General features: G+C 65.3%; 45 protein-coding genes. 24 read left to right on the forward strand and 21 right to left on the reverse strand.

The features are described from left to right. Positions 1-195: 195 nt before the first annotated feature. From HNP71_RS13030 to HNP71_RS13040, 3 genes are all read left to right on the forward strand, one after another. Complete coding sequence (locus HNP71_RS13030) at positions 196-531, forward strand: hypothetical protein (RefSeq protein WP_183267384.1); 336 nt, start codon at positions 196-198, stop codon at positions 529-531. Between the two features lie 99 nt (positions 532-630). Continuing rightward, complete coding sequence (locus HNP71_RS13035; protein WP_183267385.1) at positions 631-1,032, forward strand: hypothetical protein; 402 nt, start codon at positions 631-633, stop codon at positions 1,030-1,032. Further along, entirely contained in the window at positions 1,025-2,296 is a 1,272-nt protein-coding gene (locus HNP71_RS13040) for an NAD(P)/FAD-dependent oxidoreductase (RefSeq protein WP_183267386.1), read from the forward strand. Before HNP71_RS13035 ends, HNP71_RS13040 begins: the two co-directional genes overlap by 8 nt. Before the next feature lie 65 nt (positions 2,297-2,361). Here HNP71_RS13040 and HNP71_RS13045 read toward each other — a convergent pair whose 3' ends face one another. After that, positions 2,362-2,952: a YjbE family putative metal transport protein gene (locus HNP71_RS13045; RefSeq protein WP_183267387.1), complete on the reverse strand. Its 591-nt coding sequence runs from the start codon at positions 2,950-2,952 to the stop codon at positions 2,362-2,364. 93 nt (positions 2,953-3,045) lie between these two features. Between HNP71_RS13045 and purB the strand changes: the two genes are divergently transcribed. From purB to mctP, 6 genes are read left to right on the forward strand one after another with little or no spacing between them, the layout of a single operon-like run. After that, positions 3,046-4,377 carry an adenylosuccinate lyase gene (gene purB, locus HNP71_RS13050; protein WP_183267388.1) on the forward strand — a complete coding sequence of 444 codons (1,332 nt, stop codon included), beginning with the start codon at positions 3,046-3,048 and terminating at the stop codon, positions 4,375-4,377. 7 nt (positions 4,378-4,384) lie between these two features. Next, entirely contained in the window at positions 4,385-4,573 is a 189-nt protein-coding gene (locus HNP71_RS13055) for a hypothetical protein (RefSeq protein ID WP_183267389.1), read from the forward strand. Between the two features lie 31 nt (positions 4,574-4,604). Further along, positions 4,605-5,243, forward strand: coding sequence for an NUDIX domain-containing protein (locus tag HNP71_RS13060; protein ID WP_183267390.1), 639 nt, complete (start codon positions 4,605-4,607; stop codon positions 5,241-5,243). A 4-nt stretch (positions 5,244-5,247) separates the two neighbouring features. Then, positions 5,248-5,937 (forward strand): NRDE family protein, encoded by a 690-nt coding sequence (locus HNP71_RS13065; protein WP_183267391.1) that lies wholly within the window; start codon positions 5,248-5,250, stop codon positions 5,935-5,937. Between the two features lie 49 nt (positions 5,938-5,986). Further along, a complete protein-coding gene (locus HNP71_RS13070; protein WP_183267392.1) occupies positions 5,987-6,169 on the forward strand; it encodes a DUF3311 domain-containing protein in 183 nt (60 codons plus the stop codon). Beyond that, complete coding sequence (mctP, locus tag HNP71_RS13075; protein ID WP_183267393.1) at positions 6,169-7,695, forward strand: monocarboxylate uptake permease MctP; 1,527 nt, start codon at positions 6,169-6,171, stop codon at positions 7,693-7,695. The genes HNP71_RS13070 and mctP overlap by 1 nt, the downstream gene beginning before the upstream one ends. A gap of 33 nt (positions 7,696-7,728) precedes the next feature. Here mctP and HNP71_RS13080 read toward each other — a convergent pair whose 3' ends face one another. The 3 genes from HNP71_RS13080 to HNP71_RS13090 all read right to left on the reverse strand — a co-directional run bounded on the left by HNP71_RS13080 (position 7,729) and on the right by HNP71_RS13090 (position 10,284). Then, a complete protein-coding gene (locus HNP71_RS13080) occupies positions 7,729-8,175 on the reverse strand; it encodes a hypothetical protein (protein ID WP_183267394.1) in 447 nt (148 codons plus the stop codon). Positions 8,176-8,250: 75 nt separating this feature from the next. Further along, positions 8,251-8,985: a gamma-glutamyl-gamma-aminobutyrate hydrolase family protein gene (locus HNP71_RS13085; protein WP_183267395.1), complete on the reverse strand. Its 735-nt coding sequence runs from the start codon at positions 8,983-8,985 to the stop codon at positions 8,251-8,253. Between the two features lie 12 nt (positions 8,986-8,997). Then, complete coding sequence (locus HNP71_RS13090; RefSeq protein WP_246344220.1) at positions 8,998-10,284, reverse strand: multidrug effflux MFS transporter; 1,287 nt, start codon at positions 10,282-10,284, stop codon at positions 8,998-9,000. Between the two features lie 17 nt (positions 10,285-10,301). Between HNP71_RS13090 and hisB the strand changes: the two genes are divergently transcribed. Genes hisB through HNP71_RS14265 form a run of 10 tightly spaced genes read left to right on the forward strand, consistent with a single transcriptional unit; the run spans position 10,302 to position 16,533 of the window. Continuing rightward, positions 10,302-10,892 carry an imidazoleglycerol-phosphate dehydratase HisB gene (gene hisB / locus HNP71_RS13095; RefSeq protein WP_183267396.1) on the forward strand — a complete coding sequence of 197 codons (591 nt, stop codon included), beginning with the start codon at positions 10,302-10,304 and terminating at the stop codon, positions 10,890-10,892. Between the two features lie 3 nt (positions 10,893-10,895). Beyond that, positions 10,896-11,531: an imidazole glycerol phosphate synthase subunit HisH gene (gene hisH, locus HNP71_RS13100; protein WP_183267397.1), complete on the forward strand. Its 636-nt coding sequence runs from the start codon at positions 10,896-10,898 to the stop codon at positions 11,529-11,531. Positions 11,532-11,558: 27 nt separating this feature from the next. Next, positions 11,559-12,419, forward strand: a complete 861-nt coding sequence (locus tag HNP71_RS13105; protein ID WP_183267398.1) for an alpha/beta hydrolase — start codon at positions 11,559-11,561, stop codon at positions 12,417-12,419. After that, entirely contained in the window at positions 12,416-12,961 is a 546-nt protein-coding gene (locus HNP71_RS13110) for a GNAT family N-acetyltransferase (RefSeq protein WP_343062422.1), read from the forward strand. The genes HNP71_RS13105 and HNP71_RS13110 overlap by 4 nt, the downstream gene beginning before the upstream one ends. Continuing rightward, complete coding sequence (hisA, locus tag HNP71_RS13115) at positions 12,958-13,689, forward strand: 1-(5-phosphoribosyl)-5-[(5-phosphoribosylamino)methylideneamino]imidazole-4-carboxamide isomerase (protein WP_183267399.1); 732 nt, start codon at positions 12,958-12,960, stop codon at positions 13,687-13,689. The genes HNP71_RS13110 and hisA overlap by 4 nt, the downstream gene beginning before the upstream one ends. Beyond that, a complete protein-coding gene (gene hisF / locus HNP71_RS13120; RefSeq protein WP_183267400.1) occupies positions 13,683-14,459 on the forward strand; it encodes an imidazole glycerol phosphate synthase subunit HisF in 777 nt (258 codons plus the stop codon). The genes hisA and hisF overlap by 7 nt, the downstream gene beginning before the upstream one ends. Before the next feature lie 17 nt (positions 14,460-14,476). Further along, the gene (locus tag HNP71_RS13125) at positions 14,477-14,971 is read left to right on the forward strand and encodes a phosphoribosyl-ATP diphosphatase (RefSeq protein ID WP_183267401.1); all 495 of its coding nucleotides are present in this window, start codon (positions 14,477-14,479) and stop codon (positions 14,969-14,971) included. 11 nt (positions 14,972-14,982) lie between these two features. After that, positions 14,983-15,345 carry a histidine triad nucleotide-binding protein gene (locus tag HNP71_RS13130; RefSeq protein WP_183267402.1) on the forward strand — a complete coding sequence of 121 codons (363 nt, stop codon included), beginning with the start codon at positions 14,983-14,985 and terminating at the stop codon, positions 15,343-15,345. Then, complete coding sequence (locus tag HNP71_RS14260) at positions 15,345-15,875, forward strand: chromate transporter (protein WP_246344221.1); 531 nt, start codon at positions 15,345-15,347, stop codon at positions 15,873-15,875. The genes HNP71_RS13130 and HNP71_RS14260 overlap by 1 nt, the downstream gene beginning before the upstream one ends. Further along, the gene (locus tag HNP71_RS14265) at positions 15,802-16,533 is read left to right on the forward strand and encodes a chromate transporter (RefSeq protein ID WP_246344222.1); all 732 of its coding nucleotides are present in this window, start codon (positions 15,802-15,804) and stop codon (positions 16,531-16,533) included. The genes HNP71_RS14260 and HNP71_RS14265 overlap by 74 nt, the downstream gene beginning before the upstream one ends. 4 nt (positions 16,534-16,537) lie before the next feature. Here HNP71_RS14265 and HNP71_RS13140 read toward each other — a convergent pair whose 3' ends face one another. Continuing rightward, complete coding sequence (locus tag HNP71_RS13140; protein WP_183267403.1) at positions 16,538-17,755, reverse strand: polyhydroxyalkanoate depolymerase; 1,218 nt, start codon at positions 17,753-17,755, stop codon at positions 16,538-16,540. Positions 17,756-17,871: 116 nt separating this feature from the next. Here HNP71_RS13140 and HNP71_RS13145 point away from each other — a divergent pair, with 116 nt between their 5' ends. Continuing rightward, positions 17,872-18,528, forward strand: coding sequence for a glutathione S-transferase (locus tag HNP71_RS13145; protein WP_183267404.1), 657 nt, complete (start codon positions 17,872-17,874; stop codon positions 18,526-18,528). Between the two features lie 96 nt (positions 18,529-18,624). Here the strand turns inward: HNP71_RS13145 and HNP71_RS13150 are convergent, their stop codons facing one another. The 6 genes from HNP71_RS13150 to HNP71_RS13175 form a co-directional block, all read right to left on the reverse strand. After that, entirely contained in the window at positions 18,625-19,059 is a 435-nt protein-coding gene (locus tag HNP71_RS13150; RefSeq protein ID WP_183267405.1) for a cupin domain-containing protein, read from the reverse strand. Positions 19,060-19,165: 106 nt separating this feature from the next. Further along, on the reverse strand, positions 19,166-21,589 hold the full coding sequence (locus HNP71_RS13155) for an FtsK/SpoIIIE family DNA translocase (protein ID WP_183267406.1): 2,424 nt from the start codon (positions 21,587-21,589) through the stop codon (positions 19,166-19,168). A gap of 54 nt (positions 21,590-21,643) precedes the next feature. Next, on the reverse strand, positions 21,644-22,195 hold the full coding sequence (locus HNP71_RS13160) for a YceI family protein (protein ID WP_183267407.1): 552 nt from the start codon (positions 22,193-22,195) through the stop codon (positions 21,644-21,646). Between the two features lie 2 nt (positions 22,196-22,197). After that, positions 22,198-22,764: a cytochrome b gene (locus tag HNP71_RS13165; RefSeq protein ID WP_183267408.1), complete on the reverse strand. Its 567-nt coding sequence runs from the start codon at positions 22,762-22,764 to the stop codon at positions 22,198-22,200. 1 nt (position 22,765) lies between these two features. Then, the gene (locus HNP71_RS13170) at positions 22,766-23,365 is read right to left on the reverse strand and encodes a YceI family protein (protein WP_183267409.1); all 600 of its coding nucleotides are present in this window, start codon (positions 23,363-23,365) and stop codon (positions 22,766-22,768) included. Between the two features lie 19 nt (positions 23,366-23,384). Next, positions 23,385-23,990 carry an FMN-dependent NADH-azoreductase gene (locus tag HNP71_RS13175; RefSeq protein ID WP_183267410.1) on the reverse strand — a complete coding sequence of 202 codons (606 nt, stop codon included), beginning with the start codon at positions 23,988-23,990 and terminating at the stop codon, positions 23,385-23,387. 120 nt (positions 23,991-24,110) lie between these two features. On the opposite strand from HNP71_RS13175, the gene HNP71_RS13180 reads away from it, so the two are divergent. Further along, on the forward strand, positions 24,111-25,061 hold the full coding sequence (locus HNP71_RS13180; RefSeq protein ID WP_183267411.1) for a LysR family transcriptional regulator: 951 nt from the start codon (positions 24,111-24,113) through the stop codon (positions 25,059-25,061). On the opposite strand, the gene HNP71_RS13185 is transcribed toward HNP71_RS13180, so the two are convergent. From HNP71_RS13185 to HNP71_RS13210, 6 genes are all read right to left on the reverse strand, one after another. Further along, a complete protein-coding gene (locus tag HNP71_RS13185) occupies positions 25,025-26,527 on the reverse strand; it encodes an FAD-dependent monooxygenase (protein WP_183267412.1) in 1,503 nt (500 codons plus the stop codon). The genes HNP71_RS13180 and HNP71_RS13185 overlap by 37 nt on opposite strands. Before the next feature lie 255 nt (positions 26,528-26,782). Further along, the gene (locus HNP71_RS13190; protein ID WP_183267413.1) at positions 26,783-28,012 is read right to left on the reverse strand and encodes an MgtC/SapB family protein; all 1,230 of its coding nucleotides are present in this window, start codon (positions 28,010-28,012) and stop codon (positions 26,783-26,785) included. Between the two features lie 283 nt (positions 28,013-28,295). Then, positions 28,296-29,396 (reverse strand): ABC transporter permease, encoded by a 1,101-nt coding sequence (locus HNP71_RS13195; protein ID WP_183267414.1) that lies wholly within the window; start codon positions 29,394-29,396, stop codon positions 28,296-28,298. A 6-nt stretch (positions 29,397-29,402) separates the two neighbouring features. Next, positions 29,403-30,530, reverse strand: a complete 1,128-nt coding sequence (locus HNP71_RS13200; RefSeq protein WP_183267415.1) for an ABC transporter permease — start codon at positions 30,528-30,530, stop codon at positions 29,403-29,405. Then, positions 30,527-32,254, reverse strand: coding sequence for an ATP-binding cassette domain-containing protein (locus HNP71_RS13205; RefSeq protein WP_183267416.1), 1,728 nt, complete (start codon positions 32,252-32,254; stop codon positions 30,527-30,529). Before HNP71_RS13205 ends, HNP71_RS13200 begins: the two co-directional genes overlap by 4 nt. Further along, a complete protein-coding gene (locus HNP71_RS13210; protein ID WP_183267417.1) occupies positions 32,251-33,231 on the reverse strand; it encodes an efflux RND transporter periplasmic adaptor subunit in 981 nt (326 codons plus the stop codon). The genes HNP71_RS13205 and HNP71_RS13210 overlap by 4 nt, the downstream gene beginning before the upstream one ends. 150 nt (positions 33,232-33,381) lie before the next feature. Here HNP71_RS13210 and HNP71_RS13215 point away from each other — a divergent pair, with 150 nt between their 5' ends. Genes HNP71_RS13215 through HNP71_RS13225 form a run of 3 tightly spaced genes read left to right on the forward strand, consistent with a single transcriptional unit; the run spans position 33,382 to position 36,769 of the window. Next, complete coding sequence (locus HNP71_RS13215) at positions 33,382-34,635, forward strand: paraquat-inducible protein A (RefSeq protein ID WP_183267418.1); 1,254 nt, start codon at positions 33,382-33,384, stop codon at positions 34,633-34,635. After that, complete coding sequence (locus tag HNP71_RS13220; protein WP_183267419.1) at positions 34,632-36,221, forward strand: PqiB family protein; 1,590 nt, start codon at positions 34,632-34,634, stop codon at positions 36,219-36,221. The genes HNP71_RS13215 and HNP71_RS13220 overlap by 4 nt, the downstream gene beginning before the upstream one ends. Then, the gene (locus HNP71_RS13225) at positions 36,218-36,769 is read left to right on the forward strand and encodes a PqiC family protein (RefSeq protein ID WP_183267420.1); all 552 of its coding nucleotides are present in this window, start codon (positions 36,218-36,220) and stop codon (positions 36,767-36,769) included. Before HNP71_RS13220 ends, HNP71_RS13225 begins: the two co-directional genes overlap by 4 nt. On the opposite strand, the gene HNP71_RS13230 is transcribed toward HNP71_RS13225, so the two are convergent. From HNP71_RS13230 to HNP71_RS13245, 4 genes are all read right to left on the reverse strand, one after another. Continuing rightward, on the reverse strand, positions 36,766-37,551 hold the full coding sequence (locus HNP71_RS13230) for a class I SAM-dependent methyltransferase (protein WP_246344223.1): 786 nt from the start codon (positions 37,549-37,551) through the stop codon (positions 36,766-36,768). The two genes, HNP71_RS13225 and HNP71_RS13230, sit on opposite strands and share 4 nt — an antisense overlap. Positions 37,552-37,561: 10 nt before the next feature. Then, on the reverse strand, positions 37,562-38,848 hold the full coding sequence (locus HNP71_RS13235; RefSeq protein ID WP_183267421.1) for an Hsp70 family protein: 1,287 nt from the start codon (positions 38,846-38,848) through the stop codon (positions 37,562-37,564). A 68-nt stretch (positions 38,849-38,916) separates the two neighbouring features. Beyond that, positions 38,917-40,767, reverse strand: coding sequence for a DNA helicase RecQ (gene recQ / locus HNP71_RS13240; RefSeq protein ID WP_183267422.1), 1,851 nt, complete (start codon positions 40,765-40,767; stop codon positions 38,917-38,919). Between the two features lie 156 nt (positions 40,768-40,923). Then, the coding region (locus tag HNP71_RS13245) for a DUF5677 domain-containing protein (protein WP_221246903.1) at positions 40,924-41,795 on the reverse strand (872 nt) is incomplete at its 5' end.

The following is a 41,795-nucleotide window of genomic DNA, read 5'->3' on the forward strand; positions in this document are numbered from 1 at the left end:
ATCTGCTCTTCAGAAAATCGGCTGCCCTTCATCGGTCTATCCCCCAGGAACAGACTCTACACAAAAACGGTCACATTCCAGGGGAGCACGTCACGCGCTGAGCAGACCCAAAAACTTTGGCAACTATATACTTGACTAAGCAGCGCTTATTCCGGGTTGTTGCCTGAGTTTGACCCTGCCGACATACTACTGTGCATGAAGAACGTTCAGATCATCGATGGCGCGACAAACGCCACCTATAGTGTTTTCCAGGCTACGGAAGAGGAATACGCGGCGATTTTTCCGAATGACCAAGACCTTGAACTCATTGAGGATTTTTTCTCTCGTTTGGGCGAAGAAGAAGCAATTCTTATATTATCACCTATTTGGACACGACCGATCCTGAAGCGAGACGCTATGGGTATCCACGGCACTCTGTTCTACAACAACGAACTTCGTCGAAGACACATACCCGCGACAAAGCGAGAAGTTGATTGGAGTGACTCAGGGATCAATCAATTCCAGCGCGACCTGTTCTCACGCCACCGCTAATTCCGCTTGTCCGATCCGTATTCGTCAGAACAGAGCAAAACCGCTCGGCACTTAGTCAAGTATATAGTTGCCAAAACTTTCATTAGATGGTTTTAAAGCATGGTCAAAATCTCCACCTCGCGTCTCGGCTTCATGCTCTGCGCCTTTCTGCTGCCAGGGCTGATCGGCACCTTCGCCAGCTTCTCCATCCCCGCTCCGGTGATCGACGAGCTGCACCAGCAGGAGGCGCTGGACGCCGTGCTCACAGCACCCAATGCCGCCTCGCAGGCGGCGGCCATCGCCGCGCTGGCGGACAAGGTGGACCCGGACACGGCAGCACTCGTAACCAACGGCACCGGCCCGCTGCCCGCGCGCGTGGCGGCGGCGGAACAAAACATGCGCCGCGAGGTGGTGGCGCAGGCAAAAGCCGCAGCTTATAAGATAAGATTAATGGTTATCACCATGACCGTGCTGGGAGCGGTGTTTGGTGTTTTATTAATGGGGCCCAACAAAAATGACTGAGCATGTGAAATCCTACTACGCGGCGACCGCCAACAAGCAGGATGCGCGCCCGCCTCTGCAGGGCAGCCACACGGCGGATGTCTGTGTCATCGGCGGCGGGTTCACCGGCATCTCCGCCGCACTGGAACTGGCCGAGCGCGGCTTCTCCGTGATCGTGCTGGAGGCCGTGCGCGTGGGCTATGGCGCCTCGGGCCGCAATGGCGGGCAGATCGTGAACGGTTACTCGCGCGATCTGGACGTGATCTCCGCCCGCTATGGCGAGAAGGTGGGCAAGGTGATCGGCGCGCTGGCCAATGAGGGCGGCAATATCATCCGCGAGCGCGTGGCCAAGTACAACATCCAGTGCGACCTCACCCCCGGCATGCTCACCACCGCGCTGACGCACAAGCAGATGCGCGAGCTGGAACACCATGTGAAGGTGTGGAACAGCTTCGGGCACGACCAGTTCGAGATGGTGGACCAGGCGGGCTTGGCCAAGCATGTGGTGACAGACCGCTACGTTGGCGGGTTGATTGACAAGAAGGGCGGGCATCTGCACCCGCTCAACTTGGTGCAGGGCGAGGCCGCGGCCTTCGAGTCCCTGGGAGGGGTGATCTACGAGAACTCGCCGGTGGTGTATGTGGACCTTGAGCACACGCTGGTGAAAACCGCTCAGGGCGAGGTGAAGGCGCGCTACGTGTTCGTGTGCGGCAATGCCTATCTGCACGGCGTGCTGCCACAGCTTGAGAACCGGATCATGCCCGTCTCCACCCAGGTGCTGGCCACCGAGCCGCTGGGCGCGGAAGCCGCGCGCCTACTGCCCTCCAATGTCTGCGTGGAAGACTGCAACTATGTGCTAGATTACTTCCGCCGCAGCGCCGATAACCGCATCCTGTATGGCGGCGGCATCGTCTATGGCGGGACCGACCCGGCCAGCATCGTCGACAAGATCCGCCCGCTGATGCTGAAAACCTTCCCCAGCCTGAAGAACGTGCGCATCGACTATACCTGGAGCGGCAATTTCGCCCTCACCCTCACGCGCTTCCCGCAGATCGGCCGTCTGGCGCCGAAGGTGTTCTTCTCGCATGGCGATAGCGGCCATGGCGTGACCACCACACATTTGCTCGGGCGCATCCTGGCCGAGGAAGTGTCGGGCGATAATTCGCGCTTCGACGTGTTCGCCGCCCTGCCCTATTTCCCCTTCCCCGGCGGCAAAACCTTCCGCGTGCCGCTCACCGTCATCGGCGCGTGGTACTATCAGTTGCGCGACAAGCTGGGTCTCTAAAGGGGGCGAAAGCCAAATTTTTTACAATATCGAGGAATTATTTGTAGAGACTTGTCAAACAGTCTCTACACCAGAGCGTGGGCGACTTCCGCCCAGCCTTCCCAGATCATCTTCAGCGCCACATAGAACACAATGCCAATGCCCACCCAGGCCAGCCAATGGTAGCGGGTGAGCAGTCTGGCCACGAAATCCGCAGCCAACGCCATTAGCCCGACGGAGATGGCAAGACCAATCCCCAAAACCACCGGATGCTCCCGCGCCACCCCGGCCACGCCCAGCACGTTGTCCAGGCTCATCGAGACGTCCGCGACGATGATCTTCCAAATAGCACCTTTAAGGCTCGCGGGCGGGGCGCCCTCGCCGCCTTCCTCATGCCCGCCCTGGCGTAGCTCGCGCGCGGTCTTCCACGCCACCCAGAGCAACAGCACGCCGCCAGCCAGTGTCAGCCCGATAACCGCCAGCAGCTTCACCGCCACCAGCGCGAACAGGATGCGTATCACCGTGGCGCCAATGGTCCCGGCCAGGATCGCCTTGCGCCGCTGCTCGGGTGCCAGCCGCGCTACAGCCAGCCCAATGACGATGGCATTATCTCCGGCCAGCACCAGATCGATGAGCAGAATCTGCGCCAGAATGACGAGCAGGGGTAAAATGTCCATGCCGTGGCATAGGCTTGCGCCGGCATGCCTTGTCAATGCCGGAGCGTGGGTCTAGGGCGTGCCTCAAATTTGTCCGCCGCAGGAGCCCCGCCGATGATCCCCCGCTATACCCGCCCGCAAGCCGCCGCCATCTGGACCCAGGAGAACAAGTACAAGATCTGGTTCGAGATCGAGGCCCTGGCCTGCGAGGCGATGGCCCAGCTCGGCGCCATCCCCGAAAGCGCCGCCAAGGTGATCCGCGAGAAGGGCGATGCCGCGATGGCCGTGTTCACCGAGGCCGACACGCAGGAGATCGACGATATCGAAGCCGTGACGCGCCACGACGTTATCGCCTTCCTCACCTGGCTGGCCAAGCGCGTGGGTGAGGATAGCCGCTTCGTCCACCAGGGCCTCACCTCGTCGGACGTGCTGGATACCTGCTTCGCCGTGCAGCTCACCCAGGCGGCTGACCTGCTTCTGGCGGATGTGGACCTCGTGCTGGCGGCGCTGAAGAAGCGCGCCATCGAGCATAAGCGCACCCTCACCATCGGGCGCAGCCATGGCATCCATGCCGAGCCGACCAGCTTTGGCCTCAAGCTCGCGGGCCATTACGCCGAGTTCGCCCGCAACAAGCAGCGCCTGCTCGCCGCCCGCGCCGAAATCGCCACCTGCGCCATCTCCGGCGCGGTCGGCACCTTCGCGCATGTGGACCCGCGCGTTGAAGAATACGTGGCCGAACGGCTCGGCCTCGCCGCCGAGCCGGTATCCACCCAGGTCATCCCGCGCGACCGCCACGCCGCCTTCTTCGCCACGCTGGGCGTCATCGCCTCGGGCGTCGAGCGTCTGGCCACCGAAGTGCGCCACCTGCAGCGCTCCGAAGTGCGCGAGGCGGAAGAGTTCTTCCATGCCGGGCAGAAGGGCAGCTCCGCCATGCCGCATAAGCGCAATCCGGTGCTCTCGGAAAACCTCTGCGGCCTCGCCCGCCTCGTGCGTGCCGCCGTCATCCCGGCCATGGAAAACGTGACGCTGTGGCATGAGCGCGACATCTCGCACTCCTCCGTCGAGCGCGGCATCGGCCCGGACGCGACCGTGACCCTGGACTTCGCCCTGGTGCGTCTGGCGGGCATGATGGACAAGCTGACCATCTACCCCGAGCAGATGGCCGCAAACCTGGAGAGCCTGGGCGGTGTGGTGCATTCCGGTGAAGTGCTGCTGGCCCTGACCAAGGCGGGCATCCTGCGCGAGGACGCCTATAAGATCGTCCAGCGCAACGCCATGGCCACCTGGACCAAGCTCGGCACCGCCGACGCCAAGACCTTCCGCGAGAATCTGCTGGCCGACCCGGAAGTTGCCGGCCGCGTGCCGGAAGCCACCATCGACGCCGCGATGGCCGCCGAGATGCACCACGCGCATGTGGACACCATCTTCAAGCGCGTGTTCGGGTAACGGGTGGATGTACGCCACCCCCCTGCCGGGTGGGCTGTTGCCCGCCCTGGTCATCGGCGGACCGTTCGCGCTGATCATGCTGGCGCTGATCGTGGGCGGCGTCGCCGGCATGGCGCGCAACGCCCCGCCGCGTAAGCCCAAGGCCAAGCGGGGCAAAGCCGTCTCCCTCCCCGAGGCCCAGCCCCAGCCGGTTTGACCCAGACCAAAACCGGCCTAACTTCCAGGGCATGGACATCATCAAGGACCACATGCTCACCGACCCCGCCTTGAAGGCGGAGATCGTGGCGCGTTGCGTCGCCGGGAAGTTCGGCGACGAACCCAGCCATGCCGTGCATTCGCTGGGCAGCGTCACCCTGCCAGACGGCACCCAGCGGCGCGTGCATCTGCGCCACGCGGCGGATGCCGTGCTGCTCGACGATCACGGCCAAGTCGCGCTCATCACCCGCATCCACAACCCCGGACGCGGCAAGCTCGCCGTGCCGGGTGGGTTTATCGACGAGGTGGACGGCAAACCCGAAAGCTCCCGCACCGCCGCACTGCGCGAAGCGAACGAGGAAACCGGCATCAGCCCCGATCTTCTGGTCCAGGCCGAGGTGAGCCAGATCGGCCATCGCATCTATGACCGTCCCTTCGACATCCGCAGCGCCTGGAACAATCTTCCGGGCACCGATATCCGCGTCGGCGAGTTCTTTACCGTCTCCACGCTCGGTTTCCGGGTGAAGCTGACGGGGGATTTGCGCGAAATCCCGCTGCAAGCCGCCGACGACGCTGGTGACGTGCAGGTTTATGAGATCGCCAGTCTGCGGCGCGAGCAATTCGCGGTGCCGGATCATCTGGACATGATCCTCGCCGCCGCGAAGGGCTGAACCAATGTGCTCGATCATCCTGCGCCTCACGCCGGATGGCACCTTCATCGCCGCCAACCGCGACGAAATGGCCACCCGCGCCTGGGAGCCGCCCGGCGAATACTGGCCGGGCATCTGCGGCGGGCGCGACACGCTGGCTGGCGGCACATGGCTGGGGCTAAACCGCGCGGGGGTGATGGCGACAGTGCTCAACCGCACTGGCACGCTCGGCCCGGCGCCGGACAAGCGTAGCCGGGGCGAGTTGCCGCTGCTGGCCCTGTGTGCGGAGAGCGCCGAAGACGCCGCCAAAGCCATCTCGCACCTCGACGCCTCGCTCTACCGCCCCTTCAACATGGTGCTGGCCGATGGCCGCGCCGCTTGGTTCGTGCGCGGCCTCGGTTCCGGGCAGCCCGAGGCTTTGCCTCTGCCGGAAGGGGTGAGCATGGTCACCTCCGGCGAGGTCAATGACCCCACCCTGCCCCGCATTACCCGGCATCTGCCACGCTTTACCGCCGCCCCCTTCAGCGAATGGGGCAATCTGCTCGCCGACTCCTCCGGCGAGCGCGCGGAAAAGATCAACATCCCCGCCACCGAGAACCACGGCTTTGGCACCGTCTGCGCCACACTACTTACCCTGCCGCGCGAAGGCGCATTGGCGCATCTCTTCGCCGCCGGGCCGCCCGATACCACCCCCTTCGCCACGGTCCGCTGCTAACTTGCCAACCCCTCCGGGGTGCTTCATGTCTCGCCCAGGGAGTGAGACAATGATAAGAATTCTGCTGTTTCTGATCTTTGTGCTGGCGCTGGCCGTGCCGTTCTTCAACCGCGCCGCGCCCGCTTTGTTCGGCTTTCCGTTCTTCTACTGGTACCAGATCCTCGTCGTGCCTGTGGGCTCGCTGCTGATCTACGTCGTGTACCGCGTGGAAGACCATGGGGAGGCCGAGTGATGCCGCACGCAACCGCCTCCATTGTCTTCTTTCTTCTCGTCTCCGCCGTGCTGGTGCTGGGCTTTACCGCCAGCCGCTGGCAGTCGGGCGGCGGTGATCTGGGGCATATCGAGGAATGGGGCCTGGGCGGGCGACGCTTCGGCACCTGGGTCTCCTGGTTCCTCATCGGCGGCGATGCCTATACCGCCTACACCTTCATCGCCATTCCGGCGCTGATGTTCGGAGCGGGCGCGCTCGGCTTTTTCGCCATGCCCTATACGGTGCTCATCTACCCCATTCTCTATGTGGTGTTCCCCAGGCTCTGGCGCGTGGCCAAGGCCAAGGGCTACATCACCGGGCCAGAATTCGTGCGCGGGCGCTATGGCAATCGCTGGCTGGCCCTGGCCATCGGGGGCACGGGCATCCTCGCCACCATGCCCTATATCGCCTTGCAGCTCATCGGCATGCAGACAATCATCGGCGCGCTCGGCCTGCCCGGCCATGTGCCGCTCATCGCCGCCTTCGCCGTGCTCGCCGCCTTTACCTGGACAGCCGGTTTGCGCGCCCCGGCGATGATCTCCATCGTCAAGGACCTGCTGATCTACATCACCGTCATCGCCGCCATCGTCGTCATTCCCTCGGAGCTGGGCGGGTTCAGCACCATCTTCGCCAAGGTTCCGGCGCAGAAGCTGCTGCTCGCCACCCCGCCGCCCAGTTCCGCCGGGGCCTATAGCGGCTACGCTACGCTGGCCTTGGGCAGCGCCATGGCGTTGTTCCTGTACCCGCACACCATGACGGGCATCCTCTCAGCCGCCGGGCCGCGCGTGATCAAGCGCAACGCCGTGCTGCTGCCAGCCTATTCGCTACTGCTCGGGCTGCTGGCGCTCATGGGCTTCATGGCCCTAGCCGCCGGGGTGAGGAGCATGCCGCAATTCGCCGATGGCTTCGCCAAATACGGCGCCAACTACGCCGTGCCCGCCTTGCTGCTCAACGCCTTTCCCGGCTGGTTCGTGGGCGTGGCGTTTGGCGCCATCGCCATTGGCGCGCTGGTGCCGGCGGCCATCATGGCCATCGCCTCGGCCAATATCTTCACCCGCGACATCTGGACGCAGTTCATCCATTCCCCCAGCCATAAAGGCGAGACGCTGGTGGCCAAAATCTTCGCCATCTTCATGGTGGTGGGGGCGGTGGCGTTTATCCTGGCCATCCCCTCGGCCTATGCGGTGCAGTTGCAGCTGCTGGGCGGCATGTGGATCATCCAGACCTTCCCCGCCGTGATCCTCTCGGTCTTCACCCGCGCCTTCAATGGCTGGGCGCTGCTGGCGGGCTGGGTTGTGGGCATCGCCAGCGCCACATGGCTGGCGGCGGAGAACCATTTCACCGGGGCAATCTGGGCGTTCCACATTCTGGGCTACACCCTGCCCAGCTATATCGCGCTGGCCACCGTGCTGCTGAACACGGCGGTGGCGGCGGTGCTGAGCCCGGTGTTCCACGCCATCGCCGATGACCGTGGGCAGGATGAAACCACCGAGGCTGATTATGCATGAAACAGTTCGGGGGGCTTTCGCCCCCCGTTTGTCTCAGAAGATCTTGTCGATGATCTCTTCGCCGATCCCGAACCCGGCGCCCATCTCCAGCGCCCGGCCAAAGCCGGAGTTGAGGAACGAGCCGAAAATTCCGCCCTGCTGGGGCTGCTGCGGGTAGCCGTAGCCCGGCTGCGGATACCCCTGCGGCGGCATGGGCTGCTGCGGATACCCCTGCTGCGGCCCGCCCCACGGACTCTGCTGCCCCTGAGACTGGTTGGCCAGCATGTTCTGGACAGATTGCAGCAGATTGGCGACCTGATTCTGCTCGGCCCGGATGGCGAGCGCGATGCTCTTCAAATCCAACAGCCATTCGCGCGCATCCATGTTCCCGGCCTGCGCGGCGGCCTGCATCTTCTGCGCCAGGGATTGCAACTCACCCACCGTCTGCTGCGTCTGGGTTTGCAACTGGCCGTACTGATTATTCACCGTCTGGATGTCCATGATGACCCTCCTTGTTCAAGGGTCATCATATACCGCATTGCGGCAGCTTTTGGACAAACGTTTGTTTTCCGTATGTTACTTCCGCTTCGCCGCGAATTCGGCGCAAGCCTCGCCAAAGGCCCGGAACAGGCGCTCACGGTCGGGGAAATGCGTGACCTCCCATTCGGGGTGCCACTGCACGGCGATGGCGAAGCTCTTCGCTCCCTCCACGCGCACGGCCTCGATGGTCCCATCCGGGGCCATCCCCTCCACCACCAGCCCCGGAGCGAGTTGGTCGATGGCCTGACCATGCAGCGAGTTCACCTGGATCTCGGCAGCGCCAATCAGATGCGCGAGTTCGCCGGTCAGCGAGACGGGGTGCTTGATGTCGAAGCGGTGCTCCCCCTCGGGCGAGCGGTGGTCCATGCGGCCGGGGATGTTATGCACTTCCTGATACAACGTGCCGCCGAGCGCCACGTTCAGCTCCTGCAAGCCACGGCAGATGCACAGGATCGGCATGCCCATATCCAGCGCCGCGCGGATCATCGGCAGGGTGGTGGCGTCCCGCTCGGGGTCGTGCGCGTCGGGCGTGGCGTCGAAATCCACACCATAGCGCATCGGCGACACGTTGGAGGGTGAGCCGTTGAACATGATGCCGTCGATGCGCTCGAGCAGCGGCAGCATGGTCTCGCCCTCGGGCGGAATAAGCACGGGCATGGCGTTGGACGCCGCAACCAGCGCAGCACCGTAACGCGCCGGGGTCGCATGCTGGATATAGCCCGACACGAACTTGGTGCAGGCCGGAATACCGATGAGATTGGATCTGGACATGGTCTCTTTATTTCACTCCGCCGGGGCAAAATTTAGGCGAGGACGGTACAGCGCCGCAAGCAGAGCCAGCAGAGCGCAACCCAGCATCGCGAAAGCCATGGGGCGGGCGGTGCCATCTGCCAGCACGCCCACGGCGAGACCCGCGACGGCGCCGCCGCCATATTGCATGGTTCCCAGCAGGGCCGAGGCGCTGCCCGCATGCGCCTGATGCCGCGAGAGCGCGCCGACCATGGCGCAGGGCGTGAGCAGGCCGAAGCCAATCTCGGCCGCGAGCAACCCGCCCGCCAAGGGCAGCGCCCCCAGAGGATGCAGCGCCAACGCCGCCAGATACAGCGTGGTTCCCAATAGCGCCGCGATGCCAAAGCTGATGACGGCAGGAACGCCGAAGCGGTTCACCAGCGCCGGGTTGAGCTGGTTGTAGCCGATATAGGCCATGGAATTGACGCCGAAGAGCGCGGCATACCCCGCGCTGCTCCACCCGTATTCGCCAATGAATATCTGCGGCGTGGCGGAGAGATACGCGAACAAGCAGGCCGAGTTGGCGGCGCTGACACAGGCATGGGTAAGAAAAGCCCGCTCGCGAAAAATCCGGCCGTAGCGGATCAGCACCTCAATTGTGCCAATGATGGTGCGGCGCTCGCGCGGCAGGGTATCGGGCATGAACCTCCAGGCCAGCACCACCGCCGCCACGCCATAGGCGGCGCAAACCGCGAAGATCACGCGCCAGGAGAACCACCCCACCAGCGCCGCTCCCAGCATCGGCGCGGTGATCGGCGCCACGCCCATCACCAGCATCAGCTTGGAGAACAGCTTCGCCGCCGCGGGACCGTCCGCGAGATCGCGCACCATGGCGCGGGGGATCACCGTGGCGGCCGAAGCGCCGAGTGCGGTGAGGAAGCGGAACACCACCAGCGAGCCCACGCTCCAGCTCAGCCAGCAGCCGATGGAGGCCAGCGTGTACAGCACCAACCCGGCCAGCAGCGGGGTGCGCCGGCCTAAGCGGTCGGAGAGCGCGCCCTGGGTCATCTGCCCGATGGCGAGGCCAATGAAATACGCCGCCAGCGAGTATTGCGGCGCCGCCGCGCTGTGGAACTCCCGCGCGATCTGGGGAAAGGCGGGAAGGTACATGTCCGTGGAGACAGGCCCGACGGCGATGAGAAACCCGAGCAGATACGGCAGTTTGGCGGTAACGCGGCGGACCATGCCGCAGGTCTTACCCGTGCGGGGCGCGCTGGTCCAACCGGTAAAACCGCAACAGAGCGTTGCCGCCACCATGCGCGGTTTAATTTCCCGCGCCATTGTTGTACGCGTTCGGCATGACACGCATCTCCGAACTCAGCCGCAAGACCTCCGAAACCGATATCACCCTCCGGCTCGACCTGGACGGCACCGGCAAGACCGATATCGACACTGGCGTCGGCTATTTCGACCATATGCTGAGCGCCTTCGCGCGCCACGGGCTGTTCGACCTGACGGTGCGCTGCAAGGGCGATCTGCATATCGATGCGCACCACACGGTCGAAGATGTCGGCATCGTGCTGGGCCAGGCTTTGACCAATGCGCTGGGGGCCAAGCGGGGCATCCAGCGTTTCGGCCATGCCGTGGCGCCCATGGATGAGGCGCTGGTGGAAGCCGCCATCGACCTTTCCGGCCGCGCCTTCGTGGTCTGGAATGTGAGCTTCGAGCGCCCGATGCTGGGGCAGATGGACACGCAGCTCGTGGAGGAGTTTTTCCGCGCCCTGGCAGGCAACGGGCTGTTCAACCTGCACGTCATCCAGCGCGCCGGGCATAACGCGCATCATGTGGCCGAGGGCGCGTTCAAGGCCGTGGGCCGGGCGTTGCGCGCCGCCGTGGCCATCGAGCCGCGCGTGGCGGGGGACATCCCCTCCACCAAGGGCGTGATCTAAGCCATGCTGGTCGCGGTCATCGATTACCAGAGCGGCAACCTCGCCTCCGCTGCACGCGGCTTGGCGGTCGCCGCCGCCCAGCGCGGCATCAAGGCCAACGTGCAGATTACCTCCGACCCGGACCTCGTGGCCCGTGCCGACCGCATTGTGCTGCCCGGCCAGGGCGCCTTCGCCGATTGCGCCAAGGGGCTGGCCAGCGTGAGCGGGCTGGAAGAGGCCATGTTCAAGCGCGTGGCGCAGGGCGCGCCGTTCTTCGGCATTTGTGTGGGCATGCAGCTCATGGCCGAGCGCGGGCTGGAACACGGCGTCACCCCGGGCTTCGGCTGGATCAAGGGCGAGATCGCGCCGATGGAGGTTGGCAACGCCCGTCTGCCGCATATGGGCTGGAACGAGTTGCGCTTCATCCCCGGCTCGCACCCCCTGCTGGCCGGGCTGGTGCCGGGCGACCATGCCTATTTCGTGCATTCCTATGCGCTCAAGGGCGGTTCGGTGGACCAGATCATCGCCACCACCGATTACGAGGGGGAGGTCGTCGCCATGGTCGCCACCGGCAACATGGCTGGCACGCAATTCCATTCCGAGAAGAGCCAGCAGGTGGGGCTGCAAATCCTGGGGAATTTCCTTACCTGGGAACCCTGAAGCCCACAAAGGAGGGGAGGCAGAATAATGATCAAGCGCACGTTCCTGGGCCTGACCCTGCTGGCAGCCCTCGCCTATGCCGGGGCCTGTAGCTACCTGCTGCATAACCAAAACCGGCTGCTCTATGTCGGCACCACCCTGGCGGCGCATGACGCCCCCATAAACCTGCCGCCGCTGCTGGGGCCGGATGGCAAGACCATCGGCTGGGTAATGCAGCCTCAGGGCGCACCCATCGGCACGGTGCTGTTCTTCCATGGCAACAACCAGCAGGCCTGGGAGGCCGCGCGGGATTACGGCCCGTTCTTCACCGCGCATGGCTACCGCGTCCTCTTCCCCGAATATCCGGGCTACGACATGCGGGCGGGCGAAACCCCGACCCATGACACCGTGCTGGCCGAGGCCCGCGCCCTGGCCGCGCAAACCCGCCTGGCCTATCCCGGCGCGCCGCTGATCATTGCCGGGAACTCGCTGGGCGCAGGCATTGCCGCTCAGGCCGCCGCCGCCGGCAGCCCGGCGCGCGTGCTGCTCTTCGTGCCCTGGGACCGGATGAGCGCCGTCGCCGCCGAGCGCTACCCCTATATCCCGGTGAAGCTGCTGCTCGATGCCGACGGCACGGATTACGACTCCTGCGCCGCCCTCACCCCGCTGCGGGACAAGGTGTTCATCACCTACGAAATGCAGGACCGGACCATCCCCGCGCATCACGCCCAGGCTCTGGCCGCATGCCTGGGCCTGCCGCCCGCGCATGTTTTCGCCCTGGCGCAAGGTGGGCACGGCGATTGGGACAAGCAGCTCTCCCCCGCACAATGGGATGCGCTGCTGGCACCCCCGCAAAGCGTGCGGGATGACTTGATTACGCGCCAAGATAGCGCCAAGACGCAGCCGTGAACTACGCTGCCCTGCCTCCTCCCGCATCGCTGGTCGCCGAACGTCTCGAAAGCTTCGAGGATGATGTGGACCTGCACGCCCTGGCGGAAGCGGCCACGGCAGCCATCCTCGATGGCGGCGGCTTCGGCTGGCTCAAGCCGCCCAAGGCTGGGGTGGTCGAGCAATATTACCGCGGCGTGCTGCTGGTGCCCGAGCGCGAGCTGATCGTGGGCCGCATGGACGGCATCGTGTACGGCGCGGCGCAGCTGCAAAAACCCTCGCGCAATAACGAGGCCCAGGCCTTCGCCGTGCATCTGATGCACCATTTCGTAGCCCCTTATGCGCGCGGCCACGGCTTGGCGCGGATGATTCTGCGCAAGGCCGAAGAGCGTGCGCGCGCGCTCGGCTTTTCCGTGCTGAATCTGGACGTGCGTGATACGCAGAAAGGCGCGATTTCGCTGTACGAATCGGAAGGCTTCACCCGCTGGGGCACTCATCCGGCGTATGCGCGCGTCAAAGGGGCGATCGTGCCCGGCCATTTTTATTATAAGTTATTAAAATGAAACTCACACTCTACCCCGCCATCGACCTCAAGGACGGCAACTGCGTGCGCCTGCTGCGCGGCGAGATGGACCAGGCCACGGTGTTCGGCACCGATCCGGGCGCGCAGGCCGCCGCCTGGCAGAAAGCCGGGTTCTCCTGGGTGCATGTGGTGGACCTCAACGGCGCCTTCGCGGGCAAGACGGTGAATGAGGATGCGGTAAAATCCATCCTCGCCAATGTCTCCATCCCCGTGCAGCTCGGCGGCGGCATCCGGGACATCGCGGGCGTGGAGCGCTGGCTGGCGGCGGGCATCTCCCGCGTCATCCTGGGGAGTGCCGCGGCCAAGAACCCGGCGCTGGTCCACGAGGCCGCCAAGAAGTTTCCTGGCCGCGTGGTGGTCGGGATCGACGCCAAGGGCGGCATGGTGGCCACCGAGGGCTGGGCCGAGACCTCGGATATCCCCGCGCCTGAGCTTGCCAAGCGCTTCGAGGATGCGGGCATCGCCGCTATCATCTACACCGACATCGCGCGCGACGGTATGAAGACCGGCCTAAACCTCGCCGAGACCAGGGCGCTGGCCAAGGCCGTGAACATCCCCATCATCGCCTCGGGCGGTGTGGCCAGCGTGGCGGACATCGTCGCGCTGAAACAGGCCGCCGTGACCCAGCCCAACCTCAACGGCTCCATCCTCGGCCGCGCGCTGTACGATGGCTCGCTCTCCCCGGCGGAGGCGCTCGCCGCATGCTGAAGCTGCGCGTCATCCCCTGCCTGGACGTGAAGGATGGCCGCGTCGTCAAGGGCGTGAACTTCGTCTCCCTGCGCGACGCGGGCGACCCGGTGGAACAGGCAGTGGTGTACGACGCCGCCGGGGCCGACGAGCTGACCTTCCTCGACATCACCGCCAGTTCCGACAACCGCGACACCATCCTGGATGTCGTCCACCGCACGGCGGAAAAGGTGTTCCTGCCCCTCACCGTTGGCGGAGGCATCCGCTCGGTGGCCGATATACGCCGCCTGCTGTTGGCCGGGGCCGATAAATGCTCGATGAACTCCGCCGCCATCTCCCGCCCCGAGCTGGTGCGCGAGGCGGCCGAGAAATTCGGCAGCCAATGCGTGGTCGTGGCCATCGACGCGCGCCAATCCGCCCCCGGCAAATGGGAGGTCTTCACCCATGGCGGGCGCAAGGGCACGGGAATCGACGTGCTGGACTGGGCCAAACAGGTGGAAGCCTACGGCGCGGGCGAGATCCTGCTCACCTCCATGGACCGCGACGGCACCGGCAAGGGCTTCGACCTTGAGCTGCTCCGCGCCGTGTGCAACGCCGTGCGCCTGCCGGTCATCGCCTCGGGCGGGGTGGGCGAGTTGCACCATTTCATCGAGGGCGCACAGTCCGGAGCCACCGGGCTGCTCGCCGCCAGCGTGTTCCATTTCGGCCAGTTCACCATCGCCCAGGTGAAGGACGCCCTGGCGGCCGCACACTTGCCGGTCCGCCAGCCCCGGGCAATACTGCCAGCGTAAGGAGTCCACCGCCCGCCATGGCCAAGAAAGCCGAAAAGACGCCGGAAACCGCGCCTAAGAAAAAGGCCGCGGCAGCCAAGCCAAAAACCACGAAGACCAAGGCCGCCAAGCCCGCCCCGGCCCGCCGGCAGGTCACGGTGCCGCCGCCTTTCGCGGCACCCGATGCACGCGTGCTGGACCGGCTCTGGGCCACCGTGCTCTCGCGCAAGGATGCCGATCCGAACCAGAGCCATTCCGCCCGGCTGCTCTCGCGCGGCACCGAGAAGGTGGCGCAGAAATTCGGCGAGGAGGCTGTGGAGTGCGTCATCGAGGCCGTGGCCGGCAAGACCACCGCGCTGATCGGCGAGAGTGCGGACGTGCTCTACCACCTGCTGGTGCTCTGGGTTGATGCCGGGTTGCGCCCCGAGCAGGTCTGGGCCGAACTGACCCGGCGCGAGGGCATGAGCGGCATCGCCGAAAAGGCGGCGCGCAAGCCGTTGCAACTCGGCTTTCCCACCAAGAAGATCCCGTAAGGAGTCCAGCCATGGCCTATGATGACGGTAACATCTTCGCCAAGATCCTGCGCGGCGAGATCCCCTGCCAGAAGCTCTACGAGGACGAGTTCGTCCTCGCCTTCCCCGACATCCGCCCTCAGGCCCCGATCCATGTGCTGGTGGTGCCGAAAGGCAAGTACGTCTCCATCGCCGATTTCGGCGCCAAGGCCAGCCCGGAGGAGATCACCGGCTTCTGGCGCGCCGTGAGCCATGTGGCCAGGCAGCTCGGCGTTGAGGAAAGCGGCTACCGGCTCATCTGCAATGCTGGGCCGGACAGCCACCAGGAAGTGCCGCATTTCCACGCCCATATTCTGGGCGGGCGCGCGCTGGGGCATCTACTGGCTCCGGGCTGATGGCGAAGGGTTCCATATTCGAGGTCTTTCGGACGTTCTTCGTCCTGGGTATCACCTCGTTTGGGGGGCCCATCGCGCATCTGGGCTATTTCCGTAAGGAGTTCGTGGAAAAGCGCCGCTGGATGAGCACCGAGGATTACGGCGCCCTGCTAGCTCTGTGCCAGTTCCTTCCCGGCCCCGCTTCCTCGCAAACCGGCTTCTGCATCGGGTTGAACCGTGCGGGTTTTCTCGGCGGGGTGGCGGCCTGGGTTGGCTTCACCCTGCCCTCCGCCCTGGCGATGACCGCCATCGCGCATTACGCCGGGCTGTTCCAGAGCAATCCCCTGGCGCGTGGCGTGCTGCACGGGCTGCAACTGGCGGCTGTAGCCGTGGTGGCGCAGGCCGTGTGGCTGATGGCGCAGAGCCTCTGCCCGGACACGCCGCGCCCTGGCGCTTCTGGCCACCGCCGTACTAACCATGCTGCCCGACACGGGCGGACAGGTGCTGATCCTCGTCATTGGCGGCGTGATCGGCTGGCTGGCGCTGGATGATTCCGGCCTGGTACGGCACCGGGAGCAGCGCCGCCTCGCCCGCGAACTGGAGGACGCCAAGCGCGAACTGAGGCTGCATTTCCCCGCCCTATTCTGCCTGGCGCTGTTCGGCCTGCTGCTGCTGGCTTCCTTCCTCGCCCCCGGCTCCGGGCCGTGGGGGCTGGCCGGGGCATTCTACCGTGCCGGGGCGCTGGTGTTCGGCGGCGGGCATGTGGTGCTGCCCTTGCTGCGCGATGCCGTGGTGGTGCCCGGCTGGGTCTCGCCGCAATTATTTCTGGCTGGGTACGGCGCCGCCCAGGCGATGCCTGGCCCGCTCTTCACCGTGGCGGCGTTCCTTGGCACCATCACCGCGGGGTATCAGGGGGCGGCCATTGCCACGGCGGCGATCTTCCTGCCCGGCCTGCTCATCGCCGCTGGCGCCCTGCCCTATTGGCAGCAGTTACGCACCCGCCCGCATATCGCGGCGGTGATGAAGGGACTCAACGCCTCCGTGGTCGGGCTGCTCGGCGCGGCCTTTGTTAACCTTCTTACATTGAGCGCCATCCGCAGCCCGTGGGACCTGCCGGTGGCGGCCGGGGCGCTGATGCTGCTCACCGCCGGGCGGGCCAAGCCAATCCTGGTCGTGGCCTTCTGCGCCGCGGCGGGCGCGGTGGTCTAAACCGCTAAACCGCGAACTGGATTACCTCGCGCACCAACGGGTAGATCTCGTTCTGCCAGCGCTTTCCAGAGAACACGCCGTAATGGCCCACGCCGGTCTGCACATGGTGGCGCTTGAGCAGCGGGCGCAGGCCGGAACACAGATCCAGCGCCGCCGAGGTCTGGCCCAGGCCGCAGATGTCGTCGCGCTCCCCCTCAACCGTAAAGACGAACGTCTTCTTGATCAGCTCCGGCTTCACCCGACGGCCGCGATATTTCAGCTCCCCCGTGGCCAGCTCATGCTTCATGAAGATGCGCTCCACAGTCTCCAGGTAGAACTCCGCCGGCAGGTCCATCACCGCCAGATATTCGTCGTAGAAATCGCGGTGCGTGTTGGCGGCCTCGTAATCCTCTGTCGCCAGTGAGCGAAACTGGCGGATATGCGCGCCGATATGCTTGTCGAGGTTCATCGAGACAAAGGCGGTGAGCTGCATGAAGCCGGGATAGACGTGCCGCCCCGCCCCCTTGTAGCGCCACGGCACGATGCCGATCATCTTCTCCTCGAACCAGTGGATATCCTTGCTCTTGGCCAGCAGGTTCACACGGGTGGGGTTGCGGCGGGTGTCGATCGGCCCGGCCATCAGCGTCATGCTGCGCGGGGTGGCTGGGTTGTGATCCTCGGCCATGACGGACACGGCGGCCAGCACCGCCACGGTCGGCTGACAAACCCCGACCACATGGCTGCGCGGCCCGAGCTTTTCCAGGAACTTGATAATGTGCTCGACATATTCGTCGAACCCAAAGCGTCCGGCGGCGAGGGGGATGTCACGCGCGTTGTGCCAGTCGGTGACATACACGTCGTGGTCGCGCAGCAGGGTTTCCACGGTGTTGCGCAGCAACGTCGCGAAATGCCCCGAAAGCGGGGCCACCACCAGCACCTTGGGCTGCTGGCGGCCGGATTCCTTATGGAACCGCAGCAAGGTACCGAAAGGCGTGGAGAACACCGCCTCCTCACGTACCGCCACCTCCTCATTGCCGACAAGCACGGTCTTGATCCCGAAATGCGGCCGGTCATGGGTGGTGCCCGCATAGCCGAACACCTCCAAAGCTGCCCCAAAATGGCGCAGAAAGATGCCGTAAGGGGAGCGAGGGGTTACGGCGCGGATCAAACGGCTGGTATTCCGCGCCATTTTACGCCACGGATCCACAAAATCGACTTGCGCCTGATAAAGCTGATAAATCATAGTAGTTCACTAACCCCAGAGCTGTGCCTTCGCGATTAATGGGCTTGAAACCCATTGTTTGTCGCAGTCCACATTGTTAATCATGGGTTCATTTGGTCTAAAAAGAAAGGGTGAACATGGCTGAGGCGACCCTACTGATTAGCAGCAAGAACTATTCCTCATGGTCGCTGCGCGGTTTCCTACTGGCCAAGCTCTCCGGCATCTCCTTTGCCGAGGAACGGGTCTCCCCGGATGACCCGCGCGCGCGCGAGGAATTGCTGATGCGCACCTCATCCATCCTGGTGCCCTGCCTGATCCATGGCGAGGTGAGCGTGTGGGACACGATCGCCATCGCCGAATACCTCAACGAGGCGTTCCCCGAGGCGCGGATGCTTCCTGAGGAGAAGGTGGCGCGGGCGCGTTGCCGCTCCATCTCGGGCGAGATGCATTCCGGCTTCGCGGCGCTTCGGTCCTCGCTGCCGATGAACCTGCGCTTCCGCAAGCCGGGCTTCACCGTATGGTCCTCCGCCCAGGCAGATATCGACCGCATCACCTCGATCTGGCGCGAATGCCTGAACACCTGGAAGGGACCCTTCCTGTTCGGCCGCCTGCCTACCATCGCTGACTGCATGTACGCTCCTGTGGTCACACGCTTCCTGTCCTACGACGTGAATGTCGGCCCGCTCTGCCAGGAATATTGCGACACCATCCTCTCCTGGTCGCCGATGAAGGAATGGATTGCCGACGCCAAGGAAGAGCCGCAGGAAATCATCGAACTCGACCTGGATTTCTGATCACGCGCGCAAGCGTTTTATATGTCGGCGTAAAAAGGGCCCTTTGATGGCCCTTTTCTACGTGGATGACATAAATCCGCCGCGATACCGCGCCGCTCAACTCCACGGCGTGGCCGGCGGGATCGCGCACGGGCCTACCGCTTCCACCGTGCCGAACGCGGCCGGAGACGTGATCTCGAGATATTCCATGTCGGGCGAGTAATCGAACAAATAATGAGTGATGCCGGGCTGCTGATGCACGCAGTCCCCGGCTTCCACCAAGTGCTCCTTGTCCCCGTACATGAACCGGGCCCAGCCCTTGGTCATGAAGACGATGTGGAAATCTGCGATGTGCCGGTGCCAGCCCGTGCCGCCGCCCGTGGGAGGAAATTCCGGATTGGCCTTCACCAGTTGGGCGATCACCCGCCCGCCCGTGGAATCGGCCACGCCGAGGTCCTTGTACAGAAAGAAGCTGCGCAGCCCGTCCGTGCGCCAGGGGGTGTCGCCTGGCTTAACGTGGGAGAACTCATTGATCATGGTCTTGTCCAGCATCAGCCACACTCCATGCAGTAGTGGGGAAGAAGCCAATGCTGGCATAGTTCAAAGCAAAAGCGCCAGAAAATTTTCGCGGCGCAACATAGGCTGACGCCAAAACCTCCTACTCGTCGCCTCGCTCAGGGCGGACCAGCACCTCGCGCTTGCCTACATGGTTGGCAGGGCTCACGATGCCGTCCTTCTCCATCTGCTCGATGAGCTTGGCCGCGCGGTTATAGCCGATGGTCAGGCAGCGCTGGAGGTAGGAGGTGCTGGCCTTGCGGTCCCGCGCCACGATGGCCACGGCCTGGTCGTAGAGCGCGTTCTCGGAGGTGGTGTTCCCGCCCACGGCACCCGCAGGCATGGCGGGGCCTTCCTCGTCCTCGGCGGGCTCGGTCACTTCGTCCAGATACGCCGGTTCGCCCTGCTCGCGCAGGAATTCCACCACGGCCTCCACCTCCTGATCGGAGACGAACGGACCGTGCACGCGGGTGATGCGCCCGCCGCCCTGCATGTAGAGCAGGTCGCCCTGGCCCAGCAGCTGCTCTGCCCCCTGCTCGCCCAGAATGGTGCGGCTGTCGAACTTCGAGATCACCTGGAAGGAGATGCGGGTGGGGAAATTGGCCTTGATGGTGCCAGTGATCACATCCACCGAGGGGCGCTGTGTGGCCATGATGACATGGATACCCGCCGCGCGCGCCTTCTGCGCCAGACGCTGCACGCACATCTCGATCTCCTTGCCCGCGGTGAGCATCAGGTCGGCCATTTCATCGATGAACACGACGATAAAGGGCAGCGGCTCCAGCGCCAGGGGAAGTTCCTCGAACACCGGCTTGCCGGTTTCGGAGTCGAAGCCTGTCTGCACCCGGCGCGTGACGACCTCGCCACGGGCACGGGCCTCGTTCACGCGGTCGTTGTACCCGGCGATGTTGCGCACCGCGAGCTGGCTCATGGCGCGGTAGCGGCGGTCCATCTCTCGAACCACCCATTTCAGCGCCGCCACGGCTTTGGGCGGCTCCGTCACCACGGGGGTGAGCAGATGCGGGATACCGTCATAAACGGAGAGTTCGAGGATCTTCGGGTCGATCAGGATCAAGCGGCATTGCTCGGGCGAGAGCCGGTAGAGCAGGCTGATGATCATGGCGTTCACGCCCACCGATTTACCGGAGCCGGTGGTACCCGCGATCAGCAGATGCGGCATGCGGGCGAGATCGGCCACCACCGGCGCGCCCGAGATGTCCTTACCCAAGGCGAGCGAGAGCGCGCCGTTCATATTCTCCCACAACCCGCTGCCCAGCAACTCGGAGAGATACACGGTCTCGCGCTTGGCGTTCGGCACCTCGATACCGATGACATTGCGCCCCGCCACGGTGGCGATGCGTACGGCGATGACGGAGAGCGAGCGCGCGATATCCTCGGCCAGCCCGACCACGCGGGCGGAGCGGATGCCCGGCGCCGGTTCCAGCTCGTAGAGCGTGACCACAGGGCCGGGGCGGATTTCCACGATCTTGCCTTGCACGCCGTAATCCTGAAGCACGGTCTCCAGCAGACGGGCATTATTCTGCAGCGCCTCCTCGGAGGGGCCGGTGCCCGCGCGCTGCGGAGCCGGGCGCAGCAGGTCCAGCGAGGGCAGCGTCCAGCCCATCTCAGGCAGAGGCAGGCGTTCCTGCCGAGGCGCGGGGCGGGAGATGACGCTCGCCTTTACCGCGGGCTTGGCCTGCGCCGCGGGGGCCGGAGTGGCGCTGATGGGCCGCATCGGCGCGGTGAATTCGGTATCATCCTCGTCATCCTCCTGCGGCGAAGGCCCCCAGGAGCTGCGCGGCTGCAGCGAAGGCTCCCGGTGGACGGGCGCCTCCTGCTCGGCGGTGGTTTGCAGCACGCTGAGCCAGGAGGAGACAGCCTCCGCTCCGCGCCGCCCCTGCTGCACCGAGACAGCCGCCGCCCGCGCGGCGCGCTGCCCACCCGCGCGCCACTCGCCAGGGCTGATGCCGAGCGCATAGCCGAAGCAGATCAGCCCGAGGACCAGTGTAACGCCCATGACGACGGCGGGAACCGCATGGCCGCCGCTGCCAGCCTGGCCGATCAGCCCCGTGACGATGTCGCCCACGGCGCCGCCGAGCCCCGCCGCACCGGGCCAGGAGATTTTCGGGCCGGGGATGACGACCATCGCCAAGGCCAGCGCGATGGCGCAAAGCGGCATGGCGAAGGTGGCAATCACGAGGCGTGTCTTCACCCGGCCGATACTGCCGCGTGCCGCCAGCCGGTACGCCCAGGCGAGTAGGATGAGCGGCGGGATGCAGCCCGCCGCTCCAAAGCCTTGCAGCAACAAGTCCGACACCAGGGCCCCCGGAGGGCCGACGAGATTGGTGACAGACGCGCCACTGGCGGTGTCGAAAGACGGGTCGGCAGGATTGTAAGTGGCCAGCGCCAGCAAGAACACGAGCGCCACCAGGGCCAGCACAAGCCCCGTAAGTTCGGCCATGCGCCGGCGCAGCTGCGCCCGCATCGCCGGTGAGATTAGACGCTGCGCCCCAAGATCAATCGCCATGCGCGGAATCATAGCCGGTGAGGGCTGATTCTGAAAGTTTTTTGCCTGTAAGGTTTACGGCGCGGTGTTGGCCACCAGCACGAATTTCACCCCCACGGGCAGGCCCACCCAGTCGCCACTGGCCCAGTTGCCCTGCCCCACGCCGTAATCGCCACGGTTAAGGTTGATCTCCCCCTCGGCGGTGGCCTGGGTTCCGGCGACATCCAGGGTGAAGGGCAGCGTGACCTTGTGGCTGATGCCGCGGATGGTCAGCGTGCCGGTGGTGGTGAAGTGGTTGGCGGGACCAGGGGTGAAGCCGGTGGCATCAAACACCGCCTGGGGGAAGGCGGCGGCGCTGAACCAGTCGGTGCCGGGCATGGCTTCGTCGCGCTGCTTGTCGCCGGTATGGGCGCTGCCGGTGTTCACCACGATATGCACATGCGCGGCCTCGGGGTGCGCCGGATCGTAGGAGATCGTGGCGCTCCACTGCTTGAACTCGCCAGAGAAGGGCGCGCCGGTCTGCGTGCCGGAGAAGCCGAGCGTGCTGGCGTCGGGCTGCACTGTCCAGGTGGCGGCGAGGGCCGGGCTGGCGGCCAGCAAAAAGGCGGGGATCAGAAAGGCTTTCATCGTCAGGCTTTCAAAAAGGGCAGCATGCGGCGCAGAATACCGTCGCGCAGCACGAAATGGTGGCGCAGCGCCGCCAGCACATGCAACCCCACCACGGCGGCAAGCACCCATGCGAGACGGCTATGGATGAACCCGGCCACGGCATCGGCCGTGTTCTTGTCCGGCAGGGTGGAGAGAATGGGCAGGTCCGGCCAGGGGATGAGACCAAACAGCACGGTGGGAATATTATAGGGCGAGACCGAGACCAGCGCCCAGCCGGTGAGCGGCAGGGCCAGCATGAAGCCATACAACGCCAGATGCGCGCCATCGGCGGCGCGGCGTTCCAGGGTGTGCATCGCGGCGGGCAACGCGGGGGGCTTGTGCGTCAGCCGCCAGAGCACGCGCAAAAAAACCGCGAACAGCACCGTGATGCCGATGGATTTATGCAGCTGGTAGAGTTGGAACTTAAGGCCGACGGGGATGGCGAGATGCGCCATCCCCAGACCCATCACGATCTGCACCAGAATGCCGAGGGCGATCAGCCAATGCAGGGCAATCGCCACGGAATCGTAGCGCGAACGTGCGGACATGTTACTGAACGAACGCAGCGCTGATGGTCAGCGTCACGTCATCGCCGATCAGCGGCACGTAGGTCTTCTGGTTGAAGTCCGAGCGCTTGAGCGTGCCGGTGGCGTTGAAGCCCACGGTATACTGCTTGGAAAGCGGGTTAACACCAGCGGCGTTGAAGGTGACCTTCAGCGTCTCCGGCTTGGTCACGCCGTGGAAGGTCAGCTCGCCGGTCACCAGGGCGGTGTCCTTGCCGGTGCGCACAACCTTCTCCGACTTGAACTCGATGGTCGGGTACTTCGCCGTGTCGAACCATTCCGGGGAGTTCAGCTCACCATCCAGCTTGGTGTTGGTGGTGCTCACGGTGTTGGCGGGGATGGTGATGTCGAAGCTGGTGGAGCTCAGCTTGGCCGGGTCCAGGTTCAGGCTGCCGGAGACATTGGTGAAATCGCCATACCAGGTGGTGAAGCCCATATGGGAGACGGCGAATAGCACGCGGGTGTGGCTCGGCTCCACCGTATAGGCGCCGGCCTTCACATCGGCGGGGTTGGCGTCGGCGACGCTCTGGGCCAGGGCGAGGGAAGGAAGGGCCAGGGCGGCCAGGGCGAGAAGCTTGGTCTTCATGGTTCTGGATGTCCTTGTTTTAGAGAGCGGCGATGGCGGCTTCGGCGTTGGCGATGGCGCGGGGCTTGATGTCCGGCACGGCCACGCCCTCGGCGCGGATAATGGTGACGTTGGTGAGGCCGATGAAGCCCAGAGCCGCCTTCAGGTACGATTCCTGGTGCTCATAGGGTGCTGCCGGGTTACCCTCGGAGTACAGCCCGCCGCGCGAGGAGGCGACGATCACCTTCTTGCCCGCCGGAACCAGCCCGACCGGGGCGCCGTTCTCGCCGTACTTGAAGGTCTTGCCCGCGATGAGGATGCGGTCGATCCAGGCCTTGAGCTGGGTGGGGATGCCGAAATTATACATCGGCGCGCCAATCACGATGATGTCGGACGCGAACAGCGCGTCGAGGAACGAGGCACCGAGGGCGATGTCCGCCTGAGTAGCGGCATCGGCGGGCGGGTGGCCGAACATGGCGCCGATATGCGCCGGCGAGAGATGCTGCACCGGCGTGGCGGCGAGGTCGAGATACGAAACCTCCAGCCCCGGATTCTGCGCGACCTCGCGGGCGACGATGCCAGCGGTGAGCTGGCGGGAGACGGAATTCTCGCCCAGAACGGACGAATCGATATGCCAAAGCTTCATCAGGGATACTCCGGTTAAACGCCTTAACGGCGCGATGCCGCCTGACTAAAGCTGTCAAACCACCTACAGAAGCCTATATAAAAATATGGATACCATCTGTTTTACCGATAGGACGGCAAGATGCTCGAAGGCGTGACCCTGGACCAGCTGCGCATGTTCATCGCCGCGGCGGAAACACAGAGCTTCTCCGCCGCCGGGCGACGGCTGCACCGGGCGCAATCGGTCATCAGCCAGGCCATCGCCAACCTGGAATGCCAGCTCGGGGTGACGTTGTTCCGGCGCGAAGGGCGCTACCCCGAACTCACCGAGCAGGGCAAGCTGCTGCTGGCCGACGCCCAGACCGTCACCGCGAGCCTCGCGGCGCTGAAGGCGCGAGCCAAGGGCATGGCGGAAGGGCTGGAGCCGGAGCTGTCGGTGGCCATCGACGTGATGTTCCCCATGAGCGTGCTCACCCGCGCCGCCGCCGATTTCGGCGAGCATTTCCCCGTCACGCCGCTACGGCTCTACGTGGAGGCGCTGGGCGGCGTGGCCAAGGCGGTGCTGGAACAGCAATGCGGCATCGGCATCATGGGCTCGCTGCCGCTCAGCTCCACGGCGCTGGTCACCGAGCGGCTGCTGCCGGTGCGTATCGTGTTCGTGGCCGCGCCCCGCCATTCCTTGGCGCAAATCCAGGGTGGCGTGACCTGCGAGGATCTGGCCCAGCATGTGCAGCTCGTGCTCACCGACCGCACGGATCTCTCCAAGGGCCGCGAATTCAGCGTGATGTCCCCGCGCAGTTGGCGGCTGGCGGATATGGGAGCCAAGCACGCGTTTTTGCTGGCTGGGCTGGGGTGGGGCGGCATGCCGCTGGAGATGGTGGCCCGGGATCTGCGCGAGGGCGCTCTGGTGGAGCTGAAACTGCTGGACGCGCCGGAGCGGGTGCAGATGGCGATGTCCGCCGCCTACCGCGCCGACGCCCCGCCCGGCCCCGCCGGGCGCTGGTTCGTGGAGCAGCTCAAGCACCATGCCGGGGCGCTGGAAGCCCCGGAGCCAGGTTACATCACTGCCAAGCTGGCACTGTCGGACACATAGGCGCGCAGATAATCCTCAATCTGCCGGATGTTCTCCTCCAACGCGACGGTTGCGACATAGCCATCCGGCCGGCCGAGCCAGACCGTGCCGGGACTGATCTGCGGGCGCAGATGAGGCTCCAGCAGCCCGGCGAATTGCAGCTGCAACTCACGCACCGCCGGGCTGGAAGCCGCGAACAAGGCGAAGCGGGGTGAGTCCCCTGCCCCCATCGGCGGTTCGTCGGGGCGCGGCGGCAGGCGCTCGCCCGGGGCCGGGCCGGGTATGCCGACCCATTCCGTGCCGTTGAGCGGGCTGTGGGGGTAGCTGTGCGAAACCTCGGCCACACTCTCGGCCATGGCCTTGCGCGCCGGTTTCAGGCCAAAGAACACATTCCCCAGCAGGTTGCGGGCAATCTGGACCGTTGGATTCTTCAGCATCGCCACCGTGGCGGCACGGTCCAGATTGGTGACCAGCGCTTCCGCCACCGCATGGCGCTCGGCGGTGTAGCTTTCCAGCAGCGTCTCGGCATTGGCCACGCCGCGATGCACCATCGCCAACTTCCATGCGAGGTTGACGGCATCGTGGATGCCCATATTCAGCCCCTGCGCCCCCACCGGATTGTGCAGATGCGCGGCATCGCCCGCCAGGAACATGCGCCCGGCGCGGTAGCTGGAGGTGTTGCGCTCGTGGATGCGGAAGGCGGAGAGCCAGATCGGGTCGGAAACGGTGATCCCGCCTGGACCGCGCTGCTCCACCAGCGCCTGCACCTGGGCAAGCTCCGGCGTTTCCGGGCGCTCGCCCAGTATGCCGTGCAGATCCGCGATAACACGGTAATACCCTGAGGGCAGCGGGAAGATCCCGAGGAATCCGTCCTCGTGCCAGAAGGAGTTCAGTTCGCTGGGCAGGGAGGCAAAGCCATCGAGCCGCACATCGGCCAGCAGCCAGTCGCTCTGCTGCGCGGGGCCGGAGGAGGACAGGCCAAGCTGCTTGCGCACGAAGCTGGCGCCGCCATCGCAGCCCACCAGATAATCGGCCTCGAATGTTTCCTCATTGCCGTCGGCATGGCGCAGCGTGGCGGTTACGCAATCCGGCGCGTTGATGAAATTGGTCAGCTCGGTGCCGAACTCAACCCGCCCGCCCAGGCGGCCTAGCTGCTCGGTGAGGATGCGCTCGGTCTCGGCCTGGGGAAGCATGAGGGCGTAGGGGTGGGTGCTGTCGATCTCCGAAAACTCGACGCGCCCGATGCGCTTGGAGCCAGCCAGCACGTTCACGGCCTCGATCCTGCGCCCGGCGGCCAGCAGTGCCGCGCCGAGATTATCGGCATCCAGCAATTCAAGCGTGCGGGTCCACAGAAACAGCGCGCGGGACTGGCCGGAGGGCGCCAGCGCCTTCTCGACAACGCGCACAGGCACACCGTAACGCCGCAGCCCCATCGCCAGGCTCACCCCCACCGGCCCCGCGCCAACAACAAGAATTCCCCGGCTCATCGGCACTTTTGGCCCCTTATTACACGAAATATGCCGTTACCTTGTGCGCGGCGAGGCCGGGCCTGTCCTTGACGCAAATCAAGATGGGGGCTTGGAAGCAGTTCTGAGTTGGGGGGAAAGCGGAATGGCGGGTTTGGAGTTTCCTTCTGGTTGAACCGGACGGAATAGGGCAACGCCCAAGCCGTCGTTTATGTCCGTCGTGTGCCCCTTATATTCGTTGCAATACCGAAGTATTGTACCCTGCTTGCCGTTGCCTCATCCCAGCGCCAGCGCCGCCACCCAGGCCGCGGCCACAGGCGCCACGACCCCCGGCGCGATGCGCAGCAGGAAGCCTTGGCTTCCCACACCGCGCGCCATCGCCAGTTTCGAGACTGTGTTACTCGTCACCGCCGCGAGAATCGGCAGCACTGCCTCGCTCGGCGCCATTTTCCCACCTGCGACCAGCGAAGCGATCGAAATTGCGGGCGAATGCGCATCGACAAATCCCGCGAAGAGTGCCCCCGCCATCACTCCGGTCTCGCCCGCCCAAGCGCGCAGCGCTGCCGCGCCTAGCAGCATCGCCGCGATCAGCGCTGCGAGCCCGAGCGCAACGCTGAGGTTGAAGGCCCGGCCGGGCTCCGCCGCCGCCGCCGCGCGCCCTCCACGCAGCACGAAGGCCAAAGCATATAGTGTCGCAACAACCGCCCCCGACGCCAGAGCCGGCGCCAGCAACAGCAGCGTGGCGCGGGAGAGAGCCGCCAGCAGCACCGAGAGCTGGATGAAGGTTGCCACTGTGGAGAACACCGCCCCCGCCACGGCGGCATTCATGCTGGCCGGCGCCTGTTTCGCCAGCGCCGCCATCGCGCCGATCGTCGCGGTGCTAGACACGAAGCCCGACGCCAGCCCCGTCACCGGCAGGCCGAAGCGCGTGCCCATCGCGCGCGTCGCCGCATGGCCGCACGCGCCGATCGCCATCACCAGGATAACGAGAAACCACAGGCTGTGCGGGTTCAGCGCCGCGAACGGGCCCATGTATCGGTCTGGCAATTGCGGCCAGACAATCAGCGTCGACACCGCGAAGATCAGTCCATCCGTTACCTCCGTCGCGGTGAGGATATGCGTGACAAATCCGTGCAGCGGCGCCTTGATGGCGAACAGCACCGCCACCGCCGTGCCGAGCGCAGCGGCCAAGCTGGTATCGGACATGGCGAGTGCGCCGAGGAGCGGTGTCGCCAGTAGCCCGACCTCGGTGGTCAACCCCGGATCGTCGCTGCGGTCTCTCCAGTAGGACAGGCCCGCCAGCACCATCACACCGAGCATGACGAGCGCCAGAAGCCCCCCGCCGAGATGGCCAGCCACGGCGCCGAGCAGCGCCAGCAGCGCGAACGTCCGTATCCCCGCCGCCCGCCGCCCAGCGCCTGAGCCCTTGCTACGCTCACGCTCCAGCCCGATCAGCAGCCCGATGCCAAGCGCCACGGCAAATCCGAACCAAGCAGAAGAAGCCATCAAACTGTCCATCCTGCTGCGCGTGTCCCTGCCTTTCACTTCCGGCGAATGCAGGACGTTGCGCAGCGAAGTCTTGTGTATTCTACCACATCCAAGTCAACGCGAGCAGTTGAGTGCAATACAGGGCAAGGTGCCCTTCCTATTAAGGCTTTATAGCTAATCCACCGGTTAAAATAACTGGCTTGGACACATTTCCCCAAAGAATGGAGAACTAGGCGATGGCCGCTATCAAATTAAGCTGCCATGGGCCGGAAATGACCATAACGGGTCGGAACCCGCCCCCTCACGAAATAGACCGCCGCACCATGAACGTCGCCCCAATCAGCGTCACCGCGGCGATCAGCGCCATCGGCCAGGACTGCGCCAGCACCACGCTGGCGGGCAGCGTCTCCAGGAACATCCCACGCGCGATCACCAGCATGTAGCGGACCGGGTCAAGCAGGCTGAGCAGCTGCATGGCGGGTGGCATGTTCTCCACCGGCGTGGCGTAGCCCGAGATCATGATCGCCGGGGCGACGAACACGAACACGCCGAGGATCGCCTGCTGCTGTGTGCGGGTAAAGGCGGAGATGGCCAGCCCCACGCCCACGCCCGCGAGGCTGAAGATGGCAAGGCACAACTCCAGCACCAGCAGATTGCCCTTGAACGGCAGCTGAAACAAAATGAGCGCCGCCAGCAGCACGATATTCCCCTCCACAAGCCCGACGATGAGCGACGGTACCGCCTTGCCCAGCATGATCTCGGCCGGGCGCAAGGGGGTCACCAGCATCTGCTCATAAGTGCCCAGCTCCTTCTCGCGCGCCAGTGAGAGCGAGCTGACCAGTGTGGCCATGATGAGCGCGAGAATGGCGACCAACCCTGGCAGGATGAACCATTGGCTCTCCAGCTCCGGGTTAAGCAAATTGGTCAGCTCGATATCCACCGGCGGCGGAATGCCTGGGTGCAGGCTTTGGTTATAAGTGGCGGTGATCTCGGCGGCGTAGTTGCCGATGAGAAGTGCCGTGTTGGAGCGCCGCGCATCGATGAGCAGCTGCACATGCGAGGGGCGGCCCGCCAGCATGTCGGCCGAGAAAGTTTGTGGAATATGCAGAACTGCGGCGGAAGTTTTCGATTCCAGCACGTTCTGCGCCTGAGCGGGGCTGAAGACATCGGGCGCCGTGGCAAAAGCGGGCGAATAGGAGAAGCCGCGAATATATTCCGCCGATTGTGCACCCAGATCCTCGTTCCACACCGAAAGAGGCACATGCCACACGTCGTAATTCGCCGCATTGGCGAAGACGATGACCTGGATCAGCGGCGGGATCAGCATCACGAACCGGGTCTTCTTGTCGGCCCAGAGGGAGATCAGCTCCTTGATGATGAGGGCGATGGTGCGGGCGAGCATGGCGGGTCAGTCCAATCGGCGATGCGTGATGGCCAGCGTGGCGGCGACGGTGAGCGAAGCGGCGATGGCGAGACCACAAAGATTGGGGAGAAGCACGGACCAGATATCGCCCGCGAGAAAGATCGTCTGCACCGCAGAGACGAAATAGCGCGCGGGGAAGAGATAGGTGACGAGCTGCAGCCAGCGCGGCATGGAGGCGATGTCGAACAACATGCCGGAGAGCATGATCGCGGGCATCATGGTGGTGATGAAGGCGAGTTGCGCGGCCACAAACTGGTTGCGCGTGAGGGTGGAGATGAACAGCCCCTGCGCCAGGGTGAAGATGAGGAACAAGGCGGCGGTGAAGGTGAGCGCCAACAGCCCGCCATGCAGCGGCACACCGAACACGAACACGGTGATGAGCACCGAGAGCGCCATGGAGCCCATGCCCAGCACGAAATACGTGCCAAGCTTCGCCCCCACCAGCTCGGCCATCCCGGCGGGCGAGGCGAGCATGGATTCCATCGTGCCCCTCTCCCACTCGCGCGCCACGATGAGCGCGGTGAGCAGCGTGCCGGTCATCGACATGACCAGCGCGATGACGCCCGGCACGATGAAATCGGTAGAGCTGAGCTGCGGGTTGTACCAATAGCGCGTCTCCAGCACCGGCCCGCCGCCCAAGGAGAGCGCTCGCTCCGCCGCCTCGCCTTGTAGCCAGGAGGTGAAGGCGCCGGTCACGTAGCCCTGCAACAGCCGCGCGGTGTTGGGGTCGGTGGCGTTTACCGCGAGCTGCGCATCAGCGGGCCAGCGCTGCGGGCGGGCAAGTTTCTGCGCGAAATCCTGGCGCAGGGTGAGGATGCCGCGCACCTCGCCCGTATCCAGCGCTTGGCGCGCGGCCTGACTGCTCGGCGCCCAGTACACCGAGAGATAAGGCGAGGCATCCAGCGCCTGTTCCACGCCGTTCGTCTGCGTTCCCCCGGCCTGCACCACCGCTGCAATCTTCATGTGATGCGCGTCCAGCGACAGGCCGAAGCCGTTGATGATGAGCAGAATGAAGGGCAGCAGGAAGGCGATCATCAGCGCGGAGGGGTCGCGCAGGATTTGCAGCACCTCCTTACGCACCAGCCCGCGCAGGCGTTGCAGCCTGAGATTCATGCGGCGGCTCCTTCCACCAGGGCGATGAACGCGTCCTCCAGCGTCGGGTCCGGCAGCGCGGGCGTGCGCACGCGGGCGCGGAGCGCGGCGGGGGTGTCGGTCACCAGCACGCGCCCGGCATTGATGATGGCGAGACGGTCGCAATACTCCGCCTCGTCCATGAAATGGCTGGTGACGAGCACGGTGACGCCCTGCGCCGCCAGTTCCCCGATGCGCGCCCAAAAGGCCCGGCGGTTGAGCGGGTCCACGCCCGAGGTCGGCTCGTCGAGGAACAATATCTCCGGCTTGTGCATCAGGGCGGCGGCCAAAGAGAGGCGCTGCTTCAGCCCCAGCGGCAGGGCGGAGGCGAGGCTGTCGGCCGCCTCCGCAAGCTCGAAGCGCGCCAGCGCGTCGGCAATGGCCAGGCGGCGGGCGGCGCGGTCCAGCCCATAGGCGCGGGCAAAGAAATCCAGGTTCTGGCGCACGGTGAGTTCGCCGTAGAGCGAGAATTTCTGCGCCATATAGCCAAGCTTGGCGCGGGCCTGGGCGGCGGCGGCGAGCAGATTTTCCCCCGCCACCAGGGCGCTGCCGGAGCTGGGGCGCAGCAGCCCGCATAGCATGCGGAAGGTGGTGGATTTGCCCGCCCCGTTGGGGCCGAGAAGGCCGAAGATCTCGCCGCGCGCGATGGTGAAGCTGACATCGTTCACCGCCACGAATTCCCCGAAACGACGGATCAGGTGATTCACCTCGATCACCGCGCCATCGGCAAAGCTCGCCACGGGCGGCGGGGGCGCGGTTTTTTGTGGCGGGGCGGCGGCGATCAGCCGATCCATGAACCCATCCTCGAAGCGCGGCGGCACCAGCTTCGTCTCACTGCCCCCGAGCAAGGCGGCGTCAGGCGGGGCGGCGCCTGGGGCCAGCACAAGGCGCAGGCTGTCGCCCTGCACCAGCGCGTCCAGCACGCCGGGCAGGGACTTGGCTATAGCCACGGCGCGGCGGCGCTGGGCGGCGGGAAGTGTTACCCGGCACACCCGCCCGGCCATGGGGGCGAGGAAATCGGCCGGTGGTGCGGCGGAGAGCAGCTTGCCCTCGTGCAACAGCAGTACCGAGGCGCAGCGCTCGGCTTCGTCCAGATACGAGGTGGCCCAGACCACGCCCATCTCGGTGCCTGCGGTTTTCGCCTCCCCCATCATGCGCTCGACGATGCGCCACAGCTCCCGGCGCGAGGCCGGGTCCACGCCAACGGAAGGCTCGTCCAGCAGCAGCAGCTTGGGCCGGGCCAGCAGCGCGCAGGCGAGGCCCAGCTTCTGCTTCATGCCGCCCGAGAGCGCCCCGGCTTGGCGCGCGGTGAAGGGGGCGAGACCGGTGAATTCCAGCAGCAGCTTGGCGCGTTCTTCCCGCGCTGCGTCCCGCAACCCGTGCAGATCGGCGAACAAAGCGAGGTTCTCGGCCACGCTGAGATCCTCATACAGCCCGAAGCGCTGCGGCATGTAGCCTATGAACGGATGCGCCGCGGCGGCGTCATTCGCCATATCGTGCCCCAGCACCTCCACCCGCCCCGCCGAGGGCCGCAGCAGCCCGGCCAGATGCCGCAGGAAGGTGGTTTTGCCCGCTCCATCCGGCCCGACCACGCCGGTAATCACCCCGGGCGCGATTTCGGCGGTAATGGCGTCGAGCGCCTTAGTTGAACCGGTCTTGCTGGCAAAAACATGGCTCAGCCCCTCGGCGCGGGCGAGCGGGGTCATGGCAGCGTCACGGTCACCGGCATGCCCTGGCGCAACCCGTCATCGGCGTCCGTCACCCGCACGCGGAAGCGGTAGACGAGCTGGGTGCGCAGATCGGGCGTTTCCACCGTCTTGGGTGTAAACTCGGCCATCGGCGACACATAACCGATCACGCCGTGATAGGTTTTACCGCCGGGCGTGTCCTCGGTAATGGTGACCTTGGTGCCTGGGGCCACGCGACCCAGCATGGTCTCGGGCGCGAAGGCGCGCACCCAGGTCTCCGAGGTATTGGCGATGGAGTACACGGTGTTGGAAGGCAGCACGACCGTGCCGGGCTCGATCACGCGGGTCATGATCACGCCATCCACCGGGGAATAAAGCTTCGTGCGATCCTCCTCGGTCTGCGCCAGAGCCACCTGGGCCTGGGCCTCCTGGTACTGGGCGCGGGCGGCGTCGATTTCCTGCTTGCGCGGGCCGTTGATCAGCTCGGTGAGCTGGGCCTGCGCACCGTTCACCTGAGCCTGAGCGGAATCGAGGGCCATGCGGGCGTCGTCCAGCGTCTGCTGCGGTGTGGCGCCGCGCCCCACCAGAGATTGCTGGCGCGTGAAGGAGACCTTGGCATGCGCCAAATTGGCCTGGGCAGCGGCCAGAGCGGCGCGGGCGTGGTCGATATCCTCGTAGCGCGAGCCGGCGAGCAGCAGGTCGAGCTGGGCCTTGGCGGCATCGCGCTTGGCTTTGGAGAGGTCGAGCGCGTTGGCATAGGTGGCGTCGTCCAGCGTGGCAAGGAGCTGCCCGGCCTTCACCTTGTCGCCCTCCTGGTTCAGCATCTGGTCCACTCGCCCCTCGGCGTTGAAGGCGAGGTCCACCTGGCGGATCTCGACATCGCCATACAGCGTCCGCCCATTGCCGCCGGGGGCCAGCAGCCACCATCCAAACACGGCGATAGCGGCGGCACCGGCGGCCAGCCCGATTTGTTTGCGCGTCAGCTTCAGCAGCATAGGGTCATGTCTCCTGGCCTTGCGGATAACCGCCCAGTTCCGCGCTCACATTGACCCTGATCAAACCCCCTGACCAGGGGGGAACGGCTTGACGCCGCATGCCCCGGCGTGCGTCCCTGCCCGCATGCTCACCACGCCCGCAGCGCCCTGATGCCCAGCGCCCTGCCCATTCCGGCCGACGCGCTGGACTGGCGGGAATGCCCGCATTGCGGCCAATTCTGCCGCCTGGGGCCACGCCGCCCCGGCATGGTGGCGGAATGTCCCCGTTGCGCGGAGCCGCTCTGGCGGATGCGGCAGGTGAATATCAGCTTCCCCCTCGCCTGCGCCACGGCGGCCCTGCCCTTCTATCTGTTCGCGCTGGTGGCGCCGTTTCTGGAAATCGAGGCCTATGGCCGCTTCTCGCTGGCGCGGCTGGATACCGGCCCGGCGCAGCTCCTGGCCCAGGGCTGGGGGCTGGTGGCGGCGCTGGTCTTTGCCGTCACGTTGCTTGCTCCCGCCGCCAAGCTCGCCATTCTGCTGCTGGTGCTGGGCGGGCGGCATGTGCTTCCGCCGCGCCTGCTCAAGCTGCTGTTCCGCTGGTATCTGCCGCTCTCGCCCTGGGCGATGATCGACGTGTATCTGCTCGGCTTTCTCGTCGCCTACACGCGCCTCACCGGCATGGCCACCGTGCATCTGGACACCGCGCTCTACGCATTGATCGGCTACATGCTGGCCATGGCCGCCGCCGATGGCAGCCTGGACATCGAGGCCCTGTGGCGCAAGCTGGATGAGCGCGGGAACCATCCGCACCAGCATACCGAGGCCGGCCCCATCGGCTGCGATTTCTGCGGCCTGCTTAACCACGCCGAGGAAGGCGAACCCTGCCGGCGTTGCCACACCCCGCTACGCCATCGCAAGGAGAACAGCATCGCCCGCGCCTGGGCCCTGGTGCTGGCGGCGGCGCTGCTTTACATCCCGGCCAACCTCTATCCCTTCATGGTCGTCACCCAACTAGCAAGAACGCAGGGCTACACCATCATGCACGGCATCGTCGAACTCGCGCAGAACGGGCTGTGGCCGCTCGCATTTCTGGTGTTCTTCGCCAGCATCACCATCCCGCTGATCAAGCTGGTGCTCATGGTGTACCTCCTGGTGCTGACGCAACTCGGCCGGACGGATTTCCTGATCGCCCGAGCCCGCGCCTACAGGTTTATCGACTTCATCGGCCGCTGGTCGATGATCGACATCTTCATGGTCTCCATCCTGGTGGCGCTGCTGCGCTTCGGGCGCTTCGCCAATGTGCAGGCCAATCTCGGCGCCATGTGCTTCGCCGCCGTGGTGGTGCTGACCATCTTCGCCGTCAGCGCCTTCGACCCCCGGCTGATGTGGGACGCGCTCGAACAACCGGAGCAGGCCGAGGCATGAGCACCACAACCCCGCCCCCCCAGGGCCAGCCGCGCGCGCATCTGCGCCGGCCGCGCTTCCAGTTCGTCTGGCTGATCCCCGTCGTCGCCGCGATGATCGCGGGTTATCTCGGCTACCGCACGCTCCTCGAGCAAGGACCGCTGCTCACCCTCAGCTTCACCACGGCCCAGGGGCTGGAAGCCGGGCAGACCCAGCTGAAATACAAGGACGTGGCGCTGGGCACGGTGGAGAGCATCGACCTTGCGCGCGATAACAGCCATGTCATCGTCAAGGTGCGGATGAACAATGTGGGGGCGCGCTTCCTGAACAGCCATGCGCGGTACTGGGTGGAGCGGCCGCGCCTGAACTTCACCGACATCTCCGGCTTCGAGACTCTGGTCTCCGGCGCGTATATCTCGGTCGACCCCGGCACGCCGGGCGGCGATTACGAGGACAGCTTCACCGGGCTGGAGCAGCCGCCCGGCGTGCGCTCGGACGAACCCGGCAGCACCTACACCCTCACCGCCAACAGCGTCGGCTCGCTGCAATCCGGCTCGCCGGTGTTTTACCGCGATGTCGTGGTCGGCGAGGTGCTGGGCTACGATCTGGGCGACGGGCTGGGGCCGGTGAAGGTCAGCGTCTTCATCCGCGCGCCGTACAACAACCTCGTGCGGCCCGACAGCCAGTTCTGGAACTCCTCCGGCGTGGCGTTGGGCGTGCAGGGCGGCGTGCTTCAATTGCAGCTGCAATCGGCGCAGGCGCTGCTGGCGGGCGGTGTCACCTTCAATGTGCCTCCCGCCGCCATGACCGAAGCCCCAAGCCCCAGCGGCGCCAGCTTCCGGCTCTATGCCTCGCACCAGGAGGCGGATTCGGCCTCCTACCACACGCAGATCCCGCTTGTGGCCTACATGGCCAGCGACGTGAACGGCCTGACCCCCGGCGCGCCGGTGAACATGCTGGGCATCCAGGTGGGCAATGTGACCAATGTGAAACTGGAGATCGACCAAGCCACCGGCAATGCGCGGGTGCGCGTGGCCATGCAGGTGCAACCCGAGCGCGTGCTCACCTCCAGCCAGTTGCAGGCGAGCTACGATCCGCTGAGCGACTTCCAACGCCTGGTGGCCAAGGGTATGCGCGTGGAAATGGGCACCGCCAGCTATGTGACCGGGCAGAAGATGATCTCGCTCGACTACGTGCCCAACGCCGCCCCGGCCAAGGTGACGCAGGAAGGCGGCGCGCTGGTGCTGCCCGTGCAGCCCGGCGGGCTGGATGAGATGCTGACCAATCTGGCTGATCTCTCCGCCAAAATGGACAAGATGCCCTTCGATCAGATCGGCGATAACCTGAACAAGCTGCTGGTCACCACCAACAACACGCTGGGCGGCAAGGCGATGCAGGAGAGCCTCGCCCAACTGGCCGCGACGCTGAAGAGCGCCAATGCCACGTTGCAGGCGCTCGACCAGGGTTACGGCACGGATTCCAACTTCCAGCGCAACACGCAGCAGGTTCTGCAGGAGACGAACGCGGCCATGCAATCGCTGAAGGCACTCTCGGATTATCTCAGCCGCAACCCGCAGGCGCTGCTGCTGGGGAGGAAGGGGCCATGAGGCGGCGTGGTTTCTCCCTCCTGCTGGCGGGCACGCTGGCGGGGTGCGCGTCGTCTCCGCCGCGTTATTACCGCTTGGCGGCGGTGCCGGGGGCGGTGCGCGGGGGCGATGGCAAGCGCATCGGGGTGCGCAATGTCGGCGTCCCTGGCGATCTCGACCAGAACAACCTCGTGCGCCCCGGCGACGCTTACCAGCTCAACGCCTATGCCAATGATCTTTGGGCTGCCCCCCTGTCCTCGATGCTGCAAACCGTGATGGTGCAGAACCTCACCCAGCGCCTGCCCGGCGATACGGTGTTGCAGGATGGCGGGGCGATAGGCGCCGCGCCGGATGTGTATGTGGAGATCCAGGTGCTGCGCTTCACGCCCGACGCCAGCGGCATCGTGACGCTGCAGGCGCAGATCGGCACACGCCCGGCCAGCGCGCAGGATTTCCGGCTGCAAGGCTTTGCCGCCACGGCACCGGGCGGCAACACGCCCGAGGGGCTGGCGCAGGCGATGAGCACGCTCTGGGGCCAGTTTGCGGACACAGCGGCGGGGCTGGTTTAGCCCGTCACCTCGAAGGCGGCGGCCTCGATGTCGAAACTGCCATCCGCGCCGATGTTGAAATGGCTCCGCACCTCTGGCGAGGCGGTGTCCTGCAAATGCCGAATAGCGGCGGCAAGGTCAGGCGCCGTGCGGGTGCGCGCCGTCCAACTGGCGAACTCCATGTGCAGGCGGCGCAGAGTTGTGCCCTGCACCGTGAACCCGGCCCGTGCCAGCTCCGCCACCCATTCCGCGATGGAATAGTTGCGCACATGCGAGAGATCGCGCAGCAGCTCCACCGCCTGCATATGTGTATCCAGCACACGCGAGGCGGGGCAGACCGTGTCGATGAACAACCCTCGCCCGCCCGGCTTGAGCACACGCCGCGCCTCGGCCAGCCCCTTGGCGAGATTCTGCCAATGATGCGCGGTGAAGCGGCACAGCACGATGTCGAAGCTGGCATCCGGGAAAGGGAGCGCCTCCGCCGGGGCTAGGCGTGTCTCGATATTTGTCATCCCACGCGCCGCCGCGTTGGCAGCCACCTGCTCCAGCATGGAAGCCGTGACATCCACCGCCACCACGCGGGCCACATGCGGGGCGGCGCGATAACTCACATGCCCGCCGCCACAACCAAGATCGAGCGCCACGGCCTCGGCATGGCCTGTCACCAGCGCCTCGATCTGGTCGAGATCCTCCCCCTGCGCATGCACGGCGCTGGTCACGTAATCGGCCGCGCGTGGGGCGTATTGTTCGGCGGCGAAGTTTTGCTCGGACATGGGTGGCAGGGTAGTGCGGGTTTTGGCCATGCGGCAAGTTTCAAGCATTGATCTTGCGCGACACTCCTGTCTTGGCGCGATCAGCCCCGATCAGGGCCAGCCCCTCCGATACGGAGACGAACTCCCCGCCCGCGGACAGCCGCTCAGGCCCGAAGCGCTCGGCGAAAATCCGCCGCACCGCGGGCACGAAAGACGTGCCGCCAGTCAGGAAGACACGGTCAACCGCCTCCGGCGGCAGGTTCGCCTGTTGCAGTACCTGATCGACACTTGCCGCCATGCGGGCCAAATCGGGGGCGATCCAGGCCTCGAACTCTTCCCGGTGGATCGTCCGGTCAACGATAAAGCCCTCATGCTCGAAGTGCAGCCGGGCGGTCTGCGTGCGCGAGAGTTCAGCCTTCACGCTGCTGACGGCTTGGTAAAGCTGGTAGCCGACTTCGTCCTTGATGAGCGAGATCAGGTGGCGCAGGCGCGCGGGATGCATGGCGGTGCGTGCGACCTCCTCCATATCCCTCAGGATGCGCGGCGTGCGCATGAGCGAGAGGCGGTGCCAGCGGGCGAAGCCGGAGTAATAATCGGCGGGCACGGGCATTACGGAGTCCATGACCCGGTACATGTCGCCCTTGCCCAGCAGGGGTGAGACGGCATGGTCGATGATCCGGTAGTCCAGCGCATCGCCCGCGATGCCAAGGCCGCTATGGCCGAGCGAGGTGATGGGCTGCGTCTCCCCCGGTGTGAAGCGGATGAGCGAGAAATCGCTGGTGCCGCCGCCGAAATCGCCGACCAGCACGGTGGCGGGGGCGGTCAGGGCGCGGATGAAGCGGTAGCCCGCCGCCTCCGGTTCCAGCGCGGTCTCGACCGAGGTGAACCCCGCGGCGGCATAGGCGGCGCGCAGCCGGGCCTCGCCGAATTCGTCATCGGCGAACTCCCCGGCGAACCGCACCGGCCGCCCGGCGACGATGTGCACGCCGTCATGCCCTTCGCCCAGCAGGGCGCGCAGGAACACGGCGATCATCTCCTCCAGCGAGAAGACGCGGCCGAAGACGTTGGTCTGAGTAAAGCTGCGCTGCGCCAGATAGCTCTTCATGGACATGATCAGGCGGCTATCCACCGGGTCGTCCAGATACGCCTCGATGGCGGCGGGGCCGGCGGCGTGATGCAGGGTGCTCCGGCCTTTGCTGGTCTCATTCCAGAAGCACAGCACGGTGCGGAACACGTCGAAATCGGCAAGGCCCAGGCTGACGCGCCGGCTGCGCACGGTTCCGTCCGGCGCGAGTTCGGAAACGACGCTGTTCGTCGTGCCGAAATCAACCCCCAGCAATGGTCTCATAGTCTATCCCCGTCAGCGAAAACGCCGCTTCAAGCTGAGTTTTCGCCGGGGGACAAGGGGGCGGAGGCTTATCGCCCCTCTTCGGCGGCGACGACGCCTAAAATCATCGCGCCGTAACGCTCGATCTTGGAGGCGCCCATGCCGGGGATCTGGGCCAGATCCGCCTCGCCCCCCGGCCTTGCGGCGGCGATGGCCGCCAGGGTGGCGTCGTGGAAGATGACATAGGCAGGCAAGTTCTGCTCCTTGGCCAGCCGGGTGCGCTCGGCGCGCAGCGCCTCGAACAGCGCTTGGTCCTGCGCCGCCACCTCCAGCCGCCCGGCCTTCTTCTTCAGCAGCGTGCGCGCGCTGCCGCTGGCGGTCTCCTGGCGCAGCCGCACGCTCTCCCTGCCGCGCAGGATCACCTCGCCCGCTTCCGTCAGGCACAGCGCGCCGTAATTGTCGTGGTCCACCTCCAGCGCCCCGCGCACGATGAGCTGGCGGAACACCGAGCCCCAGCCCTTGCGGTCCAGCTCCGTGCCGACGCCGAAGGTTGGCAGCTTGTCATGCTCGAAGCGCTCGATCTTCTCGGTTTTCACGCCCAGCAGCAGGTCGGTCAGATGCCCGACGCCGAAGCGCTGGCGGGTACGCACCACCGCCGAGAGCGCCTTTTGCGCCGCCACCGTGCCGTCCCAGGTTTCGGCCGGGGTCAGGCAGTTGTCGCAATTGCCGCAGGGCTGGGCCAGGGTTTCGCCGAAATGCGCCAGGATGGCCTGACGCCGGCAGGTGACGGTCTCGCACACGCCCAGCAGCGCATCGAGCTTGGTGCGCTCGATCTGCTTGACCTGCGCCGGCGCGCCGCTCTGCTCGATCATGCCCCGGCGCATCACCAGATCCTGCATGCCGTAGAGCAGCAGCGTCTCGGCGGGCAGGCCATCGCGCCCGGCGCGGCCGGTTTCCTGGTAGAAGGCTTCCAGGCTGGCGGGCAGGTCCAGATGCGCGACGAAGCGGACATCGGGCTTGTCGACGCCCATGCCGAACGCCACGGTGGCGACCAGCACCAGCCCTTCCTCGGTGGTCAGGAAGGCGTCCTGGTTGGCGGAGCGCACCTCGGGCGGCAGCCGGGCATGGTAGGGCAGCGCCTTGATGCCATGCTCGTTCAGGGCCGCCGCCGTCTGCTCCACCGTGTTGCGGCTGAGGCAATAGACGATGCCGCTCTCGCCCTCATGCGCGCGCAGGAAGGTGAGCAGCTGGCGCATGGGGGCCTCCTTGCGCAGCACGGCGTAGCGGATGTTCGGGCGGTCGAAGCTGGAGAGGAACAGCCGCGCCTCGTCCAGCGCCAGGCGGTGGGCGATGTCCTCGCGTGTCTGCGGGTCCGCCGTGGCGGTGAGGGCTATGCGCGGCACGCCGGGGAAGCGCGCCGCCAGCTGGGCCAGCTCCAGATATTCCGGGCGGAAATCATGCCCCCATTGGCTGACGCAATGCGCTTCGTCGATGGCGAAGAGCGCGATTTTCACGCCGTCCAGCATTTCCAGGAAATCCGGCATCAGCAGCCGTTCGGGCGCGGCGTAGAGCAGCTTCAGCCGCCCGGCGCGGAGATCGGCCCGCACCTGTGCGCGCTCGGGGCCAGTGAGGCTGGAGTTCATCGCCGCCGCCGCCACGCCGAGCTGGCGCAGCGCGGCCACTTGGTCGCGCATCAGGGCGATCAGCGGCGAGACGACGATGCCCACCCCGCCCCGGCACAAGGCGGGCAGCTGGTAACAGAGGGATTTGCCGCCGCCCGTTGGCATCAGCACAATCGCATCGCCCCCGGCGATGACATGCGAGACCACCGCCTCCTGCTGCCCGCGAAAGGCGGAAAGCCCGAATAGGCGGTGCAGCACCTCGTGCGGGTCGGTCACAGCGTTGGGGGGCAAGGTGATGTCTGGCGAGGGGCTGTCCATGCCCTAGGGTACAATTTGCCGACGCGGCGGCGCAATCCGGGCGGATTACTTGGTGGCGCAGTTTTGGTTGGGGACGGGAGGACGCGTAGATGTGGATTGGGGGAGAGGCAGGTTCCGGCCCAGCTTACCCCTCAAACAATCCCAGCCCGATGTTGATTATATATCAGGATAAAAGCCATGAAGACGACAGAAATCCTCCTGACACTTCATTGCTACCGGGCCAACATCTTCGGCAAACAACCAAAGAACTGCGACTACAATCTTGCGCATTATGTCGGGCTTAGAGGAAAAAAGTGCTTCGCTCACGTCTGCAACACTGTGCGCAATCATTTGAATTGGATCGACAAACCCTCCATTACTAGGGCCAACTAGCATTTTAACATGCTTGTCGGCTTCCGACATACCCAACATGCCCCTGCTCCCCTCATGGCCGCCGTGAATATGCTTAGACGCCCAACGGTATCGTGGCCGCCAAAAATCTCGTTCAGTTGCCTTCTCAAGATCAAGAAAGGTTACGCGTTTTCGCTGTAAAGCTGCCCGTGCCCATGCGTAATCGTCACTCAGGTCATCACCCAATTTAAGCTTCAATTCTTCGCATCGTCCTTCAAGCGCCTCAATCACATCATCATTAACCGCAATCGATTGATCTCGGTCGGCATAATCCCTGGCTTGTTTGGCGTGCTTTAAGGCTTGAAAGTAGGCGCTGGCCAAATAACAGCGGGCAGTATCCTCGTCTTGGATAAGAAGAAAATGTGCAACAATATTAAATTCGTGGAGCGTCCGCCAACGGCTCATGGCCCCATCGGGAAAGCCACCTTGAAGCAGACATATTGCTTCCCTCGCCACCAGAAGGGCACGAGCATGTAAGCTAGTCAGAGCTTCGAACAAAACATCATCATTTTTGAGCGCGTCTCTTCTTTCATCACGAAAGAATTTGACGTGCTCCCCTTTTTGTTCGCGCTCAGGCGCAGTGTCTTTCCCCTTCATGCTTGATGGTTGAGGTGGTTTCAATGTGCCCTGGGGCATGC

Origin of the sequence: Acidocella aromatica (assembly GCF_014201825.1) — a bacterium.
Taxonomy (GTDB): domain Bacteria; phylum Pseudomonadota; class Alphaproteobacteria; order Acetobacterales; family Acetobacteraceae; genus Acidocella; species Acidocella aromatica.

Coding starts and splice junctions, on each gene's coding strand:
- HNP71_RS13170 (WP_183267409.1), bottom strand. CDS start 23,365: ATGAAGACCAAGCTTCTCGCCCTGGCCGCCCTGGCCCTTCCTTCCCTC.
- HNP71_RS14265 (WP_246344222.1), top strand. CDS start 15,802: ATGCTGCCCGACACGGGCGGACAGGTGCTGATCCTCGTCATTGGCGGC.
- HNP71_RS13185 (WP_183267412.1), bottom strand. CDS start 26,527: ATGAGCCGGGGAATTCTTGTTGTTGGCGCGGGGCCGGTGGGGGTGAGC.
- HNP71_RS13205 (WP_183267416.1), bottom strand. CDS start 32,254: ATGACCCCGCTCGCCCGCGCCGAGGGGCTGAGCCATGTTTTTGCCAGC.
- HNP71_RS13035 (WP_183267385.1), top strand. CDS start 631: ATGGTCAAAATCTCCACCTCGCGTCTCGGCTTCATGCTCTGCGCCTTT.
- hisH (WP_183267397.1), top strand. CDS start 10,896: ATGCTGGTCGCGGTCATCGATTACCAGAGCGGCAACCTCGCCTCCGCT.
- HNP71_RS13085 (WP_183267395.1), bottom strand. CDS start 8,985: ATGTCCAGATCCAATCTCATCGGTATTCCGGCCTGCACCAAGTTCGTG.
- HNP71_RS13195 (WP_183267414.1), bottom strand. CDS start 29,396: ATGCTCGCCCGCACCATCGCCCTCATCATCAAGGAGCTGATCTCCCTC.
- HNP71_RS13165 (WP_183267408.1), bottom strand. CDS start 22,764: ATGTCCGCACGTTCGCGCTACGATTCCGTGGCGATTGCCCTGCATTGG.
- hisB (WP_183267396.1), top strand. CDS start 10,302: ATGACACGCATCTCCGAACTCAGCCGCAAGACCTCCGAAACCGATATC.
- HNP71_RS13130 (WP_183267402.1), top strand. CDS start 14,983: ATGGCCTATGATGACGGTAACATCTTCGCCAAGATCCTGCGCGGCGAG.
- HNP71_RS13080 (WP_183267394.1), bottom strand. CDS start 8,175: ATGGACATCCAGACGGTGAATAATCAGTACGGCCAGTTGCAAACCCAG.
- HNP71_RS13055 (WP_183267389.1), top strand. CDS start 4,385: ATGTACGCCACCCCCCTGCCGGGTGGGCTGTTGCCCGCCCTGGTCATC.
- HNP71_RS13040 (WP_183267386.1), top strand. CDS start 1,025: ATGACTGAGCATGTGAAATCCTACTACGCGGCGACCGCCAACAAGCAG.
- HNP71_RS13150 (WP_183267405.1), bottom strand. CDS start 19,059: ATGCTGGACAAGACCATGATCAATGAGTTCTCCCACGTTAAGCCAGGC.
- purB (WP_183267388.1), top strand. CDS start 3,046: ATGATCCCCCGCTATACCCGCCCGCAAGCCGCCGCCATCTGGACCCAG.
- HNP71_RS13225 (WP_183267420.1), top strand. CDS start 36,218: ATGAGGCGGCGTGGTTTCTCCCTCCTGCTGGCGGGCACGCTGGCGGGG.
- HNP71_RS13140 (WP_183267403.1), bottom strand. CDS start 17,755: ATGATTTATCAGCTTTATCAGGCGCAAGTCGATTTTGTGGATCCGTGG.
- HNP71_RS13070 (WP_183267392.1), top strand. CDS start 5,987: ATGATAAGAATTCTGCTGTTTCTGATCTTTGTGCTGGCGCTGGCCGTG.
- HNP71_RS13220 (WP_183267419.1), top strand. CDS start 34,632: ATGAGCACCACAACCCCGCCCCCCCAGGGCCAGCCGCGCGCGCATCTG.
- HNP71_RS13235 (WP_183267421.1), bottom strand. CDS start 38,848: ATGAGACCATTGCTGGGGGTTGATTTCGGCACGACGAACAGCGTCGTT.
- hisF (WP_183267400.1), top strand. CDS start 13,683: ATGCTGAAGCTGCGCGTCATCCCCTGCCTGGACGTGAAGGATGGCCGC.
- HNP71_RS13200 (WP_183267415.1), bottom strand. CDS start 30,530: ATGAATCTCAGGCTGCAACGCCTGCGCGGGCTGGTGCGTAAGGAGGTG.
- HNP71_RS13160 (WP_183267407.1), bottom strand. CDS start 22,195: ATGAAAGCCTTTCTGATCCCCGCCTTTTTGCTGGCCGCCAGCCCGGCC.
- HNP71_RS13145 (WP_183267404.1), top strand. CDS start 17,872: ATGGCTGAGGCGACCCTACTGATTAGCAGCAAGAACTATTCCTCATGG.
- HNP71_RS13230 (WP_246344223.1), bottom strand. CDS start 37,551: ATGGCCAAAACCCGCACTACCCTGCCACCCATGTCCGAGCAAAACTTC.
- HNP71_RS13155 (WP_183267406.1), bottom strand. CDS start 21,589: ATGGCGATTGATCTTGGGGCGCAGCGTCTAATCTCACCGGCGATGCGG.
- HNP71_RS13180 (WP_183267411.1), top strand. CDS start 24,111: ATGCTCGAAGGCGTGACCCTGGACCAGCTGCGCATGTTCATCGCCGCG.
- HNP71_RS13060 (WP_183267390.1), top strand. CDS start 4,605: ATGGACATCATCAAGGACCACATGCTCACCGACCCCGCCTTGAAGGCG.
- HNP71_RS13175 (WP_183267410.1), bottom strand. CDS start 23,990: ATGAAGCTTTGGCATATCGATTCGTCCGTTCTGGGCGAGAATTCCGTC.
- HNP71_RS13105 (WP_183267398.1), top strand. CDS start 11,559: ATGATCAAGCGCACGTTCCTGGGCCTGACCCTGCTGGCAGCCCTCGCC.
- HNP71_RS13065 (WP_183267391.1), top strand. CDS start 5,248: ATGTGCTCGATCATCCTGCGCCTCACGCCGGATGGCACCTTCATCGCC.
- hisA (WP_183267399.1), top strand. CDS start 12,958: ATGAAACTCACACTCTACCCCGCCATCGACCTCAAGGACGGCAACTGC.
- HNP71_RS13125 (WP_183267401.1), top strand. CDS start 14,477: ATGGCCAAGAAAGCCGAAAAGACGCCGGAAACCGCGCCTAAGAAAAAG.
- HNP71_RS13215 (WP_183267418.1), top strand. CDS start 33,382: ATGCCCAGCGCCCTGCCCATTCCGGCCGACGCGCTGGACTGGCGGGAA.
- HNP71_RS13090 (WP_246344220.1), bottom strand. CDS start 10,284: ATGGCGCGGGAAATTAAACCGCGCATGGTGGCGGCAACGCTCTGTTGC.
- HNP71_RS13210 (WP_183267417.1), bottom strand. CDS start 33,231: ATGCTGCTGAAGCTGACGCGCAAACAAATCGGGCTGGCCGCCGGTGCC.
- HNP71_RS14260 (WP_246344221.1), top strand. CDS start 15,345: ATGGCGAAGGGTTCCATATTCGAGGTCTTTCGGACGTTCTTCGTCCTG.
- mctP (WP_183267393.1), top strand. CDS start 6,169: ATGCCGCACGCAACCGCCTCCATTGTCTTCTTTCTTCTCGTCTCCGCC.
- HNP71_RS13045 (WP_183267387.1), bottom strand. CDS start 2,952: ATGGACATTTTACCCCTGCTCGTCATTCTGGCGCAGATTCTGCTCATC.
- recQ (WP_183267422.1), bottom strand. CDS start 40,767: ATGGACAGCCCCTCGCCAGACATCACCTTGCCCCCCAACGCTGTGACC.
- HNP71_RS13190 (WP_183267413.1), bottom strand. CDS start 28,012: ATGGCTTCTTCTGCTTGGTTCGGATTTGCCGTGGCGCTTGGCATCGGG.
- HNP71_RS13030 (WP_183267384.1), top strand. CDS start 196: ATGAAGAACGTTCAGATCATCGATGGCGCGACAAACGCCACCTATAGT.